The sequence below is a fragment of the Pseudoalteromonas maris genome, assembly GCF_049257235.1.
Taxonomy (GTDB): domain Bacteria; phylum Pseudomonadota; class Gammaproteobacteria; order Enterobacterales; family Alteromonadaceae; genus Pseudoalteromonas.
In genome coordinates this window covers 556,402-614,072 of the sequence record NZ_JBMMUF010000001.1, presented here as the reverse complement: position 1 = coordinate 614,072, position 57,671 = coordinate 556,402, and the positions used below count along the sequence as shown (strand labels likewise).

Sequence of the window (57,671 nt, the reverse complement as noted above, 5' to 3'; positions counted from 1 at the left end):
CGCTGAAGGCTGGAACCAATCAATCACATTAAATGACCCTTCAGCTCACGCTGAGATGATGGCTATTCGAGCTGCGGGTCAGGTACTAAATAACTACCGACTGATTGATTGTACTTTATATGTCACGTTAGAGCCGTGCTCTATGTGCGCAGGCTTGCTCGTTCATAGTCGAATAGAGCGATTGGTATTTGGAGCGACGGATCTCAAAACAGGTTCAGCAGGGTCTATCATGAATTTGGTGCAGGAGCCGCGTTTGAATCATCAACTCGAGGTGACTTCGGGGGTTTTGGCTGAGCAATGCTCGGAGCAGTTATCTGCATTCTTTCGACGTAGGCGACAAGAACACAAAGAAAGGAAAAAAGCGCGCCAGCGCAAGGAAGAGGATTAAGCCTCCACCGTGCGCAGTTGCTCTAGTTCTGCCATTTGCTGCATTGCAAATAGGCGACGACGCCACAGTATCTTGCTATGAGTGCTGTTTCGTAACACTCGGCGGCGTTTTGCGCTTGAAAATATAGCGCGACGTTTAAAGTTGTGCGTTCTACGACGTTTCAACATACTACTTCTCCTTGAAAGTGAGAGGGGGAGAGCTGCCATTAAAACAAATGGAAGTGACAGTTTTATGGCATTCCTGCTGATTCTTCCGTGGCACTAGCTTGGGTCACATCTAACGCTTGGTTCTCGTCGAGCCAAACTAAGGTGTCATAGTAGCGCCTGATATTATCTACGTAGGTTACGGCGACATCTCCACGCGCATAACCATACTTTGTAGTTCGATAATAACGCTTCTTCACAAGCAGCGGTAGGTATTTTTTAACGTCTGCCCATTTGTCAGGATCTGCACCATCACGTTCTGTGAGAATACGAGCATCGTTTACATGGCCCCAACCAACATTGTAAGAAGCAAGTGCAAACCAAGTACGGTCAGGTTGGGGAATGCGATCAGGCACTCGCTCAATAAGGTAGCGCAAATACTTGGCTCCACCATCAATGTTTTGCTCTGGTTTGAGACGATTCGTTACGCCTACTTGCTTAGCGGTAGGGAGAGTTAACATCATAATGCCGCGCACGCCTGTTGGTGATTTGGCTTTTGGATCCCACATGGACTCCTGATAACTCAATGCCGCTAACAACCGCCAATCTAATTCTTGAGCATACTCTTTAAACCACGGAGCATATCGTGGCAGCGTATCTGCTACTGCTTCGATAAAGGCAAGGGTATTCACATAATTGAAGTGACGTACATGGCCGAAGTATTTTTCTTCTAACGCGTAGAGACGATTGTTTTGCTTTACATCACCAAAAAATTCAATCATCAGTGCGTATAAAGAGTCATCATTATCTTGGCGCATAACCCACGCGATAGGGTCATTTTGAGTAACAGAAAACCCGATACTGAGATTGGGGTGATAGCGCCTAAATAAAGACAATGTATGGGAGTCAGCAATTGAGTAATCAATGTCACCATCGATAATGGCTTGCAGCAACTCCGCTTCATCTAGCTCGTCAGTCTCAGTCCAACTTAAATTAGGGTATTTCTTCTGCATTTTATACAAAGTTTGCGAATGACTTGAGCGAGCCAATACGGTGAGGTTGCCATCAATGTCATCAAAACTACGAGGACGTTTACGGCCCTGCTTGTACACAAGCTTTTGACTGATAGTGCGATAGCTTGGGCCAAAGCGATATTGCTGTGCGCGCTGAGTAGAGTAACCGATTCCTGAGGCAATAAGGTCGAGCGAGCCGTTGTCTAAACGTTGAAACATATCGTTTAGAGAGAAAAAGGGCACAATATCGAGCTCAACTCCCATATAGTCAGCAAAATCTTGGGCGAGTTCGTATTCGAACCCTTGCTCCCCTTGAACACCTTGGTAATAGTTACTGGCACCTGCGAGGGTACCGACACGTAACGTTTTGGTGTGGTATATGTGTTCAAGTTGGGTTGGCTTTTGTGGTTCTGAGCAACCAACAATGACCAAAAGCGCAACAAATAACCCAAGTATTCTCACTACACGCCCCTTAAACCGAAAAATGCCTGAAAGTATCTATGTCAGGCCGTGTTCACCGCCCAATGAAAGGGTCCTTATGAACTAAATTATTTTCTACCTTGATATAACTCTTATAACAAAACCAGTGCTTTACGTCACCTCTACTTTCGCCGAATTCAAGCTCCTTAAAGAAATGCGGACAATCGTCCTTGTCAGACCCCCTTTAACTCGCATTTTAGGCGAAAATAAGTATAATGCGCGGCAACTGTCGTTCAATCCTTAACCCCGGATGATATTACCTATGTTAATCCTGCGTGGTGCGCCAGCACTTTCCGATTTTCGCGTTCAAAAAGTACTTACACAATGTAAGCAAGCTAACCTCCCTGTAACTGATGTGTATGCTGAATTTATGCACTTTGCTGACTTAACATCTGAGTTAAGTGCAGATGAGCATACCAAGCTTGAAAAGCTACTTACTTATGGGCCTCATATTCCAGAGCACGAACCGCAAGGTACGCTGATCTTAGTGACGCCACGTCCAGGCACGATTTCTCCTTGGGCATCTAAGGCAACAGACATCGCACATAATTGTGGTTTAGCCCAAGTACACCGTATTGAACGTGGTATTGCATATTATGTTGAAGGTAACTTGAGCGTATGTGAACTAAATGAAGTTGCAGCGTTATTGCATGACCGCATGACAGAAGCGACGCATCGTTCACTTGAAGATGCAAGTGCGTTATTTACCCATGACGAACCACGTCCAATGTCTTCTGTTGATATCCTTGGCGGTGGTCGTGATGCGCTGGCTAAAGCAAACGTTGAGCAGGGCTTTGCACTGGCAGACGACGAAATTGACTACCTAGTTGAGAACTTCCAAAAATTAGGCCGTAACCCGAACGACATCGAACTATTCATGTTCGCACAGGCTAACTCTGAGCACTGCCGTCACAAAATCTTTAACGCTGATTGGACTATTGACGGCGTAGAACAGCCTAAATCACTGTTCAAAATGATCAAAAATACCTACGAGCAAAACAGCGATAATGTGTTATCTGCATACAAAGATAATGCTGCGGTAATGAAAGGCTCTGTTGCGGGTCGTTTCTTCCCAGATTTCGTAGGTGAGTACACATACCATCAAGAAAATATCGAAATCTTGATGAAGGTTGAAACACACAACCACCCAACGGCTATTTCTCCTTTCTCTGGCGCATCAACAGGCTCTGGCGGTGAAATCCGTGACGAAGGTGCGACAGGTCGTGGATCTAAGCCAAAAGCCGGTCTTGTTGGTTTCAGTGTATCTAACTTACGCATCCCAGGTTTTGAACAACCTTGGGAAAGCAAATACGGCAAACCAGGTCGTATTGTTGAAGCGCTCGATATCATGATCGAAGGCCCATTAGGTGGCGCAGCATTCAACAATGAATTTGGTCGTCCAAATCTACTTGGTTACTTCCGTACATACGAAGAGCTCGTTAACAGCCACAATGGTGAAGAGGTTCGTGGTTACCACAAGCCAATCATGATCGCCGGTGGTTTAGGTAATATCCGTACTGAACACGTACAAAAGGGTGAAATCCCTGTTGGCGCTAAGCTAATTGTACTTGGCGGTCCTGCGATGAACATTGGTCTTGGTGGCGGTGCTGCTTCATCAATGGCATCGGGTCAATCAAACGAAGACCTAGACTTTGCATCTGTACAGCGTGAAAACCCAGAAATGGAGCGTCGTTGTCAGGAAGTTATCGACAAGTGTTGGCAGTTAGGCGATGACAACCCAATCGCGTTTATCCACGATGTGGGCGCGGGTGGTTTATCAAACGCTTTCCCTGAGCTTGTAGACGATGGTGGTCGTGGTGGTATCTTCGAACTTCGTAACGTACCAAACGACGAGCCGGGCATGGCACCGCACGAAATCTGGTGTAACGAATCTCAAGAGCGTTACGTGCTAGCTGTTGCCGAAGAAAACTTCGACCGTTTCGAGCAAATCTGTAAGCGTGAACGTGCGCAATACGCCGTGATTGGTACGGCAACTGAAGAACGTCACCTACGCGTAGCTGACTCACACTTCAACAACAACCCTGTTGACCTGCCGCTTGACGTACTGTTGGGTAAAGCACCTAAGATGCACCGCGACGTAACGTCAAAGCAAGCGCAAGGTGAAGCGCTTGATACAGCGCAGATTACCGTAAAAGATGCGGTTCAACGTTTGCTTCGTCTTCCTGCAATCGCGGAAAAGACTTTCCTTATCACCATCGGCGATCGCTCTGTAACAGGTTTGGTTGCTCGCGATCAGATGGTAGGTCCTTGGCAGGTGCCAGTGGCCAACTGTGCGGTTACAGCTGCGGCGTATGACACTTACCACGGCGAAGCGATGTCAATGGGGGAGCGCACACCTGCGGCACTTCTAAACTTTGGTGCGTCTGCTCGTCTAGCTGTAGCAGAGTCATTAACAAATATCGCCTGTGCTGATATTGGTTCATTGAATAACATCAAGCTATCTGCAAACTGGATGGCAGCAGCGGGTCACCCAGGTGAAGATGCCGGTCTTTACGAAGCGGTTAAAGCGGTAGGTGAAGAGCTATGTCCTGCACTTGGGCTGACTATCCCAGTAGGTAAAGACTCAATGTCGATGAAGACTACATGGCAAGACAACGGTGAAGACAAAGCAGTGACTGCACCTCTGTCGCTGGTTATCTCAGCATTTGGTCGTGTTGAAGACATTCGTAAGACAGTCACGCCTCAGCTTCGTACTGACAAAGGCGAGTCGACCTTATTACTGATCGACCTTGGCGCAGGCCAAAACCGCATGGGTGCATCAAGCTTGGCACAGGTTTATAAGCAGCTAGGTGACAAGACGCCTGACGTAGATAGCCCTGAGCTATTAAAAGGCTTCTTCGACGCGATGCAAGCACTTGTAAGCGAAGAAAAACTATTAGCGTACCATGACCGTTCAGACGGTGGTCTATTCGTAACAGTTGCGGAAATGGCGTTCGCTGGTCACACTGGCGTAACGCTAGAACTAGACGCACTAGCAGGTTCTGACTTAGAAGTGCTATTCAACGAAGAACTCGGTGCTGTGATTCAGGTTCGTAACGACGACCTAGCAGCTGTTAAAGCAGTGCTTGCGGACAACGGCCTTGCGGCATTAAGTCATGAAATTGGCACGTTGAATGATGCGGATCAGCTGATCATTAACCGCGACGGTAATGCTATTGTTGATAACAGCCGTACTGAGCTTCGTCTAGCATGGGCTGAAACGACTTATCAGATGCAGTCATTACGTGACAACCCAGCATGTGCACAGCAAGAGCATGACGCAAAAGCTGATGTAAACGATCCTGGTCTGAATGTGAAGCTGAGCTTCGACATCAACGAAGACGTTGCGGCACCTTACATTGCCACAGGCGCTAAACCTAAGATGGCTATTTTGCGTGAGCAAGGCGTTAACTCACATGTTGAAATGGCGGCTGCGTTTAACCGAGCTGGTTTTGCTGCAATCGATGTGCACATGAGTGACATCCTTGAAGGTCGTTTAACACTAGAACAATTCAAAGGTCTAGTGGCGTGTGGTGGTTTCTCTTACGGTGACGTACTCGGTGCGGGTGAAGGTTGGGCTAAGTCAATTCTATTCAACGACATGGCACGCGACCAGTTCCAGACCTTCTTTGAACGTCAAGATACGTTCAGCCTAGGTGTATGTAACGGCTGTCAGATGCTTTCTACATTACGTGAACTAATCCCAGGCACTGAACATTGGCCACGTTTTGTAACTAACCAAAGTGAGCGTTTTGAAGCGCGCGCGACGCTTGTTGAAGTACAACAAAGCCCGTCTATCTTCTTCAACGGCATGGCTGGTTCTCGTATGCCGATCGCTGTATCACACGGTGAAGGTCGTGCAGAATTTGCTAATGACGCGGCAATTCAAACGGCTGTGAACTCAGGCACAGTTGCGGTTAAATACGTAGATAACTACGGTAACCCGACAATGCAATATCCTGCGAACCCGAATGGTTCACCAGAGGCGATTTCAGGTATTACTTCTACTGATGGTCGTGCAACAGTGATGATGCCACACCCTGAGCGTGTATTCCGCGCAGTGGCGAACTCATGGCACCCAGACGAGTGGAAAGAAGACAGCCCGTGGATGCGTATGTTCCGTAACGCGCGTAAGCATATTGGTTAATGCGCTGTTTACAGTAAAAGCAAAATGAAAAGGCTGCACATGCAGCCTTTTTTATTCGCGGCAGATTCATTTTTACCGTGTTAGTATTGAATCATTGTTGCAGGCTTAAGGAAGGCTATGCTGCGAAAAGTTATCTACTCATTACTCATTATCATCAGTGTGTTCGCTGCGACTTTAGGCGTTGCCTATGTGTATCGCACTGAGATCACACACTCGCTAGCCGAGCACTATCTGGACTCATATGATGCGCAATTGACCTGTGCAGATTGGCATTTAGGGCAAAGGCTATTTACTTTTGAAGCCAAAGAGCTGTGCCTGACTTATCAAGGTTACTCTTTGACGCTTCAAGGCGTTGCGTTGGACTTGGACAAACTTCATATCGAAAAAGCATCTGTTGTCGCCAAGCCCTTAGAAAAAACAAATCAAGCGAGTGCACAGTGGCAAGGTGCGCCACTGGCCTTGTTATTGCCGATTAAACGCCCACTTTTGAGTATAGAATCCGCATCAATTACTTATCCCGGCTTATCTCGTTCAGTGCAATTTGCCATTACAGAGAAGCGCCTTAATCATTTTGATATTCATGGAGATATCTATGGTCAATGGCACCTCAATGACAGCACCATTGCTGTTGATATAAGTATGGCTCCTGATTTTATCGCTGTGCTTGGACAGTACGCCAAAGCACAAAACAAAGAGCTAGAGCGATTGCATGCTGATGTCTCGCAATTGGCTCTCAATGGCAAATTTTGGGGGAATAAGGTCGCGGCAAATGTGACGATGCAATCGTCATTAGCGCTCGCTCATGATGAAACATGTATTTGGCACATGCACAATGGTGGCTCCATTGCTGTGCAATCAGACAACATGCAGCAATTTTCGCTAGATTTGTCAGCACTCACTATCCGCACTGAGCTCCCAGCATGCGCAGCCGTTAACGCATACTCCGGGCATTTGGGCACATTGGTAGATCAGCAGTGGCAAATTGCCTTTGGTGCACCAGTCAGTGCAGATGTAAAAGGCAATCTTGCTATTCCCAGCGTTGAGTTCAAAGCACAGCACGAAGCAGAGCATGCACAGGTGCAGCTTAAAGACATTAACGCGAATTGGCACGGTGCACAGGTGAAAGCAGATTACGAGGCGTCGGCAGCACTCAATGCCTATGGCCAGTTGCAAAGCCAAGGTCGCTTCACCCAAGATTACGTAAAAGGAGAATTTGCAGGCGCGCTTCTGGCTCCCAAAGACGTTGCACTATCAGCCGATGTATTGCACGCCAAGGGGGAATTTTTACATCAACGTACAGCTGATACTCAGTTGCACGCAACATTGCGCACTGATGAAGTCGACGTCGATGACCTTAATATAGAAAAACTATCTGCATCGGTGAATTTAATTATGTCTGCACAAGGTCATCTTAAAGGGGATGTACAGACCAATATTGCAAAGCTCAATCATGCTTTATTCAACGCCTCTGGGCTCGAGCAGCATTATGATATCGTTGCGTTTATCGGTGATGGCCGCAAATCGGGGCAGTTTGAGGTGAAAAGCCATGTGGCCCGCGCACAGGTTAACACCCTCTCTTTGGCTGATGTATCAATTACCAGTGACGTAACGTTGAATCGCACTGTTGAGGGCAGTCACCTTGTTAACTGGCAAGGCGTTCAAGTGTTGGCGAAGCATAATTTTGATAAGAATGATGCGCCAGTGAGTGTGATCATCAACAATACCCCTTTGACGGCATTTAGCCCGCTTGTGATGCAGCTCAAACCTGATGTTACCCTGATTGACGGTACGGTATCATTTTCGTTGCAAGGGGATGCAAAATTGGCGCGCTATCAATACAGTGGTGAGGTGAATAATGCTGATGTTCTTTATCACAATTACCTAGCTAAAGACTGGTCATTTGCACCAAAAGGGCAATTAAGTTCAGGCACTCTTCAGCTCGATACAACTAAGTTTACCTTAAGTGAATTACGAGCTGGTACCGTACTTAGTCAGATTGAAGGGTATATTGGGCTCTCTAATAGCGATGTATTTATTGCCAATGTGAGCGCCTCTGTACTGGGCGGTAACGTACAATTGGATAAGGTGTTTTTACCAAGTGCTAGTGTGAAAGCTTCATCATCCTTTATTGAACTCGACGGTATAGATGCCAGTAAACTGATAGCGCTCGAGCCACAGCAAGGCATCAAAGTGAGTGGTTTGCTCGGAGCTAAACTACCGGTTACATTGAGTGTTGATGGTGTGACAATTGACAACGGAAAAGTCTACTCGCAAGGTGCAGGTAAGCTAACAATCGACAACAACGCAGCCTTTGATGCTGTTAAAGCGCAGCAGCAACATTTAGGGCCTATGCTTGGCATGTTAGAAGATTTAGATATTCACGATATGCAAGCGGATGTTAATTTAGCACATGATGGTTGGCTCAATATGGCGATGCGTATTAAAGGTGAAAACCTTAAACAAAAACAGCCAGTTAATTTTAACTACAACCATCAAGAAAATATTTATACTCTCTTTAAAGCATTGCGCTTAAGTGATGAAATCACTAAGAAAGTAGAGCAAGAATATCAATCAAAGGAGTAAGTTAATGAGCGCGCGATTACAGGTGGCTCTAGCAGCAGTAGTAATGTTGTTAGCACTGTCAGGGTGCAGCCACAAAGTTGAAGTAGAGGCTAAAGAGCCAATCACCATTAACTTGAACGTAAAAGTCGATCATGAAATTCGTATCAAAGTTGATAAAGAGTTAGATGAGTTATTCAGTGACGACAGTGAGTTGTTTTAGGGGGCAAGATGAAGACATTTAAATGGACAAGTTTACTAGCAGCCGCACTCATGGCATTCAATGCATTGGCGTTATCACTGGATGAGGCTAAAGCTCAGGGGATTGTAGGTGAAACCACCAGTGGTTATTTGGAGTTAGTCCAAGGCAATAAAGACGCCGAAGCCCTGATTGCGGATATAAACCAAAAGCGCAAAGCTAAATATGAAGCGCTGGCTAAAAAAAGCGGTATTACCCTGTCGCAAGTAGAAACATTAGCAGGTGCTAAAGCCATCGAAAAAACGCAAGCGGGCCATATGATTAAAGTCGATGGTCAGTGGCGAAAGAAATAGTTTAATACTACAAAAGGATGGAAAGCTTACGAGCCATTTTTATCAAGTAAGTAAAAGTAATATTTTTAATAAAAAGATAACCGCATTAAATTCAATCGGTTATCTTTTTTTTGTGCCTTCACCCAATACAGCCTTGACTGGCAGGGCCACTTTTATGGCCTAGACTACAAAGTCAGGAAAGGGCGCTTCTAAAGCCTCCCAGCATCACGGACGAATATAACAAGAAATGTAGTACCCCACCTCACAATAATGGATATGGAGAAAGGACATGAAACCTTTACATCTCATAGGCGTACTGCTTGTCTCTGCGTGTTGTTTTAGCGTTCAAGCGGGTAATAATAATGGCAATGGCTCTACACCTAATGGCCAACCTTTCAAACATTTACAGGAGCAAATAGACCAGCTTAATGCCGATTTGGATGAACTAGCACAGAGCACAGGAGAGTCAATTGCATCCTTGGAAGCGGATGTGATGTCATTGCAAAGTGCTGTAGCAGATTTACAAAGTCAAATCGATGCGAATGATGCCGAGCTTGCTCAGCTACAAACCGACACCGACGCTAACGCCGATGCGATTGCCGCACTTGAAGCAACTGCAACATCTTTACAAGAACAGCTAGATCAACTTGGAGCAGAACTTGCCTCTAAACAGGATATTCTTGATGGTGCGTGTGCACCGGGTTACTCACTAAGAGTTATTTATCCTGACGGAGGCTTTTTGTGTGAATTCGATAATAGCGACTCGCCACAACGTTTTGTAGTCAGAGCAGGGCCTTATGTTCCTGTCAGTGGGTCAATTTTAGTTATGCGTCGCGCATATTCAGGAGCGTGTCCTGCTGGCTTCTTCCCTGTCAGTGGCCATTCATTTATGCGCAGAAAAGGTAATACATTTAATGTAAATATCAGTGAAAGTAGTCGTTATAGCAAAGGCTGGCAGGTGTTCTTCTCCCGCGCTTATGGAAATAGATATGTTGGTCAATATGTACGCGCAGTGATGACGTGTATGAAAACACTCAACTAACTTTGTTGATGTGGTAAATAAAAAACAGCGCATTTAAGCGCTGTTTTTGTATGCAAAAGAAAATAGATTTAGCTGGTTAAGCAATCTGGCGCTCAGCTAAGCTGAGTTCCATCGTGGCTTTGAGTAATCGATAGAGATTAATTGATGCATCGATTTCTTCTTTACGGTTAGTCAGAGACTCAATGTTCAACCCTAAAGGTACGTCTAGGTGGGCGCAGCTACGTAGGATCAAATCAAGATTCTCACGGCAGATACGCACTGACTCGCTGAGGGGGTTTTCGGCATCTAGCATGCGGTATTTGGTTGCCTCAGGCACAGAAATTCCCAACCACTGCATAAACTCAAGTGTCTTTTGACCACCACATGGAGTGAATGTCAGAATAATGCGCTTAGGTTCTACACCTTGTTGGCGACAGCTGCGTGCATAACTGGTGATTAAATCAATCGTTGCTTGGGCGTTATATACCGCCTGCGAGATGAAAAATTTACATCCTTGAGCTGTTTTGATCAGCAAGCGCTCATGCTCATTGCCTTTGCTAGCATGGCGCTCGGCAATGGTAACGCCGCCTAAAAAGAAGTTATGCTGGTGCTCGCCAATTTGGGTATAGGCATCATTTAAGCTCAGCTTTACATCGCCATGGGAAGATGGGCTGCCCACCAAAACAAGGTTGTTGAGAGTGTGCTGTTCATGCGTGTCATCTAACCACAGATTAAACTCCTCAGCACTGCGCTGTGCCACACTTTTATAAGTGATCACATCTAGCTGTGATAAACGGCGCAATAAGCCGCTGTAATGGCGAGGGTCTATGGTCTCTTTAAACGGAAATGGACGCGGTGCGCTAATGCGGCTGCTCTCATCTTGGATGTCATACACCACGACACCGTCATACTCAATCTCATGCAGCCGGCCTAATAGCTTTTCAGCAATCGCGCGTAGCTTTATATCATCGGTATCGACTTTTGGTGGTGTGGTACCTATGAGGTACACCCCTTGGCGGGGATCCTCAATTTTCTCTTGCAGTGTTAGCGCCATGATCCTCATTCCCAGTGGCAGTTAATGAAATAACTATAACAGCCATTTAGACGTCTAAATAGCTTTTTGTTATGAAACATACTCAATTAACTTGAATTTGGTTCACGTTGCTGGCGCAAGTTATGAGTCAAAATGTGCGTGTTTACGGGCAGAAACATTTGTTTACAGCAAATTTGTCGCAGCCTTAACGCGGGATGGGTGAATTTATTGCATAATGTTGCGGATAAAAATTACATACCAATTAGACAACAAAGGATAGGAAGATGAAACTATCAGTGATTGCATCGGGCATTGCATTGGCTCTGACGCTTAGTGGTTGCCAAAGCACGCAGCCTTCACAAAATACAGTTGCGCCATCCGCGCAGCAAAGTAATAAAGTGTTCGCACAGGATTATGTATTAGAAGAGTTAGACAATGGCCTACGCGTGATGGTTGTTAAAACAGACTATCCTGATGTAGTGTCATTGCAAATTCCGGTCTCAGTGGGCTCACGTAACGAAGTTGAAGAGGGCAAAACAGGTTTTGCACACTTCTTTGAACACATGATGTTTAAAGGCTCTGAGAAATTCCCAGAAGATGTTTATGCAGACATCATGAAAAACTCAGGTGTAGATAATCGTGCGTATACCACTAATGACTACACCAACTACCACTTAAACTTTTCTAAGCAGCACCTAGATAAAGTGTTGGAAGTGAAAGCGGATGTATTCCAAAACCTCAGCTACACCGAAGAGCAATTTAGAACCGAAGCCCTGACGGTAAAAGGTGAGTACCTAAAAAACAACGCCAGCCCAATTCGTAAATTACTTGCTGCTGTGCGCAAAGAGGCGTTTGATACTCACACCTATGAACACACTACCATGGGTTTCTTTGAAGATATCGAGGCGATGCCAGATCAAAGCGCCTACGGTAAAACCTTCTTCGAGCGTTTTTATAAGCCTGAATATGTGTCATTGGTCATTGTCGGTGATGTAGACCCGCAAGAAACCATCAACATGGTGAAGAAGCATTGGGGTAACTGGCAACGTGGTGATTACCAAGCAGACATCCCTGTTGAACCAAAACAGATGGCACCGCGCTATGTACATGAACAATATGAAGGGTTGCCGGGTCACTGGTTGCTGGTATCGTACAAAGGTACCCAGTGGAACCCTAACACCAAAGATAGAGCGGCTTTAGATTTACTGTCACAAATATACTTCTCTGAGAATTCTGAGCTTTATCAGCAGCTTGTGGTGGAAAAGCAAATCGCTTCGCAAATGTTTACTTACAACCCTGAGACCAAAGATCCGGGCCTACTACATGTATTTGTGAAAGTGGATAACGAGGCAGACTTGAGCGTGGTGCGTGATGCTATTAATGACACCTACGCAACAGCACGCACTGAGCTGGTAGATGAAAAGAAACTCGCAGCGTTAAAATCAAATGCCAAATATAGCTTCATTAATAGCCTTGATTCATCACAAGCAATCGCTTCTACACTCGCACGTTATATGCATTTTGAGCGTGATCCAGAAGTGATCAATGCCTTATATCAAAGTGCTGATAGCGTATCGAGCGAAGATATCCGTGCTATCGCTAACAAATATTTTGTTGATAACAACCGTACCACAGTGACAATGTCGGCACTTGATAAGGTAGCAGGCTTTGATAAAGAGATTGCACTTGACGTTCGTGTGGCAGAATTAACCAACACACCAAAAGAGCAACTGTTTACGGTACTAGATAAAACGAACAGCTCTGCGCTGGTGGATGTTAACTGGTTATTCTACACAGGTGCCGCCGCTGATCCACAAGGTAAAAAAGGCCTCGCCGCGCTCACTGCAGCCATGCTTGCCAAAGGTGGCAGCCAATCAATGAGCTACAAAGAAATTCAAAAGGCGCTGTATCCTATTGCTGGCAGCTTTAGTTATCAAATCGATAAAGAAATGATTTCATTGCGTGGTCGTATTCACAAAGACAATGCACAGCAATGGTATGACTTGGTAAGCGAACAACTTCTAAACCCTGGGTTTAGAGAAGACGACTTTGCCCGTTTGAAAAAAGAATTGATCGATGGGATCAAATCAGGCCTTAAAGCATCAAATGATGAAGAACTCGGCAAAGAAGTACTCTATGCAGAGCTTTACCAAGGCCACCCATACGGAAACTATAACTACGGCGATTTATCTGACTTAGAAGCACTGACATTGGATGACGTTAAAGCATTCTATGCAGCTAACTTTACTCAGCGTAATTTGCATGTTGGTTTAATTGGTGCGCTGCCACAGCAACTAAAAGCACAAATGATGACTGATTTACAGTCCCTGCCAGCAGGTGACAAAGCGCGTTTAGATATTCCAGATGCGCCACAGCTACAAGGTCATCACGCAACTATCATTGAGAAAAGTGCAAAATCTACCGCGGTATCTTTTGGTTTCCCAATAGACACAACACGTTCTAGCAAAGACTGGACGGCATTGTGGCTAGTACGCTCGTTCTTGGGTGAACACCGAAATTCAAACGCTAAACTGTTTGAGCGTATTCGCCAAGTACGTGGTATGAACTATGGTGACTATGCTTATATCGAGTACTTCCCTCGCGGTATGTTCCAAACCAAGCCGGATGCCAACTTGGGCCGTTCTGAACAAATCTTCCAAGTGTGGCTGCGTCCGCTGCGCTCAAATAACGATGCGCATTTCGCAACGCGCACGGCATTATTTGAGCTTGATAAGTTGATTAATCAGGGCATGAGTGAAGCCGACTTTAATGCGACGCGTAACTTCTTAATTAACTTTGTACCGCAACTTGTTGCAAGCCAGAATCGTCAACTAGGGTATGCGCTAGACAGCCAATTCTATGGTATCGATAACTTTGCTGATATGGTCCGCTCGCAGTTAGAAGCCTTGAGTGTTGACGATGTAAATCGTGTTATTCGTGAAAACTTACAAACCGACAACATTCACTATGTGTTTGTCAGCGGTGATGGTGAAGACATGAAGCAACGTTTGGCAAGTGAGCAAGTATCACCACTGAAGTACAACACAGAAAAACCAGCTGAGCTGATTGCTGAAGATAAGCAAATCGAAAGCTACAAGTTGGCGATTCCAAGTGAAAATATCAAGGTTGTGCCACTAGAAGACGTGTTTAAGTAAATACCGCATTAAGCACAAAAAAGCCGCTCAATGAGAGGCTTTTTTATGTTAATTAGGGCAATAAGTTGATTCCACTGCGTAGCTTACAGTGTGGCCAACTAAGTAACTATTCGCTATGTAATTACTAACAGTGCGTTCGCACCACTGCATGGCATCCCCTTGGCTTTCATATCCCTTCCCAGGAGCGTTCCAGCATTGTGACAGGTCTTTATCTCTGTGAGAAGCCAATATCGCACTAGAGCTCGTTATTTTACATGATGAGTAGGTGCTTTTTGCTGAACCATCTGAATTAGAGCCACCACATGCAGTTAGAGTTAACAAGGTTGTTATAAATAATATTCTTCTCATTTTATTCACCAACCTCACTTCTATAGTTTTCTGATATTACAACTCTACTATTGCATGGAACCACAAAGTATTCGTGCTCAATATTTTCAAATATAATCTCTAACTCTAAATATCCATCACACTTGCTTGAAAGCCCTGAAAAGCTTACAAGGGTGTGATTTACTCCATGGATGCTTAGTTTAATCAATTCCGGCGAATAGTTTTGAATAGATAAATTTTCAAGGTCTGTGTTTGTCACGGTTATATGCTCAATCTGCGAAGCTGGGTTAGCAGCGAAAACTGATGCAGACATAATTAGCGGTAGTACTATCAATGGTATTGGTTTCATATTTTTCCCTATTTTAATGAAACAAATTTATGTTGGCAGGAGCAATTGATTAGACACCCAATTAATTGGAAAACAACGCGTTACTGTCTGATCTCAGCTTCCTTGCCGATGAACACGGTTTATACTATTGATTTATGTTATTTCTTCTTTGCTTTGGCTTTGGCCTTTTTGCGCTTGGCTTTCATCTTTTCAGGGTCTTTTTTCTTTTTAGGCGGCAGCTTGGCTTCTTTGTGTTGCGGCTCAAGTCCCTTGATTTTTCGACGTTTCAGCACTTGATCAGTGTAACGCTCTACCTTACCAACCATTGCTACTTCATGGGCTTCCACTAAAGAGATTGCTGTACCTTTTTTACCTGCGCGGGCAGTACGACCAATACGGTGTACATACACATCAGCACTGCGCGGCATGTCAAAGTTGAACACATGGCTAATGTCGCTTACATCAATACCGCGCGCAGCAACATCTGTGGCGATAAGGATCTTAGTACGGCCACTGTGGAAGCTAGCCATTGCCGCCATACGCTTGTCTTGTGGCATTTCACCGCGCAACCACGTGGTTTTGATGTCGTGGGTGTATAGCTCGCCCACTAACTTCTCGAGACGCTCGCGGGTTTTTACGAACACAATCGCTTTTTCCACGTCTTCTTGTTGCAACAAGTGCACGATCATTTTGAGCTTGTGATCATAATCATCAGCGAGGTGAACCCACTGGATAATTTTTCCACGCTCACGACGAGATGGCGAAGCTTCAAGGTGCTCAGGGTCGTTCAAGATGCGTTCTGAGAACTTGGCTACGCTGTCACCTTCGAGTGTGGCTGAAAACAGCATACATTGACGGCGGTTTTTCGCCTCTTCACAAATGCGTAGCATTTCTTTGCGAAAACCCATGTCTAACATGCGGTCGGCTTCATCAAGAACCAGTAGCTCTACGTCTTCAGCGTGGAAGTTTTCGGTGTCTAGGTATTCCATTAAACGCCCAGGCGTAGCGATTAGAATATCGTTATTTTTTTCAAAAATTTCTTTATGACTGCCATAGTTAATACCGCCGGTGACCACACCAATTTTAAGGTGCGTTTGCGTTGCTAGCTTTTCACATTGTTCGTGTACTTGGTAAGCAAGTTCGCGTGTTGGCGTCATGATCAAAACACGAGCAAAACCTGGGTTACGGCGAGGGTGATCAAGCAAGTATTGAATTGCAGGGATCAAAAACGCGGCCGTTTTACCCGTACCTGTTGGTGCACTGGCTAGTACATCTCGTCCTTCCAAAGCGGGTGGAATTGCCAGCTGTTGAATGCTGGTTGGTTGAGAAAAACCAAGTGAATCAATGGCATTAAGTAGTGCGTTATCAAGATCAAAATCGGCAAATTGCATAAAGGAGTCAAAATGATGGACAATTAGGGCAATTATACGTTGCATACATATAAACACAAAGGTCTAAAGTGGCAGGTTTTCAGTTTAAGCAGTTTTCTATTGCACAATGCAGTACCGCGATGAAGGTATCAACGGACGGGATCATGCTCGGTGCTTGGGCTGATGTAAGCGGGGCGATGCGTATTTTAGACGTGGGCACAGGGACTGGACTGTTGGCATTAATGTGCAAGCAGCGTCAACCAAAGGCCATTGTAGAGGCCATTGATATTGAGCAAGACGCGTATCAGCAAGCGCGTGACAATATAAAACACAGCCCGTGGCCAGATATTTGTGTTGAGCACGTAGATGCGCTCAATTATCAAAACAATCAATCATTTGATTTAATTATTACTAACCCGCCGTATTTTGATGATGCGCTTAAAGCAAAAGACAGCAAACGAAATCTTGCCCGCCATACTGACTCGCTTGGCTTTGCTGATTTAATTGCGTTGTGGCAAAGAGTGGGCAGTGCTAACTGTGAGATGGCGGTCATTTTGCCAACTGAGCAGGCGCAGAAATTTACCCAATTGGCATGTCTTGAAGGAGCGTATCTTAAACGTCTGTGTGAGGTGAAAACAACGCCAAGCAAGGCGGTAAGTCGATGGTTAATGCAATTTAGCTGGCAACCATGCGACTGTGATAAGCAGCAGTTAGTGATTCATGCAGGCGCTGATTATTCACAGCAGTATCAGCGCCTATGTAAAGAGTTCTATTTGAGGTTTTAGAGTTTAAAGATCAGCATACTCGGTCATAATTTGTTCGACCCAAGAGGCAATACGATCATCACTTTTGTCATATTGACTGTCTTCATCAAGCGCTAAACCAACAAAATGAGCCCCATCGTCAGTGAGTGCTTTAGACGCTTCAAACTCATAGTCATCGGTGTTTGGCCAGTAACCGATAAACTGCACGCCTTGGACTGCAATTTCATCGTGCAGCATGCCAAGTGCATCTTGGAACCACTGCCCATAGCCTTGCTGGTCGCCCATGCCAAACAACGCAATCACTTTGCCAGCTAAGTTAACATCTTTAATGTCGTCCCAGTGCGATTCCCAATCTTCTTGAATCTCACCGAAGTCCCACGTTGAAATGCCAAAAATGACGAAGTCATAATTTTCAGCTGTTTTGAGCGGTTCGTCTTTTATATTGAATAGGTCAATGACATCAGCACCGATAATATCGCGTATTTTCTCAGCGGCGATTTCTGTGTAGCAGGTAGTTGAACCGTAAAATAAGCCAATCTTCATTGTGTTCGCATTGCTAGTGACTAATAGGGCGAAGTCTAACGTATCGTGCCTTGAGTATCTATCTGATATGATGGATTTAGTACAACGAACACACGGAAAATTGTGACTAAGCCTCAGCCACACCCAGATAATCATCAGCATATCGAGCTTTTCCTTGATGCGCTGTTTCTTGAAAGCGGCTCAAGTGAGAACACCCTTGCAGCGTATCGCACTGATCTCAGTAAATTCAGCGATTTTATCGCCCCAATGGATTTGCTGGTGGTAGAGAGTAACCATGTAGAGCAGTACCTTGCGTTTCGGGTCGATAAAGGTTTTAGCCCTCGCAGCACAGCGCGCACAATCAGTGCGTTAAAACGGTTTTATCAACATCTGATTCGAGAAAAACAGCTGCGTATTTCACCAATGGAAACCATTTCTCGCCCTAAAGCGGGGCAATCTTTACCGAAAACCCTCAGCGAAGCGGATGTGGAAGCGCTGCTCAATGCCCCTGATTGCGACGACCCAATGGGCGTGCGAGACAGAGCCATGCTTGAGCTGCTTTATGCCACCGGTTTGCGTGTCAGTGAGTTGATTGGTTTGCGCATGGAGCACATAAATCAAAATCAGGCCGTGGTGTTTGTCAAAGGTAAAGGCGGTAAAGAGCGGTTGGTGCCAATGGGTGAGGAAGCACTCGATTGGTTAGCGCAGTACTTAAAAGTCGGCAGACCGGCACTTGTAAAGCATGCGACCGATTTTGTATTTGTTTCTAAACGCGGCATTGGTATGACGAGGCAAACATTTTGGCATCGCATCAAACACTATGCTATGTTGGCGAACATTAAATCAGATTTGTCACCGCACACGTTACGACATGCGTTTGCCACACATTTGCTAAATCACGGTGCAGATCTGAGGGTAGTGCAAATGATGCTAGGTCACAGTGACTTGTCGACAACGCAAATTTATACCCATGTGGCTAATGAAAGGTTAAAATCGGTACATCAAGCGCACCATCCACGAGCTTAGTAACACTAGCGTAAAGCTTATTGCTTGGCAGGAAGAAAGCGTGTATTTCACTCACCTACATGGCTGTTGTGAATTTTACCCTTGTTGTACGGTCTACTGAATATATAAGTAGCTTTAGAGAATTATAAGTATGAAAAAATTAGTTATCGCATTGGCAGTTGCCGGTGTTAGTGCTGCAACCAGTTATCAACTTATGGCAGAACAACCAGCAGCTGCAAATATGGTTGAGCAAGTAAGTGACGTTCAACAAAAGTTGGCGGCTGTAGGGATTAATGTAAAGCGTCTAAACCCAAGCCCAATGGCCGGTGTACAAGAAGTAATCACTGATAAAGGCGTATTCTATGCCAGTGCTGATGGTCGTTATTTAATGCAAGGCACATTGATTGACTTACAAGAGCGTAAAAACTTAACCGAAGCAGCGCTAAGTGGTGTACGTCTTGATGGCGTAAAAGAATATGAAGATTCGATGATCGTCTACAAAGCTGACAATGAAAAAGGCAAAATCACGGTGTTCACAGACATTACCTGTGGCTATTGCCGTAAGCTACATCGCGAGCTAGACGATTACCTTGAAGCAGGTATTACAGTGCAGTACTTAGCATTCCCTCGCGGCGGTTTACGTGGTGATGGTTACACTGATCTGATGAATGTATGGTGTGCAGCTGATAAGCAAACAGCACTTACCGAGGCCAAAGCAGGCACTAAACCTGAAGCCGTTGAGCAGTGTAGTGCCCCTGTTGCTGAGCATTACCAGCTGGGTCAAAGCTTCGGTATCAGTGGTACGCCGGCAATTATCTTGTCTGATGGCAGCATGATCCCTGGATATCAGCCTGCTGCGGCAATTAGCCACACAATCGATCAGCTTAATAACAAATCATAATTGATAATTTAGGGGCCTGTTGTGACTGGGTATAACCACAGTGACATCAGGCCTTTTTTATATGGAGTCTAGCCTTGCAGGCGAAAACCACTATCATCGCGCGCAAGCGAGTCGATGACAGCCACTTACACCCGCAATTACACCCAGTGATCCGCCAGATTTATGCATCGCGCGGTGTTGAACATGCCACACACATAGACAACAGCGTCAACACCTTGCATGACTTTAGGTTATTCCAAGATATAGACAAAGCCGCAAAGCTACTGTTTGAAAGCCTTCAAAAACAAGAGAAAGTACTTATCGTTGGCGACTTTGATGCCGATGGCGCAACCAGTACCGCGACTCTCATGCAGGGCTTGCGTATGTTTGGCTTTGTTAACCTCGATTATTTAGTGCCTGACAGGTTTAACTTTGGTTATGGGTTGAGTGTTGAGCTAGCCGCACACATTATTGCTCTGCAGCCTGATTTGGTCATTACCGTAGACAGTGGGATTTCCTGTATTAACGGCATTGCCAAGGTGAAAGAGGCAGGCATCAAGGTGCTGGTTACAGATCACCACCTCCAAGGTGAGCAGCTACCCAACGCCGATGCCATCGTTAATCCAAATCGTCATGATTGCCAATTTCCATCAAAATCGATTGCTGGAGTGGGGGTGGCCTTTTACCTGCTTATCGCCTTTCGTCATGCACTGCGAGAAGCCAATTGGTTTGCTGAACATAATTGTGCTGAACCCAACCTTGGTAACTTGCTCGACCTTGTAGCCCTTGGCACGGTTGCCGATGTTGTGGCTCTTGATGCTAATAACCGTACGCTCGTTCACCAAGGGCTAGCGCGCATTCGCGCAGGTAAGACTCGCCCAGGTATTGAAGCCCTTATTGAAGTAGCCAAGCGTAATCAAGCGCGCCTCAGTGCGAGTGATTTTGGTTTTGCTCTGGCACCTCGCCTCAATGCAGCAGGGCGTTTAGATGATATGAGTTTGGGCATCGCGTGTTTGTTGTCTGCGGATATTAATAATGCACGTCGTATTGCTTATGAACTTGATGGCCTCAATGCTGAGCGCAAGGAAATTGAGCAAGGCATGCAGCAAGAAGCCCAAGCAGCACTGGCAAAGCTGTCACTCGGGAGCGAAAACGCACCCGATGCACTGTGTTTATATCAGCAAGATTGGCACCAAGGTGTTATCGGTATTTTGGCAGGGCGCTTAAAAGAGCAACATCATAGGCCAACTGCGATATTTGCTCAGGGTGATAATGGCCAGCTAAAAGGCTCTTGTCGCTCCATTGAGGGCGTACATATGCGTGATGTATTGGCACACATAGATGCTGTGCACCCGGGTCTGATAGTTAAATTTGGCGGTCACGCCATGGCCGCGGGCCTGAGCATTGTTGAAGAGCGATTTTTGGAGTTTCAGCGAGTATTTTGTGCCGAGGTTGCCAAAGTACTTACTGATGAAGCCAAAGAATGTGTGTTACTGACCGATGGTGAGCTCCCCGGTGATTGCTTCACCCTTGAGTTCGCCGAATTATTGCGCCAAGCAGGACCATTTGGTCAGCATTTCCCAGAGCCGGTATTTGAGCATACCTTTGAACTACTGCAACAACGTGTGGTGGGTGATAAGCATCTTAAATTGGTGTTGCGCCACCAAAGTGGTCGCGTGGTGGATGCCATCGCTTTTAATATCGATGTGCGGGCGTGGCCCGATACCCAAGTGCAATATGTGCATTTGGCGTATCAGCTCGATATCAACGAATTTCGTGGCCAATTTTCGCTGCAATTAATCGTCAGAGAAATGCAAAAGCGCGCGAAACCTTCTAGCGCAATAAATTTGTACTAATTCGTATAAAAGCGCTAATAAAGCGAGCAATTATTTGCTAAAATCGGGCGCTTTTATTGACGCGCCTAATTTGCATCGGCGCGATGACCATTTTTGCGGAGTAACATGCATGTTTGAAGTGAATCCTGTGATTAACCAAATCAAGGAAATTCGCGAACGTACTGAGCTTCTTCGGGGGTATCTTTGACTACGCTCACAAAAAAGAGCGTTTAGAAGAAGTGAATGCCGAACTCGAAGACCCGGCGGTATGGAATGAACCTGAGCGCGCACAAGCGCTTGGTAAAGAAAAATCAAGCCTAGAGGCCATTGTTGAAACCATCGAAAAACTCGAAGGTGGCACAGACGATGTTGAAGGTCTGGTTGAGTTAGCAGTAGAGGCAGAAGACGAAGAAACTTTTGCAGAAGCGCAAGCTGAACTGGAAGACTTAAATAGCCATCTAGAGACGCTTGAATTCCGTCGTATGTTCAGTGGTGCTCAAGACAGCAATGATGCATACCTAGACTTGCAAGCAGGTTCAGGTGGAACCGAGGCGCAAGATTGGTGCAACATGTTGCTGCGCATGTACTTACGTTGGGCTGAAGCCAAAGGCTTTAAAGCTGAAATCGTAGAAGCAACTGATGGTGATGTTGCCGGTATTAAAGGCGCCACAGTGAAAATCAGTGGTGAATATGCCTATGGTTGGTTACGTACAGAAACAGGTGTTCACCGTTTAGTGCGTAAGAGCCCATTCGATTCAGGTGGTCGCCGTCATACTTCGTTTGCATCGGCATTCGTATATCCGGAAATTGACGACAATATCGAAATCGATATTAACCCAGCAGACTTACGTATTGACGTATATCGTGCATCGGGCGCCGGTGGTCAGCACGTAAACCGAACTGAATCTGCGGTACGTATTACTCACTTACCGACCAATACTGTGGTGCAATGTCAGAACGACCGTTCGCAGCACAAAAACAAAGACCAAGCGATGAAGCAGCTAAAAGCAAAGTTGTTTGAGCTTGAGTTGCAAAAGCAAAATGCTGAGAAGCAAGCGCAAGAAGATGCTAAATCAGACATTGGATGGGGATCTCAGATCCGCTCTTATGTACTTGATGACTCGCGCATCAAAGATTTGCGCACTGGAGTTGAGAACCGTAACACCCAAGCTGTGCTTGACGGTGATCTCGACAAGTTTATTGAAGCAAGCCTCAAGTCAGGCCTGTAAGTAAAACGCCAAATTAATAGAGCTAAAAAATGACAGATCAAATCCAAGACGAAAACAAATTAATTGCAGAACGTCGCGCAAAGCTCGACGCTATCCGCGAAAATTGTAGTGCTAACGGTCACCCAAATAGCTTCCGTCGAAAACACTACACTGCTGATCTTCAAGCTGAGTTTGGTGATAAATCAAAAGAAGAACTTGTTGAGCTTGATCATCACGTTGCTGTTGCAGGTCGTATCCTTGCGAAGCGTGGTCCATTCCTTGTACTTCAAGACATGAAAGGCCGCATTCAGGCTTATGCATCAAAAGATGTACAAAAAGATTTGAAAGAAAAATACGGTCAACTTGATATTGGTGACATTATCGGTGTTGCTGGCCCGCTACATAAATCGGGTAAAGGCGATTTATATGTAGATATGCACGAATATGAACTACTGACTAAATCATTGCGTCCATTGCCAGAGAAGTTCCATGGCTTATCTGACCAAGAAACCAAATATCGTCAGCGTTACGTTGATTTGATCACCAACATGGAAACGCGTGAAACATTCCGTATTCGTTCTAAGGTAATCGAAGGCATCCGTCGTTTCCTAGCTGATCGTGACTTCATGGAAGTTGAAACGCCTATGCTACAGGTTATCCCAGGCGGAGCATCGGCGCGTCCATTTGTGACTCACCACAATGCGCTTGATATTGATATGTACCTGCGCATTGCACCAGAGCTTTATCTCAAGCGTTTGGTAGTAGGTGGTTTTGACCGCGTATTTGAAATTAACCGTAACTTCCGTAACGAAGGTCTTTCAACACGTCACAATCCAGAATTCACAATGATTGAATTCTACCAAGCGTATGCTGATTACAATGATTTGATGAACATCACAGAAGACATGCTACGCACAGTGGCACAAGATGTGTTGGGCACAACAACTGTTGTAAACACGACTAAAAACGCTGAAGGTGAAGTAGTTGATACTATTGAATATGACTTCGGTCAGCCGTTCACGCGCTTGAGCATGGCTGATGCCATCATGAAGTACAACCCAGAGTTTGACGCGGCAGTATTTGCAGATCCTGAAAATCATCTTGAGCAGTTAATCGCATATGCTAAGCAAGTACACGTTAAAATCCCTGAAAACTGCGTTTGGGGTGCAGGCAAGTACATGTGTGAAATCTTTGAAGAAACAGCAGAGCACAAGCTGATTCAACCAACTTTCATCACAGAGTACCCATGGGAAGTGTCGCCATTGGCCCGTCGTAACGATGAAAACCCATTTGTTACTGATCGCTTTGAATTTTTCGTTGGTGGCCGAGAGCTTGCAAATGGCTTCTCAGAGCTTAACGATGCACAAGATCAAGCTGCGCGCTTTGCTCGTCAGGTTGAAGAAAAAGATGCAGGTGACGATGAAGCGATGCACTTCGACGATGATTATATCCGTGCGCTAGAGTATGGCCTACCGCCAACAGCGGGTGAGGGTATTGGTATTGACCGTCTAGTGATGTTATTCACTGACTCACCAACAATTAAAGATGTAATCTTATTCCCGCACATGCGCCCAGAATAAGATTTATCAAAGCATGACTTAAAAACGCGGCCTAGAGCCGCGTTTTTTATTGCATTTGTTGCACGATATATTTGATGTCTATCAACATCCCCCAAGTTAATTAGTATCAAAATCACCGCCGTAAATTCCTAAAAAGTATAATCAACTCAATGATATAAAATTAATCACTTGATTTTTTTGCGATTTACTTCCATTCTGAAACTGAACAAATGTTCATCTAAGCTTTTAATTTTTCATATCTAGTCTATAATTGTGCCTAACTTAAGGACAGAATAAAAATAACATGGGGGCAGGATAGTGAGTAAAGAGGAAATCATTCCAGATATTCCGGTAGACGATAAACGCGAAGCGTATTATCGAGCCTGTATTTTGGAATTTGAACGACTAGGCTATCGGGACCAGTTTCTGAACGAAATATTCGAAGATTTCGAAGCAAAAATTAAAGGACCAGAGGCAAAGACTGGAACAAAATAGTACATCGTACGTAATCAGAAAAAATGGCTTATCAAGGCCATTTTTTTTGTCTGCAAGGTAATAGCGCAAAAGTGTGGACTAGGTGCATAAAAGCGCTGATTTTAACTAGGATAACGCGCAAGTTTGTGCAAAAAGTCAGCGTGAAAGTGGCTGAAAAGTAAACTTTAAACTGCTTTACAAGGCAGGTGTGCACAATCTCTGAGCAGACAGGCGTATTTTGATATAAAAGTGTTTGACATATTTGCTCAACCCTTTATTATACGCCCCACAAAGACGGAGAGGTGGCCGAGTGGCTGAAGGCGCTCCCCTGCTAAGGGAGTATAGGGTTTGTAGCCCTATCGAGGGTTCGAATCCCTCCTTCTCCGCCATTTATTTATAAATGGCTATTCTTTGGTTATAGATACGGACGCATAGCTCAGCTGGATAGAGTACCTGGCTACGAACCAGGCGGTCGGAGGTTCGAATCCTCCTGCGTCCGCCACTTCTTTTAACAGGAAGTGAGAATAAACCAGTAATCACTGGTTTCATCATGAATTGACAGCGTGTGCATATGGCGTTGGACCTTTTGGGTCTACTGATTCCGAATCTTAGCCTGCATTCGCCATCTACTTTCAAGATGGTCTAGTATCTATAAGTCACTTTTTTATGAAACGGACGCATAGCTCAGCTGGATAGAGTACCTGGCTACGAACCAGGCGGTCGGAGGTTCGAATCCTCCTGCGTCCGCCATCATTTTAAAGTGAAAAATCAGAACGAAAGTTCGAAGACATAACGGACGCATAGCTCAGCTGGATAGAGTACCTGGCTACGAACCAGGCGGTCGGAGGTTCGAATCCTCCTGCGTCCGCCACTTCTTTTAACAGGAAGTGAGAATAAACCAACGAAAGTTGGTTTTTTTATGCCTGAAATTTAGTAAACGCATCCCTTTCCAACGAATATCACTTGTTGGTCAGGCTTCAGCCTGACATTTCTCGCCCATACAACGTAAAGCTGCAGCCTTACCTACATGGCATGGGTGATCTTAGACCTTTTTGTAGGTCAGGCTTCAGCCTGACATTTCTCGCCCATACAATGTAAAGCTAAAGCCTTACCTACATGACACCTGTGAACTTAGACCCTTTTGTAGGTCAGGCTTCAGCCTGACATTTCTCTTGCATACAACCCAGTGCCGGCTCGGCTGCATAACCTAACATTCTGTATTTGCGCAAATTTAAACCTGTGGTAAAGTTAAATAAAATATTCTGTTAAAAACAATAAAATGAAATATTTGTTGCCTGTTATTTTGACCACGCCCTTGCTTTGTCACGGAAAACTCCAAGCAGAAGAAGTCCTTGAGCCGATAGAGCAAGCTTATATGGACTCTGTGATGCTGGCTATGCCGCCTGTGCCCACAGATCTCAGTGAGCGAAATATCAGTTGCACGCTGCCAATAAAGGATGACTTTGGTAAAAGCGCAGAGCAAATAAATTACAACGAACCAGGTTGGGTGCAGCGCCTTGATGCACAGTGGGACTACTTTAATATCCCCCCTGAGGAAGGACGAATCTTGGTAATTGAAACCGTGCAAGATAAACAAGGTGTGCCGCACTACAAATATTTTGCCAATCGCACTCAGAGTCAGGTGTATGAGCCATGGAGTAGTTCCAAAGTGATGGCGATTACAGGTGCACTCAGTCATATGCGCGCTAAGGGAAATGTCGGAGCACTTGCTAAGGCCGGTGATGTGCCTGTGGTTGACCTTATTACCAGTATTCATAGTTATCAAGCAGAAGGGGCTGCAGATGGTAACTCCAACGCCATTGCCACTTACTTCGCCAACTTAGCCACACGAGGTCACCTCAGCAGTCTGTTTCACGACACATGGCTAAAACTGGATGATCCCAGTATTCATTTCAGTGGTGCCTATGCCAACGAGGTGTTTACACCCAGTAATTTGAACTGGCAGCAAGGTAACGAAGTGGTCGCGGCACCATATTTTCTAAAGGCCAGTGACGATCCGCATTATCAGACATACCGTTGTGATAGTTGCGCCTTAACGGGCAACAAACCGATGACAACGCTTGCCCAAGCTGAATGGTTAAAACGATTAAGTATGCACTCTTTGGAACCTTCAACCGCACATCCAAATTTGACGGCTGAGGATATAGAGGTGTTGTTTTATGGTCACCCAAACGCAATTGGCGGTATGAGCAAAGGCATTGGGCTGTCATTACATCATGCCATCGCTCGCGCTTTTGGCAATAAAGAGTCGAGTGAGGCGATACATTGGCTGGAGAATAGCTCCGATGGGAAATGGCGCGTATGGCAAAAGATTGGTTGGGGCCCGAGTGAAACGCGAGGCCAAAGCGAACAAGTGTTAATTGCTCAGGTGTGTTTACCACATGATGCCACAAGTCGCTCGTTCACCATTGCCGCTCAGGTAGGGGTTTCAGGGGCCAGTGAAAGCCAGGTTGTTCATGCAGGGCGGAAATTGGAGTCATTGTTAATTCGTGCACTTACACAATTAAAAGAATAAAGTATTCCTAAGTGGTGTTTGTTATAGAAATAGTTTGCTAGGATAAAGCAATTAAGTGATAGCTGGGTTTTTCCCAAGTCGCGCTCGGAGAATAACAATGAATAAAAGCCGTAAGTCATTATTGTCAGTTATAGTGCTAAGCGCTCTGATGGGCGCTGCGCATAGTTATGCAGAGCCCTCGTCGATGCAAGGTGTTGCACCTTTTGTGAGCGATGTGCCTCAAGTGCAGCAGGTTATGCTTTCCCCCTCGTTTTGGTTAGAGCGCCACGCTGATCACACACCAATAATGAACAGAGCACAAATACAGGCGTTTAACCGCGATTTGATTGCCACCAACAAACACGTGATTGACCCGCTCGCTTATTCTAGTGAGCTCAGTGCACAACAACTTAGGGCCACTATTGGAAACACCAGTTCAACGCCATCAAGCCCTCGATTTTATGTTGATGGCACAGCGCTCACTGAAGCAGATTTTGCTCGCTATCATGCCAATACCAACATAGGTGCAATTAAAGAAAGTAACAAAGTGCACTTTGGAATGGTTGTCACCCGCACCTCGTTGCGTACTTTTCCAACGGATGATCGCGTCCTCAATGCCGAAATGGATGTTGATTTAGATCGTTTTCAAGAAAGTGGCGCATTCCCTGGAGAAGCAGTGGCGATATTGCACCAAAGCGCTGATAAGCAATGGTATTTAGTTGCCGCCTACAACTACACCGCCTGGGTAAAAAAATCCGATATAGCGGTGGGTAACAAGGCCGAAATACGTGATTACATGCATGCGAAAGACTTTATCGTGGTTACAGGTGATAAAGTCGACACCACATTTGTGCCAAACAAACCGCACGTGTCGCAAGTGCAACTTGATATGGGGGTGCGCTTGGCGCTGATGCCACAACAAGATATTGAGCATCTTACTCATGGCCAAAATAGCTTTGCTAGTTATATTGTAAAATTACCTGTGCGTAACAGCGACGGCACGCTTAGCTTTAATACGGCACTGTTGCCACGCTCCAGCGATGTCACTGTTGGCTATTTACCTTTGACCAGCCACAACCTCATTGCTCAAGGCTTTAAATTTTTAGGTGAGCGCTATGGGTGGGGGCATGACTACAAGGCGCGTGACTGCACCGGCTTTGTTGGTGAAATATACAAAACCTTTGGCGTGCTGATGCCTCGTAATTCCTCGTGGCAAGGTGCAGGGGAATATGGCCAAAATTGGCGCTTTGATAGCAGCGCAACATCTCAGCAAAAGCTGGCAGTACTTAACAATATGCAGGTAGGGGATCTGATTTACATTCCCGGCCACGTAATGATGTATATCGGCGATTATGACGGTGAGCCTTATGTGATTCATGATGTCAAAGGGTTGGGTTACCTCAAAGACAACGATGAGTTTTATGACGGTGAACTCAACGGTGTGTCGGTCACGCCGCTGTTGCCATTGCATTTAAATGCCAGCACATCATACCTAGATAAAACCTATGCCATAAAACGCATTGCCGCAGGCACTGTGCAATGAAGATTCAGTCAGTTCGCTTTGCACGTATGTCAGTGCCGCTACATACTCCGTTTAAAACAGCGCTGCGCACCGTTTCAAGCATTGAAGATTTAGTGGTAATGATAGATACCCAGTGCGGCAAAACAGGTTATGGCAGCGCCCCTAGTACGCCGGTTATTACGGGCGATACACACCAGTCGATGATGAGCATTATTAGTAGCGTAATGGCGCCTCAGCTTATTGGCCAAGATGTACGCAATATCAATGCGTTGTGTGACCATTTGGCGGGTGTCGTGGTGGCAAACAGTAGCGCCAAAGCCGCGTTGGAAATAGCGCTTTATGATCTTTGGAGCCAGCACCTTGGTTTGCCTTTGCATCAAGCTTTGGGTGCAGTGCAAAGTGAATTAAAGACAGACGTGACTATTAGCGTAGATAGCATAGATAAAATGCTGGCAGACTGTGATATTGCCCTCGCTAACGGCTTTGACGTACTGAAAATTAAAATTGGCAACGAGGTTGAACAAGACATTAAGCGGGTGCACGCTATCGCCTCTCATGTAGGGAGTAAAGCCGCACTGCGTTTGGACGTGAACCAAGGGTGGGACGCTAAACAAACAGTCGATGCATTGCAACGAATTGAAAGTGCAGGAATTAAGCTTGAGCTGGTGGAGCAGCCCGTGAAAGCCCATGATATCGATGGTTTACACTATATTCGCCAGCGCGTGCAATCAAAAATCATGGCCGACGAAAGTGCTTTCTCTCCCAAGCAGGTGATCACTTTGCTAGAGCGCGGTGCTATAGACATTATCAATATTAAATTAATGAAAAGTGGTGGTTTAAGTCGCGCGATTCGCATTGCTGATATCGCCGCTACCTATGACTGCCCATGTATGATTGGCTGTATGTTAGAGGGCAGCATTGCCGTCTCTGCCGCCGCTCACTTGGCGGCAGCCAAGTCACAGCAAATCAGCTTAATTGACTTAGATGGCCCTGCGCTTGGACAGTATGACCCTGTGCAAGGCGGAGCAACATTTGCAGGCCCACGCATCGTGCTCAATGGCTCGCCTGGGCTCGGAGTAACGCACATTGATGGGCTGATAGACCTTGCAGACGGAGTATGGCGATGAATTATAAACTAAAAAGCCTCATGCTGAGTGTGGTAACTCTACTATGTTGGGGTCATGGTGCGCAGGCGAACCCAATTAATGCTCACGCTCAGCAACTTGCTGTAGTGGTGACTGATTCATGGACTGATATCCAAGGCGAAATGACCTTATTTGAGCGCGATGCTACTGACTCTTGGCAAGCTGTCGGCGAGCCCAGTGCCGTCGTGATTGGTCGCACGGGGTTAGCGTGGGGCATTGGCTTGCATGCGCCGCAACAAGGGCAACAAAAAGTTGAAGGTGACGGGAAAGCTCCCGCGGGTATTTTTGCCCTAGGTACTGCATTTGGTTATCTCGAGTCTGTCACTACCGGTTTGGATTATCAGGCGATGGATGCCCAAGATTATTGTATCGATGTTACAGGTTCGCCGTATTACAACCAGCTAGTGAATACCGCGAATGTTGGTGCAAAGGCAGTAGAAGGTTCTTCGGAGGCCATGCGACGTGACATTCATAGCCAAGATGACCTGTACAAAAAAGGCATCGTGGTGGCACATAACCCAGATAATATTGATGGCGCGGGTAGCTGTATCTTCATGCATTTATGGCGGGATGCAGATAAACCAACAGCAGGGTGTACAGCCATGGCTGAAGCAGATATGGATGCCTTGTTGGCATGGTTAGATAAAGACAAACAGCCTTTGATGGTGATTTTACCGCGCATGGAATACGCACTAAAGCAAAGTCAGTGGCAGCTACCTCGCTTGAACACACAAAAATAATAAGAAGACAAAGTATACATGAACGCACATTATGAGCCCCTCGATTGGCTGGTATTCGGTGCCTACGCGGCCCTTATTGCCATCACCGCGTGGTGGTTTAACCGCAAAAAGGCGCAGACCTCAGCAGAGTATTTTCTCGGTGGTAACGCGATGCCAACATGGATGGTTGCTGTGTCGGTACTGGCAACCTCACAATCAGCAGCAACCTTTATTGGTGGGCCAGATCAAGGTTATCAAGGAGATCTATCCTATTTAGCAACTAACATAGGTGCATTTATAGCGGCCATTATTGTGGCCCAAGTGTTGATCCCACGGTTTTATCGGTATCGTGTTTACACCGTGTATGAGTTATTGGAGCAACAAGTTGGCCCCAAAGCGAAGCAACGTGCAGGACTGATGTATCTCTTCGGTCGCGTGTTCGCAAGTGGTGCACGTTTATATATGGCTGCTATCGCTGTGGCGATGATCCTCTATGGTAATATTGCGCCAAGTAGCGTCATTATTGCTACCATCGTGCTGGTGGTTGTAGGTATTGCGTACACCATATTTGGTGGCATCCGCACTGTGATTTACTCTGACGTGATTCAATGTATCGTTTACACCGGTGCCGCTGTGTGTGTGATTATCAGTTTATGGCTCGCTATTCCTGCAGACTTTGCCACCATCGTTGACGCGTTGCGCCACCCTACATCGGGACAAGACTCCAAGCTTGCCTTGTTTAAGTTTGATCTCGATTTCTCACCTGCAGGGGTGTTCAACATGGCCTCAGTATTGACCGGTTTTGTGCTCCTTAATATCGCCGCCTTTGGCCTTGACCAAGATATGACTCAGCGGGTGCTGACCTGTAAAGATGCGCGCTCAGGAAGTCGAGCAATCATGTTGAGTATTGCCATGGTGATCCCCGTGATGTTGCTATTTATCGTGATTGGCCTGCTGTTATATGTGTTCTACCAGCGCCCAGATATCATGATGGGAGCAGTAGATGGTTCTAACGTTGGCCAGTTTAACGGCGAGAAAATCACGGTGTTTATGCACTACGTACTCAATGAAATCCCTGCTGGTGTGAAAGGACTGGTGACTATTGGCATTATCGCCGCAGCGATATCTACACTTAACTCAGGACTAAGCTCCATGGCATCGGTGGTCGTGCAAGACATCTATAAACCATGGCATGAAAAACATGCCAAAGAAACTGATGACCATCATTATGTGGTGGTTGGCCGTTGGGCTATGTCAGGCGTTTCTTGCGCATTGGGGGCAATGGCAATTTTGTGTTACTTCTGGCAGCAGTATTCGCAAATGCCTTTGCTTAAATTTGCACTGAGCGTGATGGTTTTTTCCTATTCCGGATTATTGGGCGTGTATTTAACAACTTTATTTTTGGGGCGTGGCAGCGAATCTTCTGTATTAGCGGCTTTGATAATTGGCTTCGTAGCAACGCTCATTATGCAGCCATACGTGCAAGAGGTGGTACTGCCTAGCACATGGCAATTTAATCTTGGTTTTACTTGGCAACTCTGCATAGGTACAGCATTGGCAACCTTGGTGTGTGCAATGGGGCGTAAAAGTCGGCAGGTGAGTGATGACTAAGTGGGTGTTGGCCGTTGACGGTGGCGGCACAAAAACGGCGTTACGCCTGTATAACCCTGAGGGGTGTATTGTTGAGCAAAGCCAAGGCGCAGGCTCATCGTTAAGTTATGACCTATCAGCAAGTTGCCACAGCATTATCAGTCAAAGTGAGGCATTGCTTACTCGGGCAAATGTTAACGTGAATGACGCAGAGATTGTTGTTGGCGTTGCTGGGGCAACAAACCTTGAGGCGAGAAATGTATTGCAAGAAAAGCTGCAACAATGCGGCTTTACTCATGTGCTTGTTGTCAGTGACGCGTTAACGAGTGCATACGGCGCCAACCTTGGCGAGCCCGTCGCCTGTGTTGCCATTGGAACTGGCTCTGTAGGTATGCGTTTACTCGCCGATGGCAGTACGCATTTAGTCGGGGGCTGGGGCTTTTTGCTTGGCGATGAAGGCAGTGGTGCGCGTCTCGGTGCTTTGCTTATACAGGCGTTAATGTCGGCAATTGATTCCGCATGGCCAATAACGGGAGTGTTGGGGGCATTGGTTGAGTGCATAGGTTCGGATAGAGCCTCGATAAATCAATGGGTTGCGAATGCGAGTGTGGCCGATTTTGCCCAGTTGAGCGAATTACCATGGCAATACCATGGGCAATGTCAATATGCGGACGACGTACTGAGCAAACACATTCAGGCGGTTGAAGCACTGATAAAGCGCACCCGCGCTAATTTTGACTTGCCGGTGGTATTGTTGGGCGGTTTAGCGCACAATACGGCCCCATTATTGTCACGTGAGTGTCAGCAGATGGTGCAGCCTGCAAAAGGATTCGCCCTAGACGGTGCTTATATGTTGGCGAAAAGCAAGAATAGGTGGAATTAATTCAATGAGTTTACAAAACGAGCGTCGTTCTAAGCTGTTAAAAGAGTTAAATACGATTGTTTCTGAAGGGCAGAATCCTGCAACTTTAGATATTGATCTGCTGCCCACCGAAGACATTCTTCGCAAACTTAATGATGAAGATCAGAAAGTTGCGCCAGCACTCAAAGAAATCATTCCTCATATCGCACAAGCTGTTGATGCCATTGTCTGTGCATTTAGCAAAGGTGCGCGTCTTATCTACATCGGCGCGGGAACCAGTGGCCGCTTAGGGGTGTTAGATGCGGCTGAGTGCCCACCGACTTTCAGTGTCGACCCAAGCCAAGTGATTGGCATTATTGCTGGTGGTGAAAAAGCGATTCAAACCGCAGTCGAAGGCGCAGAAGATAACACCGAGATGGCAATCCAAGACTTACACAACCACCAATTAAGTGCAGATGATGTCGTTGTCGGGATTGCAGCTAGTGGCCGCACTCCTTATGTGGTTTCGGCGCTAAATTATGCCAAAGAGCAAGGGTGTGTCACCGTGGGAGTGGCTTGCTCTCCTAATTCAGCTGTGCTCAATGCCGCAGATATTCCATTGGCTGCAGTGGTTGGCCCTGAAGCGCTTACCGGTTCAACGCGAATGAAGTCGGGCACAGCGCAAAAACTCGTACTTAATATGCTCAGCACCGCCAGCATGATCCGCTCAGGTAAGGTATATCGAAACCTTATGGTTGATGTTAACGCCAGTAATGACAAGCTCAAAGCTCGGGCTGTGCGCATTGTTATGCAGGCTACGGAATGTACCGAGCAAGAGGCTGTTGAAGCCCTAACGCACGCTGAGCAAAGCGCTAAATTGGCGATTTTAATGTTGCTTACTGGTAAAACCGCAGAGCAAGGTCAAGCGCTTTTAGACAACAATAAAGGTTTCTTACGCGCGGCAGTGCAAGAGGTCGAAGAAGATGCTTAAGCGCATCATAACTTTATTCAGTTTTGTACTCGCACTGAGCGTGCCGCAAACGCTTCACGCTAACAGTATTGAGGTGGGGGCAAGTCAGTTTGAGCTCTATATCCCGCTTCTTAAAGGCAAGCGTGTGGCTTTGGTGGTAAATCAAACCTCGACAGTGGGCGGTGCTCATTTGGTGGACGCGTTATTAGCAAAAAGCATTAACGTGACCGCGATTTTTGCGCCAGAGCATGGCTTTCGTGGCGACCATGATGCTGGAGCCCATGTCAACTCAGCAATTGATAGCAAAACTGGACTGCCCATCATTTCTATCTATGGCAAGAACAAGCAACCAAGCCTTGAAGTGATGCAACAAGTCGATGTGGTGATCTTTGACATTCAAGATGTGGGTGTGCGCTTTTACACTTATATCAGTTCAATGCATTACATGATGCAAGCGAGTGCGCAGGCTGGGGTGCCATTTATCGTGCTTGATAGACCAAACCCTAATATTGCTTATGTTGATGGCCCAGTATTGAAAGAGCCGTTTCGCTCTTTTGTGGGCATGCATCCGATCCCTGTGTTGCACGGTATGACTGTGGGCGAATTGGCACAGATGATTGTTGGCGAACACTGGCTTGATGAGGGCCTCGTGCCAGAACTCACCGTGATCCCTGTGGCTAACTACACGCGTGATATGGCGTATTCGCTGCCGATTAAACCCAGTCCAAATCTGCCTAATGACCAAGCCATCGGCTTGTATCCATCATTATGCTTTTTTGAAGCAACACCTGTGAGTATTGGCCGTGGTACAGACTTTCCATTTCAAGTGCTGGGTCATGATGAGGTTTCATTAGGTGAGTTTACGTTCTCACCGCGGCCTATTGCCGGTGCTGCCAGCAATCCCAAATTAAATGGCAAACACGTTCAAGGGCTAGATTTGCGCCAAAGTAAGGTGCGTGGGCTGGATTTAGGCTGGCTTATAGCCGCTCATGAGCGCTTCAAAATGCGCAACATGACGTTTTTTACCAGTGCCGATTTTATGGATAAGTTAGCGGGTACCGATGCGCTTCGCACAGCAATCGAATCAGGTAAGTCAGAACATGACATCAAACAAACATGGCAGGCAGACTTAGATGAATTTAAAGCGCGGCGTGCCCCTTATTTGCTGTATCACTAAGAGATACTAAGTGAATTATGAAGTACGCATTGAAAAGGCCCTGTCGGGCCTTTTTTAGTTCTCGCGGAATGCTTTTACCACGTCATTGGAGTGCTCGAGGAGTTTGCGCCCTGGGCGAGTTGCCTGGGTCAGAGCGATAAACACGATATCGATGACAAAGTCCTGTGCGGTGCGCGCGAGGATAGATGACAAGCGCACTGACTCTTCTTCAGCGACTGAGTATAAATTAACCGTCGCGCCGTCAGCTACAGGGCTTGAGCCAAATTTGGTTACTGCTATAACAGGGCATGCATTTTCATGTGCCTGGTGGGCTGCTTCCGCGACTTCACGGGTTTTTCCAGATTCACTAATCGCGATTACTAGGTCATCTTTACCCAGCGTTGATACATACGCGAGCTGCGCATGACCATCTGCCTCGGCAATGGCAGCAATGCCAAGCTTTTGCAGCTTATAGGCGAAATCCTTAGCAACGAGTGCTGAGCCGCCTAGTCCGCATATTGCTACACGTCGTGCATTTTTAAGTAAGGTAACCGCATGCTCAATGGCTGATGCCTCGTTAAGGTTTTTGGTTTCTGTTAGCACAGCCATTTTACTGGCAAGTAGCTTCTCAGCCATTTGTTCTAAACTATCTGTTAAGGTAATTTTTCCATGTAGCTTCGGTGCTGGTGACTCTGAGTTAAGCGCATCAATAACAGCAAGTTTGAAGGCAGGAAAGCCCTTGTAGCCAAGCTTTTGAGCAAATTTAACCACGCTGGACTGACTCACTCCAACAACCTTGGCCAGTTCAATAGAGGACAGATCACGAATAGCATTGGCCGAGTTGAGGGTAAAGTCAGCAAGCTTGGCTTCACTGCTTGAGAAAGATTGGCGTAGCGCTTTGATTTTGACAAATGTCGACATAGGAAGTTACTTAATTATTGTTAGATTTCTATCTTACACGCGTGGTGTTACCTTTTAACACCTGTGTAAACGGCGACGTAATAGCCTAAGTTTAACCTAATATTCCAAAATAAAGGAATAAAAAATTTCACATAAATCAAGGTAAAATACGATGTTTGGCACACTCAGATTGTGATGCAAAATTTTCAACTCGCTTTTTATTCCTAAATTTGCGGCGTAAACGCTTTTATTATGGAATATATATTCTTATTTGTTTGATTTTTTATAAATAAAATATTATTTTGGTGTGAGTGTATTAGGCATCTGTCTAGATCAAGTGCCATGTGACTTTGATTTCGCTTTTATCTTTATTACAGGTTGATATGCGTTTGATGTTCTTAAAACAAGCAAGGAAAGCGTCAATAATGATTGGCGTAGCTCTAATATTGGCGAGTTGTAGCACCAGTTACACCTTCAAAGAGTCTCAAAACTATTCTAAGCGCATCAAATTCTTAGTAATGCACTACACCGCAATTGACTATGAAAATTCGGAGCGGGTGCTGACGCAAAAAGGTGGCCTCAGCGCCCACTATCTTATTCCTGAAAGTGGCGACCCGAGTTACCGAAATGGTGAGTTAGAAGTGGTGCAGCTGGTGCGTGAGCAAGACCGAGCATGGCATGCAGGTGGCAGCTTTTGGCAGGGGCGTAGCGATTTGAATGACCATTCTATTGGTATTGAAGTGGTTAATGTTCCACAGTGCAGTGTCAGTACTTTAGGGCACCAAGGAGAGGAATTTGAAGGAGTACAGGCGGTGCAACCCCCCCAGCGTTTTTGTGTTTTTCCTGATTATGATCCTAGGCAAATTCAGCTACTGATTGATTTGAGTAAAGATATTCTCGCGCGCAATCCTGATATTGGTCCCACGCAAATCATTGGTCATTCTGATATTGCCCCTGGGCGAAAGAGCGACCCAGGGCCGCGATTCCCATGGTATCAACTGCATAAAGCCGGAATAGGCGCATGGTATGAGCAGCAGGATGTGGAATTTTACTGGCAGCACTTTAGCGTGGCGCCGCCAACGCTGGCTATTATGCAGCAAGCGCTTGCAGATTATGGTTATGGCATTGATGTAACCGCGGTGCATGATAAGCAAACGAGTGATGTTATTAGTGCTTTTCAGGCGCATTTTTTACCGTGGCAAGTGAACGCTCAAGCAGACGCAAAAACCGCATCCGTGCTCTTTGCATTGTTAAAAAAATACCACAGCGAATTGGCACATAAGCGCTTTGAGCAATATTTAGCCTTGCCCAAGGCTGCCCCTGAGCTGAAACCGCTGGGGCATGAGCAGGTGCATTTACAGTATCCCGACCCGAACCCTAGTACCCGCCTTGAAGTGAACTACAAAGCACCTTTTAAGGCCTATCGCGGGCGTGGTGAAATAATTATTGAGAATATTAACGCTCGCAGCGCCGAAATTGTTGTCAACGGGCAAACAATTAGTATTGCCAATCCGATGCAGGAAAATCACACCTATCGCTACTCACTCGCAAAGCGCACTCGTGATGGCATCAACACGATACACATCAAGTCAGTTATTCCTGAAGACGCGCAATTAAACGTGCGCATTCCTGCCCCCACGCTACAACAAACACACCGTGTTATTGACTTTTCCAAGGTGGATCAGTTGATAAGCGAAGAAATAGAGCAGGGCTTTCCTGGAGCAGCGCTCGCAGTCGTGCATAAGGGACAGTTAGTGAAACTAAGTGCGTATGGTCATGCGCGTTTGTATGATGACAACGGCGAGCGCCTATCTGTGGCGCAACCTATGACACCGCACACACTGTTTGATATTGCCTCTAATACTAAAATGTTTGCCACCAACTTAGCGCTGATGCACTTAGCATCACAGGGCATATTGGATGTGAATAAACCCGTTAGTCACTATATCCGCGAGTATCATGGTCAAGGTCGTGAGGTACGTTTAGTGAGTGACTTGCTAACACATACGGCGGGTTACCCCGCAGTGGTTGATTTTCACCGTGTGGATAATCATCTAGGCGAGCAGTTTTATTCACTTAACAGTGAGTGGACTAAGTACTTACTTACTCGCGGTGTCCCATTTGAAATGATGCGCGGCCAACGTCATCTATACAGTGACGTGGATTACATGCTGTTGGGTTTATTGGTTGAGCGTATTACAGGCATGCCGTTAGATGCGTATGTGGAAAGTCGAATTTATGCGCCATTAGATATCAATACAATGGTGTTTAATCCATTGCAAAAAGGCGTTGAGAAAACGCAGATCGCCGCAACAGAAATTCATGGTAATACTCGTGGTGGAAGAGAATACTTTGATGGTGTGCGCGAGTATGTGTTACAAGGTGAAGTGCATGATGAAAAAGCATTTTACTCAATGGCAGGCGTAGCAGGGCACGCAGGATTGTTTGCCGATGTATACAGCGTGGCAAAGCTTAGCCAGTTGTTGCTAAATCGGGGAATTTATGGTGAAGTGCAACTCATTACGCCGCGTGTGTTGGATCAATTTATTAAACCCGAAGCCACAGACGAAAGTTATGGTCTTGGTTGGCGCAGAGCGGGTAACGGCAGTCGGGCGTGGCATTTTGGTGCATACGCCAGCCCGCAAGCGTATGGCCATACAGGTTGGACTGGTACCGTCACGGTGATTGATCCACAATACGACCTTGCTATCGTGTTATTTACCAACGCGCGACACAGCGAAGTAACAGGTTCAGATGAGAATTATCGGTTTGCTGGTAAAGAGTTTGAAACCGGCAAATATGGCTCTGTCATTACCCGTATCTACGAGGCAATTTTGGCGCAGAGCTGACAATCAGTAAGAGCAAGCTAACACAGGATACCCCTGCCCGGGTATTCTCCCAAACGGCATCGAATGATGCCGTTTTTTTCTATCTAGATATCTTAACAATCAACTTCAATAGCTCATCATTTATCCAGCGCTATATTTGATAATAGATTTATGCCGATTGGCATCATACAGACAAATATATTCATACACACAGCGATCCGTTAGCAATATACAGTGTGTGAAAATTTATCGATGTATCTGAGTGTTAGAACACTATTGCGCATTAATCCCGCACTAGAGAGAGCCGTCTATGTTTGCGAAAAGCCCGGCTACTATAAACAACGCAGAGTGTGATGAGAGTAGTGTATAAAATTCAGAAAAAGAAAAGCGCCCCGAAGGGCGCTAGTGGGGGGTTAGAAATCGAAGCTGAATGATAGTTGCACACGACGAGAGTTGTAGTAACTACGTGGTTCACCGAATGTGCTGCTAACAAAGTATGGATTATTATTGTAGCCCGTTTGACGGTTAAACAGATTGAATAAGTCCGCACGGAACTTAACTACATAGTCTTCATACACGTTAAAGTCTTGGGTGTAGTTTAAATCTAACTGCCAATGGCTGGCGCTGCGACGACTGCCTGCAGGCTCCGCATAACGGCTTGTGTGACTTGAACTGCTACCGTATAGGTTGCCATCCCATTTTTCCCATGGACGACCAGACTGGAACACAAAGTAGGCACCAAGGTTTGCTTCCCATGAGGTGGTGTAATAACCATATACTTTGAGCTTGTGTGGCTTATCGCCCGAAAGTGTGCCGTAGCGATAATCCCACGGGTAACGGCCACGGCCATCGCCATACCATGATGAACCTACGAATGTATTAGCATCGTTGGTGGCAGTGGTGTTGTCTTGGTCGAAGTTACCGTAGTAGTGGCTCCATACATATGACGCATTTAAATAGGTGTTATCGCCCATGTACTCTGCTTCAATGCTGGCTTCCCAATATTTGGTCTCACCACCGTCCACTTCCGCTATAACGTAAGATGAACCACCAATTTCATTGCGAATATCAGCGAGGTTGTCAATGTATAAGCCTTTAGCTGCAATATCTGCAGGCACTCCTGACACAGTAAGGTCAGAGTAATTTGTTAGACGAGCCGTATTTGGCATGTCTTCCCAGAAGTGCATCCCTTTACGATGACGCACATGGCCGCGAACTACCAGATCTTCACCGATGTATTTAGTCGTACCCAACGTGTATTCATTGATGCGGCGAGGCTTCATACCATCTTGAAATTGTTTACCAGACGATGACGCGCGTGGATTTGCATAGATAACATCACCATTGGCATCGAATTCAACTTCGATAGTGCGACGGTTGTTTCTATCCCAAGAGGCAGCCCGCGCCAATGAGCTAGTTTCAGGGTTGTAAATGGCAAAGTTTGCGAAAATGTCATTCTCGCCTTCGTAATTCCACTTCACACCCAGGCGTGGTTGCAACATATCAGTCCAGTCGGTTTCATACATTTTGTATTTATTACCAGGGGCCAATTCAAAACCTGAAACTGTGCCTGATTTAGCTCGGAGACCCTGACCATAATAGGTATCTCGACTTACGAGTAGGCCGATGTTATAGGTCCAGTCGCCATGTTCAATGGTGTCGTTGATTTCAAAGTTGAGAGTCTTGGTCTCTGAGATGATGGCTGGCGCTAGTTCGCCGCTGCCAACTAAACTCATTTGTTGGGTTAGGGCGCGATAATAAACTGCTTCATCACTATTTGGGTCCTCTGATGTATCAAGGCCACCAACATATTGAATACTGCCCCATCCATTCGATAAACGAGTTAGAACCTCTTTACCTTCAGACCATTGTCCACCAAAGTGTAATGTATGATATGCATCGCCCCAACTGAACTCATGATCAAGCTCTACTTCAAAAGAGTCTCTGAAGAAATCTTGGTCATCATATTGCTGATACGCGCCAACACCACCGCCACCGACTTTGACGCCGTTCTCGGTGTAACCATAGCGGTCTATCAACATTGCTGCACCAGCATTGTAATCAACCAAGCTTGCATCTCTGAGCTCCGGTACTGCAAAGTAACCCATTTGCTCAAGATTATTGATATCCAAGCTGCTTGAAAGTGAAGGGGTGAAACCCAATTCAGTATCTGGTCGAGAGCTTGTTTTAAGATCGAAGTTGCTGTACTGGAATGACACTGTGGTGGTGGAGTTCACAATCCATGAACCATCAAGAACAAAAATATCTTGGTCTGTATCACTACCCACTGACACACTGTCTTTTTCGAATTCACCGATAGATGCTCCACGCTCGGTTCTATCAGAAATACGTTGTGACACGTTGAACAGAAGATCATCTGTTGGGGCCCATGTTAGCTTGCCAAAGAACTCATCACGAACGTTGCTATAGTCTTTCACTGGTTCATAAGCTGTTTCTTTGTTTGGCTTTTTTTCTTCTGGACGATAATAAGATGTGTAGAAGTACAGGGTATCTTCAATCAGAGGGCCACCTAGGTTGGCTGTGAGCCAGCTTTTTTCAGTTTCATAGCTTCCTTGGCCAACCGGTGAAGCAACTAAGCTCTTAGGTTGTACTTTATATTGAATGCCACCAGTGAACTCATCAGTACCAGACTTAGATACGGTATTAATGGCAAAGCCACCTGAGCGGTTAAAGTCAACGGCTTTTGCGCCACCACGGTCCATAGTGACGTATGCGATATCGTGTGTTGAAGGCTCTGAGGCAAGGTTACCAAACATAGGTAAAGATACGTTCACGCCATCAAAACCGTATGAGTTATCAACACCCGAGCCACCTGCTGATGGGCCTAACACCGAGTTTTGTGATAGTTCAACACCGGGAATAAGTTTTAATAGATCACGGTAGTCTTGACCAATAGGAAGGCTGTCGATTGACTCAGTGCCTAAAGAGTTGGTGAGCGATGAGTTACCTTGGCGGTACAAGCGGCTACCTGTTATTTCGATAATTTCAGTTTTATCACCCACCATGCTGAGTTCAACGTCAACCATGGAAGTTTGTTCTAGCAATACTTGAACCACCATGGTTTGGCTGGCACCTTCTTTGTTGGTGAAGGTCAGCTCATACGTGCCCGGCTTGAGTTGAGGTAAGTCATAACTACCGTCTGCACGTGTCACTGTGGTACGCGCTTTAGGCATGACGTTACTTTTCGCAGTAACGGTTACACCCGCCATAGATTGGTCGGTTTGTTGTGCGACCACCGTGCCCTTGATATTACCTGTTAGCGCAGCGAGCGCAGGCGCACTAACAAAAGCAGCAGCGATTAGTGTCGATGTAATGGCTGCTTTCGGAGAACGCAGTGCACTGTAGGTTGCCTGTGCAAGCGAACTTATATTGAAACCCTGATTGTTGTGTTTCATTGTATCCCCATCCTTATAATAAATTATTTATTGGTTGGACTATCACCCTGTATTTATCCTGCTTTACTGTTATCTACACTTCCACTGTTGTTTATCTATTAAACAAGTGTTAATGGCATTAATCAAGAATATTTATTTCATTTTATAGCCAAATTGCAAAATAAAATATATAACTTTAGGCGTATTAAGGCGACTCCATGGGAGATGGGGAGGTGAGGTGGTATGGGGTTATCTTTATGAAAAATATATAAAATAGGCCAAAAAATCTTGGCCTATAGGCTATAGCCAGCTTGGTATGGTATCCATCGCTAATAGTGCATCAAAATCAATGCGCTCACGAATAATACTGTATTCTTGGCCTTTGACGAGGACTTCGGGTGCGTTGAGGCGAGAGTTGTAGTGTGATGCCATAACAGCGCCATATGCCCCCGCGCCCATAATTGCGACTAAGTCACCTTCTTCACATTGACCTATTGCTCTGTTCTTGGCAAAGGTGTCGCCTGTTTCACACACTGGGCCGACAATGTCATAGGTCGCTTGCTCAGCTTTTTTGCTGACCGTAGCAATGTGATGATAGGCGTCATACATACTTGGGCGTACAAGGTCATTCATGGCAGCATCAAGAATTAAGAAAGTGCGTACTTGGCCCACTTTTACATACTCGACTTTGCTGACGAGCACCCCCGCGTTACCAACGAGTGAGCGCCCAGGTTCAATGATAATTTTGCATCCTAAATTGCCCAAGTGTTGTTTAGCGTGCTGCGCGTAAGTAATGATATCGGGCTCGTCAGAGTGTTCGCCGTAATTAATACCCAGACCCCCACCTATATCGATGACTTTGATGTGAATGCCCTGAGCGTTAAGTGTGTTTACCAGCTCAGCCACTTTCGCAAACGCAAGATCAAACGGTGCGAGGTCGATCAATTGTGAGCCAATGTGCACGTCTACGCCGGTGACTTCAATCCCTGGCAATGATGCCGCTTTTTGATACAAGGTTGGCGCCAAATCGATATTGATACCAAATTTGTTTTCGGCTTTCCCCGTGGTGATTTTGGCATGCGTTTTTGCCTCTACATCAGGGTTCACACGAATCGAAACGCGCGCAGTGGTGTTCATTTGAGACGCTATTTGGCTAATGCGCTCCAGTTCAGGCTCAGACTCCACATTGAACTGCAAGATGCCTTGCTCGAGCGCGTAGCGAATTTCTTGTTCGCTTTTACCCACCCCTGCGAACACGATTTTTTCAGCCTTGATGCCAGCAGCAAGAGCGCGGCGAATTTCACCTTCTGATACAGTATCTGCGCCTGCGCCCAATTGCGCCAATGTCGCTAAAATCGCCTGATTTGAGTTGGCTTTTACGGCATAACAAATTAAGCTATCCAACCCTGAAAATGCGTCACTGTAGCGTTTATAGTTAGTCGCTATAGCAGCACTAGAATAACAATAAAAAGGGGTGGGGACGTGCTGAGCAAGGTCGCTAATGGCAACGTCTTCAACGTGCATTTGTTGACCCACATAAGGGAAGTAGGGAAGTGGATGCATAATTAAAAAATTACATTAAATTGAAAATCAATTGAATAATCTATGCTCATTTGCAAGACTATTCAAGCTTAATAATAACAAGGATAACTCCATGTCATGGTATTCCATCTTGCCGCCACTGGTCGCAATTGCAATTGTCTTTTGGCGTAAAGAAGTGATTATGGCACTGCTTGCAGCAGTGGCTACATCTGAATTTTTACTGGCAATCAGTGGCGATGGCAATACATTATTTTTCACGTTCATTAATACCATTGAGCGAGTTGTTGATACTGCATCTTCACCGGGTAACAGTCGAGTCTTGTTATTCAGTGTGTTAATTGGTGCTTTACTTGCCTATATCCGCGAATCTGGTGGTGTTGCTGCTACTGTGAATATGCTCATAGGGAAAGGGGTTGCTAAATCAAAACGCCAAGTGGGCTTTTTGACTATGTTCTCTGGTATCGCCGTATTTATAGAATCAAACCTCAGTGTACTAACCGCAGGTATTCTCTCTCGCGGTTTATTCGACAAGTTCAAGATGAGCCGCGCGCGGTTGGCTTATATTATCGACAGTACCAGTGCACCTGTATGTATTCTAATTTTGCTCAATGGCTGGGGCGCGTACGTACTTGGCTTATTGGAAAATTACGAATTGCCTGACACCTCGGTCAATATTTTGTGGGGCAGTATCGGCTATAACTTCTATGCCATTATCACCTTGTTGATTGTGGCCTATACCATTGCTTTCGATAAAGTGCATGGGCCGATGAAAGTGGCAGAACAGCAACTGCAAAAGCTAGAAACCAAAGATGATGAGAAAGCAGATAAGGGCACAAAATCGCGCTTTATGCTTATTCCATTGCTGACACTGATCACCTCTATGGTTGGTTTTATGTTTTGGACAGGCAATGGCGATATCGCTGCGGGTAGTGGTTCTAAATCGGTGCTGTATGCGACTATGCTCTCGTGTGTGGTGGCATACATTTTACTGATTTCTAGCAAACTGTTTAGTCATCATCAGTTGGTTGATATGGGCTTTAAAGGCATGGGCGAACTGTTGCCACTGGTTGCCATCGTATTATTATCAATGACCCTAGGCGCGAGCTTAAAAGAGCTTGGCACAGGTGTGTTTGTTGCCTCATTAGTGGGTGATTACTTACCTCTGGTGCTGGTAGTGCCTATGTTGTTTTTGACCGGCGCGGTTATTTCATTTACCACAGGTACGTCATGGGGGACATTCGCTATTTTGATCCCCATCGGTGTGCCTCTGATTCAAGCGCTTGGTTTACCGCCATCATTGGTTATTGCTGCAATACTCGGTGGCGGTGTGTTTGGTGATCACTGCTCACCGATTTCAGATACCAGTGCTGTATCGGCTATTGCCTCTGGGTGTGACTTACTTACGCACGTTAAAACGCAAATGCCTTACGCATTATTTGGCGGCGCGCTGACCTTCTTGGCTTATTTTGTAGTGAGTTGGTTAGTAATTTAAATTAGCCGCAGGTTAAATTAGGTTCACAGAATTGACGGGGGTATAATGCCCCCGTTTTTTATTGCCTTTTACACACTCACTATGAAGTTAGAACAAATAGATAAAACGCGCTATCGCAAGCATTTGAATATTGTCATCATTACCTGTATTGCCGCCCTGGCGATTGGTAGTTTGGGCATTGCGCGAATTTTGATTATCGCTTGGCCAGATGAAAGTGGTTCACATTTTACCTGGAACCTAATTGGGGTGATTGCCTCAGCTGTGAGTATAGGCTGTGTGCTTAAGCGATACGAGCGCCACCCTTTTATGTATGAAGTAGTCTACGTGTGGCATTTAAAGCAGGCTCTTAATCATATCACTCGGAAAATGCGTAAAATTAAAGCCGCATCCCAGCAAGGTGATGTGCAGGCAATACATGCGCTGCAATTTTATTACAGCGGTTGCCGTCAGTTGTGGCAGCTTGATGATAACACCATTACGATGGATGAGTTGGCCGTTGAACAGGCTAAATTAGACGTGTTGGCAAATCAGTTTAATGTTGAAGCGGATGCGTCGCTCTACCAAAGCGAGTATGTAAAGACGCTTTAATGAGGAGCCAGTGCTGTGGCGTTTTTGTGCTCGCGCTTGACGCTATACATGGCTTTATCTGCGGCGCTGACTAAGTCTTTTATCTCAGTGCCGTGGGTTGGTGCAAGCGCCACACCAATACTTGCGCCTACCGATACGGTTTCACCATTTTCAAGCTGTGTGGGGGTGCTTACTGCATCACGCAGCTTCTCGGCGAGTCGCATCGCATCATCGACATCATCCGTTTCTACCACCACCACAAACTCGTCACCGCCCCAACGGCAGCAGATATCTTCCTTACGCAAGTTTTTGACCAGTTGGTTGGCAACATAGCAGAGGATCACATCTCCCGCCTCGTGCCCGAATACGTCGTTGATAGGTTTAAAGCCATCAAGATCGATGAGCATCAGAGCAAGGTTTTGGCCGGTCGATAAGCGCTTTGATAAACGTCTTTCTGCACCAACACGATTTAATAACCCTGTCAGTTGATCTGTATGAGCCTCGTAGCTTAGGTGCTCTAGCATGGTCTTGTGGCTGGTTATGTCATTAATGAATATTTGTAGATAGGCGACATTGTCTGAGCCATAACTGCGGGTGACCAGAATGTGCACCCAAACCGGATTACCTGCGCGGTCGTTTAAAAGTTGATACTCACCACGCGCGACATCGTTTTTGTCGAGGTTATCAGCAATGTGTTTTTTGACTTGTTTGGCATCCATAAACGCACGGTCAACTAAATCGAATAGGTTCTCGCTGATGGTCACGTTAATGCGATTGAGAATCTCACTGGTTGAGGCATTAAACAGCATGACCTTGCCGTCTCTATTTGCAAGGATCATCGCCGCCGCTGCATGCTCAAACAATAGCTGTAAACGGCTTCCAAGTTCTTGCACTTCACTACGCAATTCACGCTCTTGGCTAAAGTGGGCTTGTGCAGCCTCGAGCATCTTATTGATGCTATTGGTCATTTGTCCGATTTCACTTTCTTTTTGTGCATAGGGTGTATTGAGGCGATTAGAAGAGCCAGGGACTATTTTTTTAAGATCTTCAGTCAGAATCCCCATCGGTTTGGTGACAATAAAATAGGCCAAAATAATAAATATGACCAACACCACAAAGGTCTGCATAACAAGTAGTTGGGCGCTGGCTTGTGCTATTTTTTGTGCGCTTAACTCAATGTGCTGCTGGGCTGGGATCAGAGCAATGGAGCCCACGACTTCGTTGTCGAAAAAGGGGTTAAATAACTGATAAATAATTTGATTGGTGCCAGTGAGCACACCACCACTGGCTAGTTCAACTTCGTCGCTTTTGATTTTCACACCCAGAATGATGTCGTTTTTAAGTAAACCGGTAACGACTTCTAAAGCGAGATCTTTATCTTTGAGATACGCGGCGATGGACGCTGTATTTGATACCGTTTTGTGAAGTTGCTCAACAGCAAGTTGAGCCTTATCGACTTCTTGCCGATAGGTGCTTTCAAAATAATATTTAACGGCTATCACGCCTGCGATGAAAGAGGTTAAAACCAATACCAAAGCGAGACGTGATATGAGGCTATACTTATTGAGCAAGCGTGTATACCACCTTCACATCATCAGTAACATCATTGAGATTTACGTAGCCTATGGCATTGTCGATTTCTTTAACTCGTTCTAACACTTGTTCGCTCGTATCTACGCTAAGTGGCGACTGAGCGTGACCACTGAACTTAACGCGCGACCAATAGGCATTGATACTGCCAATGGGTTTATTGGTCAGCTGCTGGTAGAAATCGGTCCGTAATGTTGAATCTTGTGGTAAATCCAATGGCGCTGCACGGTCTCCATTAGGAAAAGCAATGAGTTTTCCCATGTATAAATCAATCAACTGCTTCGTTGAGAGTGTGTCTGTCGGGTTATTTATATTGACGATGACTGCTATCTTTTGTTCGGCAAACGCCGAAAAGCTAGAAATCATCATCAGTATTGCAATCATTGGCAGTATTTTCATATCAAAACACCCAATCCAAAGTTGCACTTATCACAACCAGTGATTCCTTCCCTGCGGTGCTTTGAGTTCGCAGCATGAACTGATTGTCCTCAAGCTCTAGGTCGACGAACTCCACTTGCAATTTTGCCGCCATATCAGCGCGAAAATCATAGCGACCGCTGATAGAAATGGTTGACTGATCATTGACGTAATAATTTAACGCTCTATCTAAACCTTGAAAGATCAAATCAGTAAACTGGGTTCTTACTCTTGGTTCTGGAGTTTCATAGGCTTTACCATCGGTAAAGGAATAACCTAATTGCAGGCTGTATGTATCCCAACGTTTACCTACGTGGGCATAACCATTGACTAAATCATTAAGAAGCGCCGAATTTGCGTCAATATATGCCAGCTCACTTTGGGCGTAGTACTGGCCATTGTCATATTTAAGACCCACATTCGCGTATTTTAATTTTGTGCCGATTGGATTGGTGTCCAATGCGACCTCCAAAACCTCCGGCCAAATTTGAGGAGGAACAAGCTGAGCACCTTGTAATAGAGGGTAGTAATCATCAACTGGCTGTCCGCCGATTTCAGCTTCTGTATAGTTAGTTCGTAATAACCAATTATTGAACTCATACGATAATGTGGCCCCTAACACATCTTTTAATTCTAGTTCCCATTCGTACTCAAAATTTGACAGATAGTTTTTCGTCTTGCCTGCATACAAGCGCGTTCGAAAGTTACCTTGCGCAAATCCATGAGAAGAAGATATTTCTATGCCATCAATATTTTGGTGAGGGATCAAACCGTAAAACTCAACGGGAGCATGAGTTTCTGTATAGGCATAACCTATATTACGGTACGGGCTCATCATGAATAGGTCAAATGCGGTACGTCCGGCTTTGACTGTCCAATTAGGAGTAGGGGAATAGCTAACAAACGCTAATTGTGTGAGTTGATCGAGACTGTAGTCTACATGCCTTTTGAGAACCCACTGTCCAGTGACTGACCAGTCTTCATTAAATCTTTTATCTACTTGAATACCAATGCGTGACAAAGAACCAAAGTCAATTTGTTTGGTTTCACCATCATCCACTGACACGTCACTGCGAAACGCGAGTTGATCTGAATCTGTGTAGGTTGCCCCAAAAGTAGCGAATCCGCTGAGTTCTATGGGGTCCGCATACGTCTTAGTGCAGGCCAGTGTAAAAATGGCGCATGCGCAAAGTGCTCTTTGTGAAAACATGTTACCCCTGCCCGAAAAAAAAGGAGCCTATGATTAAGTAGGCTCCTTGCTAACCAAAAAATAATTATAAAAAGGTACAAGTGAACAAGCAATAAAAATAGGTTAACAAAAGCGCTACTTGTAACATTGTAGTTTAATTGTCGTAACTATCCAGTTGAAAACAAAAGGTATCTAACTTACCCTCATTGGCAACATCAAGGATTACTAAGAGCAGTAAAAAAGTGCAGTATTCGCAGTATATTAAGGCGCTAGGGCCTGGAATACTTATGGCCACAGCAGCCATTGGTGGCTCACATTTGGTGGCTGCAACACAGGCTGGGGCGTTATACGGTTGGCAGTTGGCCTGGTTGGTTATTGCTGTCAATGTGTGTAAGTATCCATTTTTTAGATGCGGTGTTGAATACACACTGGCGACGGGAGAGTCGTTGGTTGCAGGCTATAAGCAGCAAGGCCCCGGGTATTTCTATAGTTTTGTGGTGTTGAGCTTGATTGCTGCGGTGGTGAATACCGCAGGAGTATTGTTGTTAAGCGCTGCACTGTTGCATTACATCATAGGAGGTAAGTTAGGGCTTACCGCGTTGTGTCTTATCATTCTTACAGCTTGTCTACTGTTACTGTTGCTCGGGCACTATCGTGCGTTAGATAGGGCGTCAAAGTGGATTATGGCCGTATTGGCCTTAAGTACGCTAAGCGCCTTTTTTATCGCAGTCTTACAGCACAATAGCGACCCCATCTTAGCGCTCAATAATCATGTCTCGCCTGATATTTTCACTTTGGCTGGCCTTAGCTTTGTTATCGTTATGATGGGCTGGATGCCAGCACCTATAGAGATTTCAGTGCTTAACTCTTTGTGGTTAAAGGCCAAACAAAAACAGATGCATATCAGTGCAAAGGCGGGTCTATTTGACTTTAATCTTGGGTATGTGATGACTGCGATATTGGCGCTGGTGTTTTTTGCGCTGGGGGTATTAATCCAGCATGGTCAAAGTGCCAATATTGAGCTTGCCGGTGTCGCTTTTGCCAAGCAACTCATTGATATGTATGCGCATACAATTGGTGAGTGGTCTCGCTGGCTCATCGCTCTTGTCGCTTTTTTGTGTATGTTAGGAACCACACTCACAGTGCTCGATGGCTACGCACGCTCGCTCACAGCCTCTGCCAAACTCATTAAATCTACTGTGCTCCCAGATAAACTAAGCACTTGGCTATTGATACAAGCATCCGTTGGTATGGCTGTGATACTGTTTTTTAAAAGCAATCTCAAAGACATGCTGACCTTTGCCATGACCTTAGCGTTTTTAACAACACCGGTATTTGCGTGGTTGAATATGCGTTTGGTGCGCCAAGCCCACATTGCACGGCCACTGTGGCTTAAAGTGCTTACATGGGTAGGATTGATATACCTGATTAGCTTTAGTGTGGCATTTGTCGTACTACAGCTTTGGTAAGGTTAGCTTAATGCTTTAATTGCACCGCTGATGCCCTCTAGTGTGAGGGGGAACATTCTTTTGTGTTCACCCTTGGCCATCAGTTGGTCAATCATCTCAATCGAGTGATAATAACGCCAATGCGATTTGGGCTGCGGATTAAGCCAAACGACCTTATCAAAATGATGGGTAATGCGTTGTAACCAGAGCGCCCCGGGTTCTTCATTCCAATGCTCAACGCTGCCACCGGGATAGGCTATTTCATATGGACCCATGGTGGCATCGCCGACGAAAATAATTTTATAGTCGCGACCAAACCGCTGCATGAGGCTGTGCGTATCGATCACTTTGTCATAACGGCGAGTGTTGTCTTGCCATAGGTGCTCGTAAACACAGTTGTGAAAATAATAAAATTCAAGGTGTTTGAACTCACCGTGGGCAGCGCTAAATAGCTGCTCACACAAGTGAATGTGATCATCCATCGAGCCGCCAATATCAAACAGCATGATGACATTAACGGCGTTGTGACGCTCAGGGGCCATTTTGACATCCAGCATACCGCCTAGCTTTGCGGTAGCGCGTATAGTCTCAGTAAGGTCAAGGGAGTCACTGGCGCCAGAGCGGGCGAATTTACGCAGTTTTTTCAGTGCGAGTTTCATGGTGCGAGAACTAATATCAGCATCGCTATCTAGGTTACGATATTGGCGTTTATCCCACACTTTTACCGCCTTACGCTGACCAGAGCTCGGCTGACCAATGCGCACACCCTCTGGATTGTAACCAAAAGCGCCAAAAGGCGAAGTGCCTCCTGTGCCAATCCACTTGCTGCCCCCTGCATGGCGTTTTTGTTGTTCTTCAAAGCGCTTGCGCAGCTCTTGCATTAACTTTTCGAGGCCGCCCATTGCTTCAAGTTGCGCTTTTTCCTGTGGACTGAGTTGTTTCTCAAACTCTTTTCTTAGCCAATCGGATGGCAATTCGTACTGGGCCTTTAACGCCTCGAGTAAGTCAATATCTTCAATGCCTTGGAAATAATCAGCAAATGCTTTGTCAAAACGATCAAAGTGAGTTTCATCTTTTACCATCACCGTTCGGGCAAGATGATAAAAAGCTTCGGTATCGCTAAATACCACACCGGCTTTGAGCGCACCTATTAAATCGAGCAGTTCGCGCAAAGAAACGGGTAGTCGGTATTTACGTAAAGTGAAGAAAAACTCAATGAGCATTATCGACGACTCATAAATGCCAGTTTTTCAATCAAAGAGACATCTTGCTCGTTCTTTAATAAAGCACCGAACAGCGGCATCAAGCCGCCTTTTTGAGCGCTATCATGAAGCACGTTAGGGTCGATATCGTCAGCCATCAATAATTTAAGCCAGTCGAGTAATTCACTGGTTGATGGTTTCTTTTTTAGCCCGTCAACTTGGCGTAGACCGAAGAATACATCCAGAGCTTGGCGCACTAATTCTTGTTTTACATCTGGGTAGTGCACATCAACAATTTTTTCCATTTCTTGCGCGCTTGGGAAGTCGATATAGTGGAAAAAGCAGCGTCTTAAAAATGCGTCGGGTAGTTCTTTTTCATTGTTTGAGGTGATGATCACAATTGGGCGTTGTGTTGCTTTAACATGCTCACCTGTTTCGTAAACGAAGAACTCCATTTTATCGAGTTCTAACAGTAAATCATTGGGAAACTCGATGTCGGCTTTGTCTATCTCGTCAATCAGTAATACCGGGCGTGGTTGGCTTTGGTCGCTAGTAAAGGCTTGCCATAGCTTACCTTTGACAATGTAATTACTGATGTCATGCACACGCTCATCACCGAGTTGTGAGTCGCGCAATCGTGATACCGCATCATATTCGTACAGCCCTTGTTGCGCCTTGGTTGTCGATTTGATGTGCCATTGAATTAATTCACTGCCAGTGCTTTTTGCAAGCTCTTCAGCGAGTAAGGTTTTACCGGTTCCCGGTTCACCCTTGATTAGCAATGGCTTTTGCAGTGCGATAGCGGCGTTTACAGCTTGTTTTAGGGCGCTACTGGCGATATAGCTGGCGGTTGAATCAAAGTGCACGACACGACTCCTAGTACTGGTCAGACAACAACTACGCCTAGTCTGCCATAATTGCCACAGTTGACCAAGTTTGGCTTGTGACAGTTGGGCTTCACACAGGTATACTATGCGCCATTATTTGCGGTGTAGCAGGCTTAGAGCACAAATGAATTACTTATCTTTGGATGAATACAGCAAAGCGTGGGTGTTTAGACATCAAGAACTTTGGATCCCCGCTGACAAGCTGGCATTAATAAAGCCAATGACACCGACTCGCTCAGCAGTCCTATGGACGACCTTCATTAGCCGCGACAAAGACCATCCGGATTTCTTCACTGACTCGGATTGGGTGAAACAGGCTGAGCATTTTGCCCATGATGATGTATTTTGGGAGCGTGCATTTGAAGATGAAGCATCTATCCCCCAAGAAATATTAGCCCATCTAGATTGGCACGATAACACCACGGTATATTTTTGCTTAAACCGTGACGAAGTCATCGAAACGCGTTTTGATATTTTCAAAGCTCATTGGCAGAACTTTATGTTTTTAGCTGATGGCAGTTTCTTGATTGGCAAAAAGCGCAAGCAGGTAGTGCAGTTTATGGAGTCAGGATTTGCGCGCTTAGGTGAACAACCGCAATAAATTCTCCTATTCGACATGCTTCTCAAAATTTGTGCAACTATGGTATAAACTTAAGCACGAACAGTGGGAGGCAATGTGCGGCAACAACCATCGCAGCAAGCGGATTTATTTGCACTTGATCAGCAACGTGTGCTGTATGCCGAGTTGTGTAATGCGTTCTATGCCCGCGAATTACATCGTTTAAGTCAGCAGTGTGCAAATCAACCGGATCCCAAACGAGTCTCAAGGCTGTTAGATAGCCTGCCGTATTATGTTGAGCGTGCTGCGTTTCATATTGTTCATGGTCATTGTCCATTAACGCTCGATGGTCAAAATGGCAGTTGGATTGCAAAGCAGGCCAGCAAACCACCAAGTTGCGACGTGCAGGCAAATCAAACCTTTTATAGCTCTTATGCGCAGGTGGGAATTTTAGTACCATTGGTTGTCAGTGCCGGGCATCTACAGTATGTGACCATAGATACGCTGGACCAAATCAGCAGTAATCGGGTGCATTGTAATCAAGCAGGTTGGTTTGATTTACAAGGGCAATACCAAGATACCCGACTCAGTGCATCACAGCAGGTCCAATTGCTGGTGCCAAATAAGAAGAATTTTACTCCCGCGTGCTGCGGGCATCGGTGGCAGCAGAATAAAGTCAGCTCTCCACGAACATTAAGTCTTAGAGAAATGTTGCTAACAACAAGAATAAATTGGAAAAACTTTAAAAAACCTATGTCGGTGAAGGAAAACTGATGCGCCTATTTCAACTCGCCTTAGTGGTTTTACTCGCGTACTTACAGTATTTACTTTGGTTTGGACACAATGGCATTGAAGATTACACCCGTTTAAGTAAAGCGGTGACTAACCACGAGAGTACCAATCAGCAACTAACAAAGCGCAACAAATTACTTGAAGCTGATATACAAGACCTCAAACTCGATTTGGAAGGGGTTGAAGAGCGGGCTAGGTTAGAGCTAGGTATGATAAAGCCTGATGAAGTTTTTTATCGCGTGTTGCCGAATAAGCAAAATGAATCGAATTAACCACATTAAAGAAGTGTTATGAATAACCAACATGGCCTTGTCGCCATTGTGCCAGCCGCAGGAGTCGGCTCTCGCATGCAGTCTCAATTACCAAAGCAGTATATTGAGTTACAAGGTAAGACGATTTTAGAGCACACTTTGGACAAGCTTTCCCGTGTCCAAGGTGTTGATAATATTCTTGTCGCAATTAGCGCCAAAGACGAATATTTCCAACAATTACCCATCGACAGACAAAAGGTGTCCACAGTGCTAGGTGGAAAAGAGCGCGCAGATTCTGTGTTAGCAGCGCTCGACGCCTTGGCCGATGCCCCTCCACAATGGGTGTTGGTGCATGACGCGGCTCGGCCTCTGGTAGACATCACCGACATCCACACCTTAATTGCACAGTGCACCGAGGAAGGATGCGGCGGCATTTTGGCCGCAAAAGTCAGAGATACGATAAAGCGTGGCGAGGATTTTGTTGAACAAACTGTGCCGCGAGACAACCTTTTCCAAGCACTGACACCGCAACTTTTTCCATACCAACAGTTGCGCTCGGCACTGAGTAATGCCCTTGCGCAAGGTGTTGCAATTACTGATGAAGCGTCGGCTATCGAATGGGCCGGTGGGCAAGTACGCCTGGTATGTGGGCGCACAGATAATTTCAAAATAACCACCCCAGAAGATTTGCAGTTGGCTAATTTCTTGTTAGCACAACAGGTTACGGAGTTTATATGATTCGCATTGGTCACGGGTTTGATGTGCACAAGTTTGGTGGTCAAGGGCCATTGACGATAGGCGGCGTAAAAATAGCGTATGAGCAGGGCTTTTTAGCGCACTCTGATGGCGACGTCGCTATTCATGCTTTATGTGATGCGTTGTTAGGTGCACTGGCACTAGGTGACATAGGTAAACACTTCCCCGATACCAGCGCCGAGTTCGCTGGCATAGATAGCCGCATTTTATTGCGCCGTGTGATGGATGAAGTCACAAAGTTAAACTACGCAGTGGGTAATGTTGACTTAACCATCGTCGCGCAAGCACCAAAAATGAGGCCTCACATCGATGCTATGCGTGCATGTCTAGCGCAAGACCTTAATGTCGATATTAGCCAAGTAAACGTCAAAGCAACGACAACCGAGGAGCTTGGTTACACAGGGCGTAAAGAAGGCATTGCCAGCCACGCTGTTGCGGTATTGGTAAAGCAAGCATGAATGAATTCGGTGATCCTTTAGCAAACTTGAACTACCTCTATGGGAAGCCAAGTGCAACAGCCGTATTTAAACAACAGCCAGAAGATTTCATCGTTGATGAAGAGCTGGGATTTGAGCTTGATGGCTCTGGTGAGCATGTGTGCCTGCATATCATCAAACGCGGCATCAACACGGTCGCATTGGCAAAACGTATCGCCAAATTAGCCAAAACGTCACCAAAGAACGTCAGTTTTGCTGGTCAAAAAGATCGCCAAGGTGTGTGTTCACAGTGGTTTAGCGTACCAGTCCCTGTCAAAACAAACATCGATTTTAGTGCATTGAACGACGAGCAAGTCTTTGTTGCAAAACAAGTGCGCCATGGGCGTAAACTGCGTACAGGTTGCCACCGAGGTAATCGTTTTACTATTACGTTACGTGATGTCAGCAACCCGCTGGATGTGCTCAGCCGTATTAATGCAGTGCGCCAAGGGGTCCCAAATTATTTTGGTGAGCAACGATTTGGTCATGGCGGCCACAACCTTACCATGGCGCAGCGTATGTTTGATGGCGAAGTGATCCGTGACCGTAAACTAAGGTCCATGGTGATTTCAGCCGCTCGCTCGTATATTTTTAATGCCATCGTTAGTTTACGCGTTGCTGAGCACGGGTTAGCAAAAACATTGCGTCACGAAGTGTTCATGCTCAGTGGTAGTAATGCGTTTTTCAACGACGCCATCACTGTTGAAAATATTCGCCGTCTTGTTGAGGGGGATATCGAACTCTCCGCTCCGTTGGCCGGTAAAGGAGATAAGGGCCTCGTAGATGAAGAAAAAAACTGGTTGAAACCTTATCAAAATTGGGTCGAGGGCTTGGCTGATATAGGCCTTAAAACTGAGCGACGTATGTTGCGTTTATACCCAGAAAACCTGACAGTGAAGATGCCAAACGAAACGACTATCGAGTTGGGTTTTTCGCTCAAAAAAGGGTGTTTTGCCACCGCTGTGTTACGCGAGCTGGTGGATTATCGACAAAATGAACGCGATTTAGCAAGGAGTGATGATGAAGATTCTGCTGAGTAATGATGATGGCGTCCATGCACGTGGTATTGCGGTGCTTTATGAAGCCCTAAGGGGTATCGCACAGGTTGATGTTGTTGCCCCAGATAGAAATTGCAGTGGTGCCAGTAATTCATTAACGCTCATTAACCCACTTCGCGCGCAAAAATTAGACAATGGATTTACGAGCATTAACGGCACGCCAACAGACTGCGTTCATGTGGCTATCAACGCCTTATTAACGCAGCAGCCAGATTTGGTCGTTGCTGGGATTAATCACGGCGCCAACTTAGGTGATGATACCTTATATTCAGGCACTGTAGCGGCAGCAACGGAAGGTCGACACATGGGCTTGCCAGCGATAGCTGTATCGCTAGTTGGTCCTGAGTGTAAGCATTTTGAAACCGCAGCTAAGGTCACGGTCGATATTATCAACAAATTGCAAAGCCACCCTTTGCCCAAAGATCAAATCATCAATATCAACGTACCAGATATCCCCTATTCAGACCTCAGAGGCATCAAAGTGACTCGCCTTGGGGCGCGGCACAAAGCCGAAACCATGACTACCCAACGCGACCCTTGGGGGCGTGAGGTGTATTGGTATGGCTCATTGGGCCCTGAGCTTGATGCTGGTGAAGGCACTGACTTTGCGGCTGTGCGTGATGGCTACGCGTCGGTGACACCGCTGAGCGTGGATATGACAGCAAAAGAGAGCATTGCGCCTCTTGAAAAATGGCTTGCGGAGTAGTTGGGAATGATCAGTAATTTTCAGCGCAGTGCAGGAACTCTAGCCCAACAACTTGCTAAAGAGGGGATTACCGATCAGCAGGTTTTAGAGGCAATCGCCAACACGCCTAGACACTTGTTTATTGATGATGTGCTCAAACACAAAGCGTATCAAAATACGGCCTTGCCGATTGGTCAGGGACAAACTATCTCCCAGCCATACATTGTTGCGCACATGACCGCCATACTTCGTGCCCATGGAGTACAAAAAAACGTGCTCGAAATTGGCACTGGCTCTGGATATCAAAGTGCAATATTGGCGCAGCTATTCGATAAGGTGTATTCAGTAGAGCGAATCAAGGCCTTGCAATGGCAGGCTAAGCGCCGATTACATCAGCTTGATTTATATAATGTAGCGATGAAGCACGGGGATGGCTG

Annotated in this window: 48 protein-coding genes and 4 tRNA genes (2 of these 52 only partly in view); 38 read left to right on the top strand and 14 right to left on the bottom strand. The window is 45.8% G+C overall.

Going from position 1 to position 57,671, the window contains the following annotated elements; translation table 11 throughout:
- Positions 1-388 carry the 3' portion of a tRNA adenosine(34) deaminase TadA gene (gene tadA / locus AAEU32_RS02995; protein ID WP_421969033.1) on the top strand. The gene continues 116 nt to the left of window position 1, outside the view, so only the last 388 of its 504 coding nucleotides appear in the window; its start codon lies off the left edge, out of view; the stop codon is at positions 386-388.
- Here the strand turns inward: tadA and AAEU32_RS02990 are convergent.
- A complete protein-coding gene (locus AAEU32_RS02990) occupies positions 385-555 on the bottom strand; it encodes a hypothetical protein (RefSeq protein WP_421969032.1) in 171 nt (56 codons plus the stop codon). The genes tadA and AAEU32_RS02990 overlap by 4 nt on opposite strands.
- 62 nt (positions 556-617) lie before the next feature.
- Positions 618-2,006, bottom strand: a complete 1,389-nt coding sequence (gene mltF, locus AAEU32_RS02985) for a membrane-bound lytic murein transglycosylase MltF (protein ID WP_421969031.1) — start codon at positions 2,004-2,006, stop codon at positions 618-620.
- Between the two features lie 280 nt (positions 2,007-2,286).
- On the opposite strand from mltF, the gene purL reads away from it, so the two are divergent.
- The 5 genes from purL to AAEU32_RS02960 all read left to right on the top strand — a co-directional run bounded on the left by purL (position 2,287) and on the right by AAEU32_RS02960 (position 10,303).
- Positions 2,287-6,171 (top strand): phosphoribosylformylglycinamidine synthase, encoded by a 3,885-nt coding sequence (gene purL / locus AAEU32_RS02980; protein WP_421969030.1) that lies wholly within the window; start codon positions 2,287-2,289, stop codon positions 6,169-6,171.
- 117 nt (positions 6,172-6,288) lie between these two features.
- Positions 6,289-8,754, top strand: coding sequence for an intermembrane phospholipid transport YdbH family protein (locus AAEU32_RS02975; protein ID WP_421969029.1), 2,466 nt, complete (start codon positions 6,289-6,291; stop codon positions 8,752-8,754).
- Between the two features lie 4 nt (positions 8,755-8,758).
- Complete coding sequence (locus AAEU32_RS02970; protein ID WP_421969028.1) at positions 8,759-8,953, top strand: YnbE family lipoprotein; 195 nt, start codon at positions 8,759-8,761, stop codon at positions 8,951-8,953.
- 8 nt (positions 8,954-8,961) lie between these two features.
- Positions 8,962-9,282, top strand: coding sequence for a YdbL family probable chaperone protein (locus tag AAEU32_RS02965; RefSeq protein ID WP_421969027.1), 321 nt, complete (start codon positions 8,962-8,964; stop codon positions 9,280-9,282).
- Positions 9,283-9,550: 268 nt separating this feature from the next.
- On the top strand, positions 9,551-10,303 hold the full coding sequence (locus tag AAEU32_RS02960) for a hypothetical protein (RefSeq protein ID WP_421969026.1): 753 nt from the start codon (positions 9,551-9,553) through the stop codon (positions 10,301-10,303).
- 76 nt (positions 10,304-10,379) lie between these two features.
- Here AAEU32_RS02960 and AAEU32_RS02955 read toward each other — a convergent pair whose 3' ends face one another.
- On the bottom strand, positions 10,380-11,336 hold the full coding sequence (locus AAEU32_RS02955) for a methylenetetrahydrofolate reductase (RefSeq protein ID WP_421969025.1): 957 nt from the start codon (positions 11,334-11,336) through the stop codon (positions 10,380-10,382).
- Between the two features lie 263 nt (positions 11,337-11,599).
- On the opposite strand from AAEU32_RS02955, the gene AAEU32_RS02950 reads away from it, so the two are divergent.
- Positions 11,600-14,470, top strand: a complete 2,871-nt coding sequence (locus tag AAEU32_RS02950) for a M16 family metallopeptidase (RefSeq protein ID WP_421969024.1) — start codon at positions 11,600-11,602, stop codon at positions 14,468-14,470.
- A 349-nt stretch (positions 14,471-14,819) separates the two neighbouring features.
- On the opposite strand, the gene AAEU32_RS02945 is transcribed toward AAEU32_RS02950, so the two are convergent.
- Together AAEU32_RS02945 and srmB are read right to left on the bottom strand one after the other, a co-directional pair.
- Entirely contained in the window at positions 14,820-15,146 is a 327-nt protein-coding gene (locus AAEU32_RS02945; RefSeq protein WP_421969023.1) for a hypothetical protein, read from the bottom strand.
- Positions 15,147-15,283: 137 nt separating this feature from the next.
- Positions 15,284-16,516 carry an ATP-dependent RNA helicase SrmB gene (gene srmB / locus AAEU32_RS02940; protein WP_421969053.1) on the bottom strand — a complete coding sequence of 411 codons (1,233 nt, stop codon included), beginning with the start codon at positions 16,514-16,516 and terminating at the stop codon, positions 15,284-15,286.
- Between the two features lie 68 nt (positions 16,517-16,584).
- On the opposite strand from srmB, the gene AAEU32_RS02935 reads away from it, so the two are divergent.
- Complete coding sequence (locus tag AAEU32_RS02935) at positions 16,585-17,280, top strand: tRNA1(Val) (adenine(37)-N6)-methyltransferase (protein ID WP_421969022.1); 696 nt, start codon at positions 16,585-16,587, stop codon at positions 17,278-17,280.
- A 3-nt stretch (positions 17,281-17,283) separates the two neighbouring features.
- On the opposite strand, the gene fldB is transcribed toward AAEU32_RS02935, so the two are convergent.
- Positions 17,284-17,802 (bottom strand): flavodoxin FldB, encoded by a 519-nt coding sequence (fldB, locus tag AAEU32_RS02930; protein WP_421969021.1) that lies wholly within the window; start codon positions 17,800-17,802, stop codon positions 17,284-17,286.
- Positions 17,803-17,901: 99 nt separating this feature from the next.
- Here fldB and xerD point away from each other — a divergent pair, with 99 nt between their 5' ends.
- The 18 genes from xerD to AAEU32_RS02840 all read left to right on the top strand — a co-directional run bounded on the left by xerD (position 17,902) and on the right by AAEU32_RS02840 (position 35,221).
- Positions 17,902-18,807, top strand: a complete 906-nt coding sequence (gene xerD, locus AAEU32_RS02925) for a site-specific tyrosine recombinase XerD (protein WP_421969052.1) — start codon at positions 17,902-17,904, stop codon at positions 18,805-18,807.
- Between the two features lie 130 nt (positions 18,808-18,937).
- Positions 18,938-19,687 carry a bifunctional protein-disulfide isomerase/oxidoreductase DsbC gene (gene dsbC / locus AAEU32_RS02920; protein ID WP_421969020.1) on the top strand — a complete coding sequence of 250 codons (750 nt, stop codon included), beginning with the start codon at positions 18,938-18,940 and terminating at the stop codon, positions 19,685-19,687.
- Positions 19,688-19,761: 74 nt separating this feature from the next.
- The gene (gene recJ, locus AAEU32_RS02915) at positions 19,762-21,522 is read left to right on the top strand and encodes a single-stranded-DNA-specific exonuclease RecJ (RefSeq protein WP_421969019.1); all 1,761 of its coding nucleotides are present in this window, start codon (positions 19,762-19,764) and stop codon (positions 21,520-21,522) included.
- Between the two features lie 109 nt (positions 21,523-21,631).
- Positions 21,632-22,730, top strand: a protein-coding gene (gene prfB, locus AAEU32_RS02910; protein WP_421969018.1) for a peptide chain release factor 2 whose coding sequence is annotated in 2 segments (ribosomal slippage) — positions 21,632-21,706 and positions 21,708-22,730 — 1,098 coding nt in all. Because the reading frame shifts where the segments join, the coding sequence is not laid out codon by codon here.
- 29 nt (positions 22,731-22,759) lie between these two features.
- On the top strand, positions 22,760-24,289 hold the full coding sequence (gene lysS, locus AAEU32_RS02905) for a lysine--tRNA ligase (protein ID WP_421969017.1): 1,530 nt from the start codon (positions 22,760-22,762) through the stop codon (positions 24,287-24,289).
- Between the two features lie 297 nt (positions 24,290-24,586).
- Positions 24,587-24,763, top strand: a complete 177-nt coding sequence (locus AAEU32_RS02900; RefSeq protein ID WP_421969016.1) for a hypothetical protein — start codon at positions 24,587-24,589, stop codon at positions 24,761-24,763.
- Between the two features lie 275 nt (positions 24,764-25,038).
- Positions 25,039-25,131, top strand: a tRNA-Ser gene (locus AAEU32_RS02895).
- Between the two features lie 36 nt (positions 25,132-25,167).
- A tRNA-Arg gene (locus AAEU32_RS02890) sits at positions 25,168-25,244 on the top strand.
- Positions 25,245-25,415: 171 nt separating this feature from the next.
- Positions 25,416-25,492 (top strand) — tRNA-Arg (locus AAEU32_RS02885).
- A 44-nt stretch (positions 25,493-25,536) separates the two neighbouring features.
- Positions 25,537-25,613: transfer RNA gene (locus AAEU32_RS02880), tRNA-Arg, on the top strand.
- A 408-nt stretch (positions 25,614-26,021) separates the two neighbouring features.
- Entirely contained in the window at positions 26,022-27,278 is a 1,257-nt protein-coding gene (locus tag AAEU32_RS02875) for a hypothetical protein (protein WP_421969015.1), read from the top strand.
- A gap of 97 nt (positions 27,279-27,375) precedes the next feature.
- Complete coding sequence (locus tag AAEU32_RS02870) at positions 27,376-28,800, top strand: SH3 domain-containing protein (protein WP_421969014.1); 1,425 nt, start codon at positions 27,376-27,378, stop codon at positions 28,798-28,800.
- Positions 28,797-29,906 carry a dipeptide epimerase gene (locus AAEU32_RS02865; RefSeq protein ID WP_421969013.1) on the top strand — a complete coding sequence of 370 codons (1,110 nt, stop codon included), beginning with the start codon at positions 28,797-28,799 and terminating at the stop codon, positions 29,904-29,906. The genes AAEU32_RS02870 and AAEU32_RS02865 overlap by 4 nt, the downstream gene beginning before the upstream one ends.
- A complete protein-coding gene (locus tag AAEU32_RS02860) occupies positions 29,903-30,664 on the top strand; it encodes a L,D-transpeptidase family protein (protein WP_421969012.1) in 762 nt (253 codons plus the stop codon). Before AAEU32_RS02865 ends, AAEU32_RS02860 begins: the two co-directional genes overlap by 4 nt.
- Before the next feature lie 18 nt (positions 30,665-30,682).
- Complete coding sequence (locus AAEU32_RS02855) at positions 30,683-32,254, top strand: sodium:solute symporter (protein ID WP_421969011.1); 1,572 nt, start codon at positions 30,683-30,685, stop codon at positions 32,252-32,254.
- The gene (locus AAEU32_RS02850) at positions 32,247-33,116 is read left to right on the top strand and encodes a glucosamine kinase nucleotide-binding domain-containing protein (RefSeq protein ID WP_421969010.1); all 870 of its coding nucleotides are present in this window, start codon (positions 32,247-32,249) and stop codon (positions 33,114-33,116) included. The genes AAEU32_RS02855 and AAEU32_RS02850 overlap by 8 nt, the downstream gene beginning before the upstream one ends.
- A 4-nt stretch (positions 33,117-33,120) precedes the next feature.
- Positions 33,121-34,065, top strand: a complete 945-nt coding sequence (murQ, locus tag AAEU32_RS02845; protein ID WP_421969009.1) for an N-acetylmuramic acid 6-phosphate etherase — start codon at positions 33,121-33,123, stop codon at positions 34,063-34,065.
- Positions 34,058-35,221 (top strand): exo-beta-N-acetylmuramidase NamZ family protein, encoded by a 1,164-nt coding sequence (locus tag AAEU32_RS02840; protein ID WP_421969008.1) that lies wholly within the window; start codon positions 34,058-34,060, stop codon positions 35,219-35,221. Before murQ ends, AAEU32_RS02840 begins: the two co-directional genes overlap by 8 nt.
- Before the next feature lie 54 nt (positions 35,222-35,275).
- Here the strand turns inward: AAEU32_RS02840 and AAEU32_RS02835 are convergent, their stop codons facing one another.
- Positions 35,276-36,121: a MurR/RpiR family transcriptional regulator gene (locus AAEU32_RS02835; protein ID WP_421969007.1), complete on the bottom strand. Its 846-nt coding sequence runs from the start codon at positions 36,119-36,121 to the stop codon at positions 35,276-35,278.
- A gap of 404 nt (positions 36,122-36,525) precedes the next feature.
- Between AAEU32_RS02835 and pbp4b the strand changes: the two genes are divergently transcribed.
- Positions 36,526-38,949, top strand: a complete 2,424-nt coding sequence (gene pbp4b, locus AAEU32_RS02830; protein WP_421969006.1) for a penicillin binding protein PBP4B — start codon at positions 36,526-36,528, stop codon at positions 38,947-38,949.
- A gap of 392 nt (positions 38,950-39,341) precedes the next feature.
- On the opposite strand, the gene AAEU32_RS02825 is transcribed toward pbp4b, so the two are convergent.
- Entirely contained in the window at positions 39,342-42,344 is a 3,003-nt protein-coding gene (locus tag AAEU32_RS02825; protein WP_421969005.1) for a carboxypeptidase regulatory-like domain-containing protein, read from the bottom strand.
- Positions 42,345-42,623: 279 nt separating this feature from the next.
- Entirely contained in the window at positions 42,624-43,886 is a 1,263-nt protein-coding gene (gene lysA / locus AAEU32_RS02820; RefSeq protein ID WP_421969004.1) for a diaminopimelate decarboxylase, read from the bottom strand.
- A 91-nt stretch (positions 43,887-43,977) separates the two neighbouring features.
- Between lysA and AAEU32_RS02815 the strand changes: the two genes are divergently transcribed.
- The gene (locus AAEU32_RS02815; protein WP_421969003.1) at positions 43,978-45,357 is read left to right on the top strand and encodes a Na+/H+ antiporter NhaC family protein; all 1,380 of its coding nucleotides are present in this window, start codon (positions 43,978-43,980) and stop codon (positions 45,355-45,357) included.
- Between the two features lie 81 nt (positions 45,358-45,438).
- On the top strand, positions 45,439-45,945 hold the full coding sequence (locus AAEU32_RS02810; protein ID WP_421969051.1) for a DUF3087 domain-containing protein: 507 nt from the start codon (positions 45,439-45,441) through the stop codon (positions 45,943-45,945).
- Here the strand turns inward: AAEU32_RS02810 and AAEU32_RS02805 are convergent.
- The 3 genes from AAEU32_RS02805 to AAEU32_RS02795 are packed head-to-tail and all read right to left on the bottom strand — an operon-like array spanning position 45,942 to position 49,141.
- A complete protein-coding gene (locus AAEU32_RS02805) occupies positions 45,942-47,495 on the bottom strand; it encodes a sensor domain-containing diguanylate cyclase (RefSeq protein ID WP_421969002.1) in 1,554 nt (517 codons plus the stop codon). The genes AAEU32_RS02810 and AAEU32_RS02805 overlap by 4 nt on opposite strands.
- Positions 47,485-47,913, bottom strand: coding sequence for a type 2 periplasmic-binding domain-containing protein (locus AAEU32_RS02800; RefSeq protein WP_421969001.1), 429 nt, complete (start codon positions 47,911-47,913; stop codon positions 47,485-47,487). The genes AAEU32_RS02805 and AAEU32_RS02800 overlap by 11 nt, the downstream gene beginning before the upstream one ends.
- A 1-nt stretch (position 47,914) precedes the next feature.
- Positions 47,915-49,141, bottom strand: coding sequence for a hypothetical protein (locus AAEU32_RS02795; protein ID WP_421969000.1), 1,227 nt, complete (start codon positions 49,139-49,141; stop codon positions 47,915-47,917).
- A gap of 266 nt (positions 49,142-49,407) precedes the next feature.
- Between AAEU32_RS02795 and AAEU32_RS02790 the strand changes: the two genes are divergently transcribed.
- Positions 49,408-50,589, top strand: coding sequence for an NRAMP family divalent metal transporter (locus AAEU32_RS02790; protein ID WP_421968999.1), 1,182 nt, complete (start codon positions 49,408-49,410; stop codon positions 50,587-50,589).
- Between the two features lie 2 nt (positions 50,590-50,591).
- Here the strand turns inward: AAEU32_RS02790 and AAEU32_RS02785 are convergent, their stop codons facing one another.
- Both AAEU32_RS02785 and AAEU32_RS02780 read right to left on the bottom strand, forming a co-directional pair.
- Positions 50,592-51,791 (bottom strand): vWA domain-containing protein, encoded by a 1,200-nt coding sequence (locus tag AAEU32_RS02785; RefSeq protein ID WP_421968998.1) that lies wholly within the window; start codon positions 51,789-51,791, stop codon positions 50,592-50,594.
- Positions 51,791-52,636, bottom strand: coding sequence for an AAA family ATPase (locus tag AAEU32_RS02780; protein ID WP_421968997.1), 846 nt, complete (start codon positions 52,634-52,636; stop codon positions 51,791-51,793). Before AAEU32_RS02780 ends, AAEU32_RS02785 begins: the two co-directional genes overlap by 1 nt.
- Positions 52,637-52,781: 145 nt before the next feature.
- Between AAEU32_RS02780 and AAEU32_RS02775 the strand changes: the two genes are divergently transcribed.
- The 8 genes from AAEU32_RS02775 to AAEU32_RS02740 form a co-directional block, all read left to right on the top strand.
- Positions 52,782-53,258: a DUF2947 family protein gene (locus AAEU32_RS02775; RefSeq protein WP_421968996.1), complete on the top strand. Its 477-nt coding sequence runs from the start codon at positions 52,782-52,784 to the stop codon at positions 53,256-53,258.
- A gap of 75 nt (positions 53,259-53,333) precedes the next feature.
- Positions 53,334-53,990, top strand: a complete 657-nt coding sequence (locus AAEU32_RS02770) for a hypothetical protein (protein ID WP_421968995.1) — start codon at positions 53,334-53,336, stop codon at positions 53,988-53,990.
- Complete coding sequence (gene ftsB / locus AAEU32_RS02765; RefSeq protein WP_421968994.1) at positions 53,990-54,280, top strand: cell division protein FtsB; 291 nt, start codon at positions 53,990-53,992, stop codon at positions 54,278-54,280. The genes AAEU32_RS02770 and ftsB overlap by 1 nt, the downstream gene beginning before the upstream one ends.
- A gap of 18 nt (positions 54,281-54,298) precedes the next feature.
- A complete protein-coding gene (gene ispD / locus AAEU32_RS02760) occupies positions 54,299-54,997 on the top strand; it encodes a 2-C-methyl-D-erythritol 4-phosphate cytidylyltransferase (RefSeq protein WP_421968993.1) in 699 nt (232 codons plus the stop codon).
- Complete coding sequence (gene ispF, locus AAEU32_RS02755) at positions 54,994-55,473, top strand: 2-C-methyl-D-erythritol 2,4-cyclodiphosphate synthase (RefSeq protein WP_421968992.1); 480 nt, start codon at positions 54,994-54,996, stop codon at positions 55,471-55,473. Before ispD ends, ispF begins: the two co-directional genes overlap by 4 nt.
- Positions 55,470-56,531: a tRNA pseudouridine(13) synthase TruD gene (gene truD / locus AAEU32_RS02750; protein ID WP_421968991.1), complete on the top strand. Its 1,062-nt coding sequence runs from the start codon at positions 55,470-55,472 to the stop codon at positions 56,529-56,531. The genes ispF and truD overlap by 4 nt, the downstream gene beginning before the upstream one ends.
- Complete coding sequence (gene surE / locus AAEU32_RS02745; RefSeq protein WP_421968990.1) at positions 56,512-57,255, top strand: 5'/3'-nucleotidase SurE; 744 nt, start codon at positions 56,512-56,514, stop codon at positions 57,253-57,255. Before truD ends, surE begins: the two co-directional genes overlap by 20 nt.
- Before the next feature lie 6 nt (positions 57,256-57,261).
- A protein-coding gene (locus AAEU32_RS02740) for a protein-L-isoaspartate(D-aspartate) O-methyltransferase (RefSeq protein ID WP_421968989.1) crosses the window boundary here: on the top strand, positions 57,262-57,671 show its 5' portion. It continues 229 nt past the right edge of the window; only the first 410 of its 639 coding nucleotides appear in the window; its start codon is at positions 57,262-57,264; its stop codon lies beyond the right edge, outside the window.

Excerpts from the sequence above, each read along its gene's own strand:
- AAEU32_RS02990 (WP_421969032.1), bottom strand. The coding sequence starts at position 555 with ATGTTGAAACGTCGTAGAACGCACAACTTTAAACGTCGCGCTATATTT.
- purL (WP_421969030.1), top strand. The coding sequence starts at position 2,287 with ATGTTAATCCTGCGTGGTGCGCCAGCACTTTCCGATTTTCGCGTTCAA.
- AAEU32_RS02975 (WP_421969029.1), top strand. The coding sequence starts at position 6,289 with ATGCTGCGAAAAGTTATCTACTCATTACTCATTATCATCAGTGTGTTC.
- AAEU32_RS02970 (WP_421969028.1), top strand. The coding sequence starts at position 8,759 with ATGAGCGCGCGATTACAGGTGGCTCTAGCAGCAGTAGTAATGTTGTTA.
- AAEU32_RS02965 (WP_421969027.1), top strand. The coding sequence starts at position 8,962 with ATGAAGACATTTAAATGGACAAGTTTACTAGCAGCCGCACTCATGGCA.
- AAEU32_RS02960 (WP_421969026.1), top strand. The coding sequence starts at position 9,551 with ATGAAACCTTTACATCTCATAGGCGTACTGCTTGTCTCTGCGTGTTGT.
- AAEU32_RS02955 (WP_421969025.1), bottom strand. The coding sequence starts at position 11,336 with ATGGCGCTAACACTGCAAGAGAAAATTGAGGATCCCCGCCAAGGGGTG.
- AAEU32_RS02950 (WP_421969024.1), top strand. The coding sequence starts at position 11,600 with ATGAAACTATCAGTGATTGCATCGGGCATTGCATTGGCTCTGACGCTT.
- AAEU32_RS02945 (WP_421969023.1), bottom strand. The coding sequence starts at position 15,146 with ATGAAACCAATACCATTGATAGTACTACCGCTAATTATGTCTGCATCA.
- srmB (WP_421969053.1), bottom strand. The coding sequence starts at position 16,516 with ATGCAATTTGCCGATTTTGATCTTGATAACGCACTACTTAATGCCATT.
- fldB (WP_421969021.1), bottom strand. The coding sequence starts at position 17,802 with ATGAAGATTGGCTTATTTTACGGTTCAACTACCTGCTACACAGAAATC.
- dsbC (WP_421969020.1), top strand. The coding sequence starts at position 18,938 with ATGAAAAAATTAGTTATCGCATTGGCAGTTGCCGGTGTTAGTGCTGCA.
- lysS (WP_421969017.1), top strand. The coding sequence starts at position 22,760 with ATGACAGATCAAATCCAAGACGAAAACAAATTAATTGCAGAACGTCGC.
- AAEU32_RS02875 (WP_421969015.1), top strand. The coding sequence starts at position 26,022 with ATGAAATATTTGTTGCCTGTTATTTTGACCACGCCCTTGCTTTGTCAC.
- AAEU32_RS02870 (WP_421969014.1), top strand. The coding sequence starts at position 27,376 with ATGAATAAAAGCCGTAAGTCATTATTGTCAGTTATAGTGCTAAGCGCT.
- AAEU32_RS02865 (WP_421969013.1), top strand. The coding sequence starts at position 28,797 with ATGAAGATTCAGTCAGTTCGCTTTGCACGTATGTCAGTGCCGCTACAT.
- AAEU32_RS02860 (WP_421969012.1), top strand. The coding sequence starts at position 29,903 with ATGAATTATAAACTAAAAAGCCTCATGCTGAGTGTGGTAACTCTACTA.
- AAEU32_RS02855 (WP_421969011.1), top strand. The coding sequence starts at position 30,683 with ATGAACGCACATTATGAGCCCCTCGATTGGCTGGTATTCGGTGCCTAC.
- AAEU32_RS02850 (WP_421969010.1), top strand. The coding sequence starts at position 32,247 with ATGACTAAGTGGGTGTTGGCCGTTGACGGTGGCGGCACAAAAACGGCG.
- murQ (WP_421969009.1), top strand. The coding sequence starts at position 33,121 with ATGAGTTTACAAAACGAGCGTCGTTCTAAGCTGTTAAAAGAGTTAAAT.
- AAEU32_RS02840 (WP_421969008.1), top strand. The coding sequence starts at position 34,058 with ATGCTTAAGCGCATCATAACTTTATTCAGTTTTGTACTCGCACTGAGC.
- AAEU32_RS02835 (WP_421969007.1), bottom strand. The coding sequence starts at position 36,121 with ATGTCGACATTTGTCAAAATCAAAGCGCTACGCCAATCTTTCTCAAGC.
- pbp4b (WP_421969006.1), top strand. The coding sequence starts at position 36,526 with ATGATTGGCGTAGCTCTAATATTGGCGAGTTGTAGCACCAGTTACACC.
- AAEU32_RS02825 (WP_421969005.1), bottom strand. The coding sequence starts at position 42,344 with ATGAAACACAACAATCAGGGTTTCAATATAAGTTCGCTTGCACAGGCA.
- lysA (WP_421969004.1), bottom strand. The coding sequence starts at position 43,886 with ATGCATCCACTTCCCTACTTCCCTTATGTGGGTCAACAAATGCACGTT.
- AAEU32_RS02815 (WP_421969003.1), top strand. The coding sequence starts at position 43,978 with ATGTCATGGTATTCCATCTTGCCGCCACTGGTCGCAATTGCAATTGTC.
- AAEU32_RS02810 (WP_421969051.1), top strand. The coding sequence starts at position 45,439 with ATGAAGTTAGAACAAATAGATAAAACGCGCTATCGCAAGCATTTGAAT.
- AAEU32_RS02800 (WP_421969001.1), bottom strand. The coding sequence starts at position 47,913 with ATGAAAATACTGCCAATGATTGCAATACTGATGATGATTTCTAGCTTT.
- AAEU32_RS02795 (WP_421969000.1), bottom strand. The coding sequence starts at position 49,141 with ATGTTTTCACAAAGAGCACTTTGCGCATGCGCCATTTTTACACTGGCC.
- AAEU32_RS02790 (WP_421968999.1), top strand. The coding sequence starts at position 49,408 with ATGGCCACAGCAGCCATTGGTGGCTCACATTTGGTGGCTGCAACACAG.
- AAEU32_RS02785 (WP_421968998.1), bottom strand. The coding sequence starts at position 51,791 with ATGCTCATTGAGTTTTTCTTCACTTTACGTAAATACCGACTACCCGTT.
- AAEU32_RS02775 (WP_421968996.1), top strand. The coding sequence starts at position 52,782 with ATGAATTACTTATCTTTGGATGAATACAGCAAAGCGTGGGTGTTTAGA.
- ftsB (WP_421968994.1), top strand. The coding sequence starts at position 53,990 with ATGCGCCTATTTCAACTCGCCTTAGTGGTTTTACTCGCGTACTTACAG.
- ispD (WP_421968993.1), top strand. The coding sequence starts at position 54,299 with ATGAATAACCAACATGGCCTTGTCGCCATTGTGCCAGCCGCAGGAGTC.
- ispF (WP_421968992.1), top strand. The coding sequence starts at position 54,994 with ATGATTCGCATTGGTCACGGGTTTGATGTGCACAAGTTTGGTGGTCAA.
- truD (WP_421968991.1), top strand. The coding sequence starts at position 55,470 with ATGAATGAATTCGGTGATCCTTTAGCAAACTTGAACTACCTCTATGGG.
- surE (WP_421968990.1), top strand. The coding sequence starts at position 56,512 with ATGAAGATTCTGCTGAGTAATGATGATGGCGTCCATGCACGTGGTATT.